General features: G+C 56.9%; 47 protein-coding genes. 25 read left to right on the plus strand and 22 right to left on the minus strand.

Translation table 11 applies throughout. The features are described from left to right. On the minus strand, positions 1 to 832 hold an 832-nt coding region (gene nadE, locus ABWO67_RS03565), incomplete at its 3' end, for an NAD(+) synthase (RefSeq protein WP_353147608.1). 121 nt (positions 833 to 953) lie between these two features. Between nadE and ABWO67_RS03570 the strand changes: the two genes are divergently transcribed. Further along, positions 954 to 2,153: an MFS transporter gene (locus tag ABWO67_RS03570; protein ID WP_353147611.1), complete on the plus strand. Its 1,200-nt coding sequence runs from the start codon at positions 954 to 956 to the stop codon at positions 2,151 to 2,153. Between the two features lie 7 nt (positions 2,154 to 2,160). Here the strand turns inward: ABWO67_RS03570 and ilvD (ABWO67_RS03575) are convergent, their stop codons facing one another. Next, positions 2,161 to 3,846 carry a dihydroxy-acid dehydratase gene (gene ilvD, locus ABWO67_RS03575; protein ID WP_353147614.1) on the minus strand — a complete coding sequence of 562 codons (1,686 nt, stop codon included), beginning with the start codon at positions 3,844 to 3,846 and terminating at the stop codon, positions 2,161 to 2,163. 158 nt (positions 3,847 to 4,004) lie between these two features. On the opposite strand from ilvD (ABWO67_RS03575), the gene ABWO67_RS03580 reads away from it, so the two are divergent. Then, the gene (locus tag ABWO67_RS03580; RefSeq protein WP_353147617.1) at positions 4,005 to 4,754 is read left to right on the plus strand and encodes an SDR family oxidoreductase; all 750 of its coding nucleotides are present in this window, start codon (positions 4,005 to 4,007) and stop codon (positions 4,752 to 4,754) included. Beyond that, positions 4,751 to 5,143 carry a Rieske (2Fe-2S) protein gene (locus ABWO67_RS03585; protein WP_353147620.1) on the plus strand — a complete coding sequence of 131 codons (393 nt, stop codon included), beginning with the start codon at positions 4,751 to 4,753 and terminating at the stop codon, positions 5,141 to 5,143. The genes ABWO67_RS03580 and ABWO67_RS03585 overlap by 4 nt, the downstream gene beginning before the upstream one ends. A 16-nt stretch (positions 5,144 to 5,159) precedes the next feature. Here the strand turns inward: ABWO67_RS03585 and ilvD (ABWO67_RS03590) are convergent, their stop codons facing one another. Next, positions 5,160 to 7,019: a dihydroxy-acid dehydratase gene (gene ilvD / locus ABWO67_RS03590; protein WP_353147623.1), complete on the minus strand. Its 1,860-nt coding sequence runs from the start codon at positions 7,017 to 7,019 to the stop codon at positions 5,160 to 5,162. 95 nt (positions 7,020 to 7,114) lie between these two features. Here ilvD (ABWO67_RS03590) and ppc point away from each other — a divergent pair, with 95 nt between their 5' ends. Next, on the plus strand, positions 7,115 to 10,027 hold the full coding sequence (gene ppc, locus ABWO67_RS03595; RefSeq protein WP_502929956.1) for a phosphoenolpyruvate carboxylase: 2,913 nt from the start codon (positions 7,115 to 7,117) through the stop codon (positions 10,025 to 10,027). 65 nt (positions 10,028 to 10,092) lie between these two features. Here ppc and ABWO67_RS03600 read toward each other — a convergent pair whose 3' ends face one another. The 8 genes from ABWO67_RS03600 to ABWO67_RS03635 form a co-directional block, all read right to left on the minus strand. Next, positions 10,093 to 11,700 carry an ABC transporter substrate-binding protein gene (locus ABWO67_RS03600; protein WP_353147629.1) on the minus strand — a complete coding sequence of 536 codons (1,608 nt, stop codon included), beginning with the start codon at positions 11,698 to 11,700 and terminating at the stop codon, positions 10,093 to 10,095. Between the two features lie 103 nt (positions 11,701 to 11,803). Further along, complete coding sequence (locus ABWO67_RS03605) at positions 11,804 to 13,411, minus strand: ABC transporter substrate-binding protein (protein ID WP_353147632.1); 1,608 nt, start codon at positions 13,409 to 13,411, stop codon at positions 11,804 to 11,806. 47 nt (positions 13,412 to 13,458) lie between these two features. Next, positions 13,459 to 14,433, minus strand: coding sequence for a CobW family GTP-binding protein (locus tag ABWO67_RS03610; protein ID WP_353147635.1), 975 nt, complete (start codon positions 14,431 to 14,433; stop codon positions 13,459 to 13,461). Further along, on the minus strand, positions 14,426 to 16,090 hold the full coding sequence (locus ABWO67_RS03615) for an amidohydrolase (protein ID WP_353147638.1): 1,665 nt from the start codon (positions 16,088 to 16,090) through the stop codon (positions 14,426 to 14,428). Before ABWO67_RS03615 ends, ABWO67_RS03610 begins: the two co-directional genes overlap by 8 nt. Positions 16,091 to 16,128: 38 nt before the next feature. Continuing rightward, entirely contained in the window at positions 16,129 to 17,145 is a 1,017-nt protein-coding gene (locus ABWO67_RS03620) for an ABC transporter ATP-binding protein (protein WP_353147641.1), read from the minus strand. Then, positions 17,142 to 18,167 (minus strand): ABC transporter ATP-binding protein, encoded by a 1,026-nt coding sequence (locus tag ABWO67_RS03625; RefSeq protein WP_353147644.1) that lies wholly within the window; start codon positions 18,165 to 18,167, stop codon positions 17,142 to 17,144. The genes ABWO67_RS03620 and ABWO67_RS03625 overlap by 4 nt, the downstream gene beginning before the upstream one ends. Positions 18,168 to 18,175: 8 nt before the next feature. Then, the gene (locus tag ABWO67_RS03630; RefSeq protein WP_353147647.1) at positions 18,176 to 19,006 is read right to left on the minus strand and encodes an ABC transporter permease; all 831 of its coding nucleotides are present in this window, start codon (positions 19,004 to 19,006) and stop codon (positions 18,176 to 18,178) included. A gap of 4 nt (positions 19,007 to 19,010) precedes the next feature. Next, on the minus strand, positions 19,011 to 19,988 hold the full coding sequence (locus ABWO67_RS03635) for an ABC transporter permease (protein ID WP_353147650.1): 978 nt from the start codon (positions 19,986 to 19,988) through the stop codon (positions 19,011 to 19,013). A 309-nt stretch (positions 19,989 to 20,297) separates the two neighbouring features. Between ABWO67_RS03635 and ABWO67_RS03640 the strand changes: the two genes are divergently transcribed. Then, a complete protein-coding gene (locus tag ABWO67_RS03640; protein WP_353147653.1) occupies positions 20,298 to 21,722 on the plus strand; it encodes a CoA transferase in 1,425 nt (474 codons plus the stop codon). A gap of 32 nt (positions 21,723 to 21,754) precedes the next feature. Here ABWO67_RS03640 and ABWO67_RS03645 read toward each other — a convergent pair whose 3' ends face one another. The 6 genes from ABWO67_RS03645 to ABWO67_RS03670 all read right to left on the minus strand — a co-directional run bounded on the left by ABWO67_RS03645 (position 21,755) and on the right by ABWO67_RS03670 (position 27,453). Beyond that, on the minus strand, positions 21,755 to 23,272 hold the full coding sequence (locus tag ABWO67_RS03645; RefSeq protein ID WP_353147656.1) for a tripartite tricarboxylate transporter permease: 1,518 nt from the start codon (positions 23,270 to 23,272) through the stop codon (positions 21,755 to 21,757). Then, a complete protein-coding gene (locus tag ABWO67_RS03650; protein ID WP_353147659.1) occupies positions 23,269 to 23,706 on the minus strand; it encodes a tripartite tricarboxylate transporter TctB family protein in 438 nt (145 codons plus the stop codon). Before ABWO67_RS03650 ends, ABWO67_RS03645 begins: the two co-directional genes overlap by 4 nt. A 4-nt stretch (positions 23,707 to 23,710) precedes the next feature. Further along, positions 23,711 to 24,712: a Bug family tripartite tricarboxylate transporter substrate binding protein gene (locus ABWO67_RS03655; protein WP_353147662.1), complete on the minus strand. Its 1,002-nt coding sequence runs from the start codon at positions 24,710 to 24,712 to the stop codon at positions 23,711 to 23,713. Between the two features lie 132 nt (positions 24,713 to 24,844). After that, positions 24,845 to 26,266 carry a sensor histidine kinase gene (locus ABWO67_RS03660; protein ID WP_353147665.1) on the minus strand — a complete coding sequence of 474 codons (1,422 nt, stop codon included), beginning with the start codon at positions 26,264 to 26,266 and terminating at the stop codon, positions 24,845 to 24,847. After that, a complete protein-coding gene (locus ABWO67_RS03665; RefSeq protein WP_353147667.1) occupies positions 26,256 to 26,933 on the minus strand; it encodes a response regulator in 678 nt (225 codons plus the stop codon). Before ABWO67_RS03665 ends, ABWO67_RS03660 begins: the two co-directional genes overlap by 11 nt. A gap of 103 nt (positions 26,934 to 27,036) precedes the next feature. Continuing rightward, on the minus strand, positions 27,037 to 27,453 hold the full coding sequence (locus tag ABWO67_RS03670) for an ACP-like domain-containing protein (RefSeq protein WP_353147670.1): 417 nt from the start codon (positions 27,451 to 27,453) through the stop codon (positions 27,037 to 27,039). A 131-nt stretch (positions 27,454 to 27,584) separates the two neighbouring features. Here ABWO67_RS03670 and ABWO67_RS03675 point away from each other — a divergent pair, with 131 nt between their 5' ends. Beyond that, positions 27,585 to 28,259 (plus strand): DUF2238 domain-containing protein, encoded by a 675-nt coding sequence (locus ABWO67_RS03675; RefSeq protein ID WP_353147672.1) that lies wholly within the window; start codon positions 27,585 to 27,587, stop codon positions 28,257 to 28,259. 32 nt (positions 28,260 to 28,291) lie between these two features. On the opposite strand, the gene ABWO67_RS03680 is transcribed toward ABWO67_RS03675, so the two are convergent. Next, a complete protein-coding gene (locus ABWO67_RS03680; RefSeq protein ID WP_353147675.1) occupies positions 28,292 to 28,894 on the minus strand; it encodes a 4'-phosphopantetheinyl transferase family protein in 603 nt (200 codons plus the stop codon). Between the two features lie 183 nt (positions 28,895 to 29,077). Here ABWO67_RS03680 and ABWO67_RS03685 point away from each other — a divergent pair, with 183 nt between their 5' ends. From ABWO67_RS03685 to ABWO67_RS03765, 17 genes are read left to right on the plus strand one after another with little or no spacing between them, the layout of a single operon-like run. Then, on the plus strand, positions 29,078 to 29,749 hold the full coding sequence (locus ABWO67_RS03685; RefSeq protein WP_353147737.1) for a beta-ketoacyl synthase chain length factor: 672 nt from the start codon (positions 29,078 to 29,080) through the stop codon (positions 29,747 to 29,749). Further along, the gene (locus ABWO67_RS03690) at positions 29,746 to 30,537 is read left to right on the plus strand and encodes a lysophospholipid acyltransferase family protein (protein ID WP_353147678.1); all 792 of its coding nucleotides are present in this window, start codon (positions 29,746 to 29,748) and stop codon (positions 30,535 to 30,537) included. Before ABWO67_RS03685 ends, ABWO67_RS03690 begins: the two co-directional genes overlap by 4 nt. Continuing rightward, positions 30,518 to 30,781, plus strand: coding sequence for a phosphopantetheine-binding protein (locus ABWO67_RS03695; protein WP_353147681.1), 264 nt, complete (start codon positions 30,518 to 30,520; stop codon positions 30,779 to 30,781). The genes ABWO67_RS03690 and ABWO67_RS03695 overlap by 20 nt, the downstream gene beginning before the upstream one ends. A 15-nt stretch (positions 30,782 to 30,796) precedes the next feature. Beyond that, complete coding sequence (locus ABWO67_RS03700; RefSeq protein WP_353147684.1) at positions 30,797 to 31,051, plus strand: acyl carrier protein; 255 nt, start codon at positions 30,797 to 30,799, stop codon at positions 31,049 to 31,051. After that, on the plus strand, positions 31,048 to 31,605 hold the full coding sequence (locus tag ABWO67_RS03705) for a COG4648 family protein (RefSeq protein ID WP_353147687.1): 558 nt from the start codon (positions 31,048 to 31,050) through the stop codon (positions 31,603 to 31,605). The genes ABWO67_RS03700 and ABWO67_RS03705 overlap by 4 nt, the downstream gene beginning before the upstream one ends. Further along, entirely contained in the window at positions 31,602 to 33,293 is a 1,692-nt protein-coding gene (locus ABWO67_RS03710; RefSeq protein WP_353147690.1) for an ApeI family dehydratase, read from the plus strand. The genes ABWO67_RS03705 and ABWO67_RS03710 overlap by 4 nt, the downstream gene beginning before the upstream one ends. A 1-nt stretch (position 33,294) precedes the next feature. Then, positions 33,295 to 34,044 carry a glycosyltransferase family 2 protein gene (locus ABWO67_RS03715; protein WP_353147693.1) on the plus strand — a complete coding sequence of 250 codons (750 nt, stop codon included), beginning with the start codon at positions 33,295 to 33,297 and terminating at the stop codon, positions 34,042 to 34,044. After that, positions 34,041 to 34,979, plus strand: a complete 939-nt coding sequence (locus tag ABWO67_RS03720; RefSeq protein ID WP_353147696.1) for a lysophospholipid acyltransferase family protein — start codon at positions 34,041 to 34,043, stop codon at positions 34,977 to 34,979. Before ABWO67_RS03715 ends, ABWO67_RS03720 begins: the two co-directional genes overlap by 4 nt. Next, positions 34,972 to 35,409: an acyl-CoA thioesterase gene (locus ABWO67_RS03725; protein WP_353147699.1), complete on the plus strand. Its 438-nt coding sequence runs from the start codon at positions 34,972 to 34,974 to the stop codon at positions 35,407 to 35,409. The genes ABWO67_RS03720 and ABWO67_RS03725 overlap by 8 nt, the downstream gene beginning before the upstream one ends. 1 nt (position 35,410) lies before the next feature. Continuing rightward, positions 35,411 to 36,025, plus strand: coding sequence for an outer membrane lipoprotein carrier protein LolA (locus tag ABWO67_RS03730; RefSeq protein WP_353147702.1), 615 nt, complete (start codon positions 35,411 to 35,413; stop codon positions 36,023 to 36,025). After that, positions 36,009 to 38,360 carry an MMPL family transporter gene (locus ABWO67_RS03735; protein ID WP_353147705.1) on the plus strand — a complete coding sequence of 784 codons (2,352 nt, stop codon included), beginning with the start codon at positions 36,009 to 36,011 and terminating at the stop codon, positions 38,358 to 38,360. The genes ABWO67_RS03730 and ABWO67_RS03735 overlap by 17 nt, the downstream gene beginning before the upstream one ends. Further along, a complete protein-coding gene (locus ABWO67_RS03740) occupies positions 38,347 to 39,585 on the plus strand; it encodes an NAD(P)/FAD-dependent oxidoreductase (protein WP_353147708.1) in 1,239 nt (412 codons plus the stop codon). The genes ABWO67_RS03735 and ABWO67_RS03740 overlap by 14 nt, the downstream gene beginning before the upstream one ends. Positions 39,586 to 39,597: 12 nt before the next feature. Next, the gene (locus ABWO67_RS03745; RefSeq protein ID WP_353147710.1) at positions 39,598 to 40,155 is read left to right on the plus strand and encodes a DUF3261 domain-containing protein; all 558 of its coding nucleotides are present in this window, start codon (positions 39,598 to 39,600) and stop codon (positions 40,153 to 40,155) included. Next, the gene (locus tag ABWO67_RS03750) at positions 40,152 to 41,348 is read left to right on the plus strand and encodes a beta-ketoacyl-[acyl-carrier-protein] synthase family protein (protein ID WP_353147713.1); all 1,197 of its coding nucleotides are present in this window, start codon (positions 40,152 to 40,154) and stop codon (positions 41,346 to 41,348) included. Before ABWO67_RS03745 ends, ABWO67_RS03750 begins: the two co-directional genes overlap by 4 nt. Then, positions 41,345 to 41,806, plus strand: a complete 462-nt coding sequence (locus tag ABWO67_RS03755) for a hotdog family protein (protein WP_353147716.1) — start codon at positions 41,345 to 41,347, stop codon at positions 41,804 to 41,806. The genes ABWO67_RS03750 and ABWO67_RS03755 overlap by 4 nt, the downstream gene beginning before the upstream one ends. Further along, positions 41,803 to 42,534 carry a 3-oxoacyl-ACP reductase FabG gene (fabG, locus tag ABWO67_RS03760; protein WP_353147719.1) on the plus strand — a complete coding sequence of 244 codons (732 nt, stop codon included), beginning with the start codon at positions 41,803 to 41,805 and terminating at the stop codon, positions 42,532 to 42,534. The genes ABWO67_RS03755 and fabG overlap by 4 nt, the downstream gene beginning before the upstream one ends. Continuing rightward, positions 42,534 to 43,760, plus strand: coding sequence for a beta-ketoacyl-ACP synthase (locus ABWO67_RS03765; RefSeq protein ID WP_353147721.1), 1,227 nt, complete (start codon positions 42,534 to 42,536; stop codon positions 43,758 to 43,760). Before fabG ends, ABWO67_RS03765 begins: the two co-directional genes overlap by 1 nt. A gap of 57 nt (positions 43,761 to 43,817) precedes the next feature. On the opposite strand, the gene ABWO67_RS03770 is transcribed toward ABWO67_RS03765, so the two are convergent. Beyond that, positions 43,818 to 44,288 (minus strand): Lrp/AsnC family transcriptional regulator, encoded by a 471-nt coding sequence (locus tag ABWO67_RS03770; protein WP_353147724.1) that lies wholly within the window; start codon positions 44,286 to 44,288, stop codon positions 43,818 to 43,820. A gap of 142 nt (positions 44,289 to 44,430) precedes the next feature. On the opposite strand from ABWO67_RS03770, the gene mdeB reads away from it, so the two are divergent. After that, positions 44,431 to 47,088, plus strand: coding sequence for an alpha-ketoglutarate dehydrogenase (mdeB, locus tag ABWO67_RS03775; protein WP_353147727.1), 2,658 nt, complete (start codon positions 44,431 to 44,433; stop codon positions 47,086 to 47,088). Here the strand turns inward: mdeB and ABWO67_RS03780 are convergent. From ABWO67_RS03780 to ABWO67_RS03790, 3 genes are read right to left on the minus strand one after another with little or no spacing between them, the layout of a single operon-like run. Beyond that, complete coding sequence (locus ABWO67_RS03780; protein WP_353147730.1) at positions 47,069 to 48,061, minus strand: tripartite tricarboxylate transporter substrate binding protein; 993 nt, start codon at positions 48,059 to 48,061, stop codon at positions 47,069 to 47,071. The two genes, mdeB and ABWO67_RS03780, sit on opposite strands and share 20 nt — an antisense overlap. Next, entirely contained in the window at positions 48,058 to 49,074 is a 1,017-nt protein-coding gene (locus ABWO67_RS03785) for an NADPH:quinone oxidoreductase family protein (RefSeq protein WP_353147740.1), read from the minus strand. The genes ABWO67_RS03780 and ABWO67_RS03785 overlap by 4 nt, the downstream gene beginning before the upstream one ends. Beyond that, entirely contained in the window at positions 49,074 to 50,276 is a 1,203-nt protein-coding gene (locus ABWO67_RS03790) for a CaiB/BaiF CoA transferase family protein (RefSeq protein WP_353147733.1), read from the minus strand. Before ABWO67_RS03790 ends, ABWO67_RS03785 begins: the two co-directional genes overlap by 1 nt. A 97-nt stretch (positions 50,277 to 50,373) precedes the next feature. On the opposite strand from ABWO67_RS03790, the gene ABWO67_RS03795 reads away from it, so the two are divergent. Continuing rightward, positions 50,374 to 51,303, plus strand: coding sequence for a LysR family transcriptional regulator (locus ABWO67_RS03795; RefSeq protein ID WP_353147735.1), 930 nt, complete (start codon positions 50,374 to 50,376; stop codon positions 51,301 to 51,303). Positions 51,304 to 51,381: the final 78 nt, after the last annotated feature.

Genomic DNA, 51,381 nt, shown 5'->3' on the forward strand with positions numbered 1-51,381 from the left:
CTTGCGGAAAGACCGGCAATGAACGTTTGTGCGCCGAATTACGGTAGGTCCGCAATATGACCTCATAGGCTTCCGGCGTTACGTCTTTGCCTTCGAGGAAGTCGTCGACTTCACCATAAGTCACGCCAAAAGCGTCTTCGTCCGGCTTTAAGGGCGATAACGACTCCAGATCAGCCGTAGGCACCTTGAACACCAAAGCATCAGGCGCGCCCATGGCCTGGCCCAGCGCCCGCACACGCCGCTTGCTCAGTCCGGTTAAGGGCGTAAGGTCTGCCGCCCCATCGCCGAATTTGGTGAAGAACCCCATTAAGGCCTCCGCCGCATGATCGGTGCCCACCACCAGTCCGCCATGCGCTCCGGCTACTGCGTACTGCGCAATCATGCGTTGGCGCGCTTTGATATTTCCAAGCAGAAAATCCTGATGCCCTGCATCCCGAAAAACCACCTCGGCATCAAGCAAAGATGCCAGCATGGCGTCGCTGGCGGGTTTGATATTGACGGTGACAACCTGATCAGGCTTGATGAAGTCGATGCAGGCCTGCGCGTCGGTTTCATCACGTTGCTCGCCGTAAGGCAAGCGCATTGCGACGAACTTGGCGTTATGACCGAGCTCGCGGGCGGCTTGGACTGCCCGCTGCGACAGACAACCGCCCACCAGGGAATCAACGCCGCCACTTATTCCCAGGACCAGGGCGTGCTGCCCGGCGCTGACCAAATAGTCAGCAATAAACGCGACACGGCGCTCGATTTCCTGGTCCGCATCGAAAATGCTATCTACGCAAAGTTCATTGATGATGTTGCGCTGTATGGTGCGTTGCTCGGGACTTAACACGATCGCTCCTTTCCGGGGTTGGCTCGTTGATCATAAGACAAAGAGTATGATACGCCAGGTAATGTCGGGCTTGGTTAACGTAGGCCCTGTTTCGCTATACATCACAGGATCCCGGTTCGCCATGAAGCCCACACCATCGGCAACATTAGTGCTTGTCGCCACTTTGACCGTGCAATCTCTTGCGGCCATGGCCTTGCTGACACTGCCAGTCGTTGCCCCAGCCGTCGCAAAATCCCTGAACATATCAACGGCCTATGTCGGCCTGTACATTGCACTCGCCTATGCTGCCGCCATGGCGTCCAGCTTGTTCTCCGGCGGCGCTGTCCGACGATTCGGCGCCATACGCGCCAGCCAGATTGGGCTATTGCTTTGCATGGCAGGCGTGGCAGCCTGCGCTATAGAATCCCCAGTTGCGATGGCCATTGGCGCGATGCTGATCGGTTTGGGCTATGGGCCTATCACACCCGCAAGCTCGCACCTGCTTGCCCGCACCACTCCCGCCCATCGCATGTCGCTGGTGTTTTCCATAAAACAGACAGGCGTCCCTCTGGGAGGCGTGCTGGCGGGCGTGATCGTTCCCAGCCTGGCCGACATAATTGGCTGGCAATGGGCTTTTCTGGTGGTTGCCGCCGCATGCCTGCTTTGCACTGCCGCTATTCACCCCCTGTGCGCCAGCCTGGACGCCGACAGAGATCGCAAGCAGCGCCTTTCTTTCGGAAATGGGCTGGCAGGGCCGCTGCGACTGGTCTTCAGCCAACGCAGCCTTACAGTGCTTGCCGCCGTGTCATTCCTGTTTTCCATAGCCCAATTGTCGCTGACAACCTACTTGGTCACGTTTTTACATGAAGACTTAAGCATGGGGCTGATAGTGGCAGGTTTTACCCTGGCAATCGCGCAGGCGGCGGGCGTAGTCGGACGACTATTGTGGGGCTATATTGCCGACAGGTTCCTGGGCGCGTCCACTATGCTGGCCGTATTGGCCATATTGATTGCAGTTTGCGCCGTTGCGACCGCCCTGCTTCAATTTATCGATTCGCCGTTGCTGGTAATTGTCGTGCTATCGCTATTTGGCAGCAGCGCCGTCGGCTGGAACGGTGTGTATCTGGCCGAAGTAGCCCGGCAAGCGCCCCCCGGACAAGCCGGTATGGCAACGGGCGGTACACTGGCAATGACCTTTTTTGGGGTGGTTGTAGGTCCGCCATTATTCGGCCTGATTGCTTCCGTTTCCGGCAGCTATAGCCTGGCTTACGCCACCCTGATCGTTCCAGCGGGCGTATGCCTGTGGCTGCTAATAAGCCACAGGGCCGCTTTCATCAAATAAGCTGCGTTTAGAAGTTATCCAGCACCGCACCTGTACTGGCTGTGGACGCGTTAAAGGCGAACTTGGCCTGTACTCCGCGCGTGTAGCGAGGCGCCGGCGCCTTCCATACGGCAAGACGAGCAGCGATTTCATCCGCTGGCACATTCAGCTCGAGCACCAGCTGATGAGCATCTATCGTGATCGAGTCCCCCTCGTGCACCAAGGCAATGACGCCTCCGACAGCCGCTTCAGGAGCGACATGGCCCACCACCATTCCCCAAGTGCCGCCCGAAAAACGGCCATCGGTAATCAGGCCAACTGAATCACCCAGGCCCGCACCGATAAGCGCGCCAGTCGGCGCCAGCATTTCAGGCATACCCGGACCACCCTTGGGCCCCAGATAGCGCAAGACCATGACGTCGCCGGCCTTGATCTTGCCGTCAAGAATGGCCTGCAGCGCCGATTGTTCGTCGTCGAACACCCGGGCAGGTCCGGTAATGACAGGGTTCTTCAGGCCGGTAATCTTGGCCACGGCCCCTTCCGGCGAGAGATTGCCTTTCAGAATGGCCAGATGGCCTTCTTTGTATAGTGCCTGGTCAATCGGGAAGATAACCTTTTGATCGGCGCTCGGCGTGCCCGGTATGTCTTTCAGGACTTCGGCAATGGTCTGCCCGGTAATGGTGATGCAGTCGCCATTAATCAGGCCGGCATCCAACAATATCTTCATGACCTGCGGCACACCGCCGGCTTTATGAAAATCGACCGCCAGGAAATGGCCGCTGGGCTTGAGATCGCAAAGTACTGGCACGCGCCTGCGCACACGCTCGAAATCGTCGATGGTCCATTCGACATCCGCCGCGTGGGCGATAGCAAGTATGTGGAGCACGGCATTGGTTGAGCCCCCGGTCGCCATGACCACGCTAACCGCGTTTTCAATCGACTTGCGCGTGACGATATCGCGCGGTTTCAAGTCTAGTTCGACGGCCTTTAACAACACACGGGCCGACTCTGCAGCCGAGTTTGTTTTCTCGTCGTGCACATTGGCCATGGTGGACGAATAAGGCAGGCTCATGCCCAAGGCTTCGAAAGCCGAGCTCATTGTGTTGGCGGTATACATGCCGCCACAAGAGCCTGGCCCCGGAATGGCATGCAGCTCGATTTGCTTGAGCTCGTGGTCGCTCATGCGACCCGCCGCGTTCTCGCCTACAGCCTCGAAAACACTGACGATATTCAGATCTTTACCATTCAGGCGCCCGGGAAGAATGGTGCCGCCGTATACATAGATAGCCGGTACATTGGCGCGCAACATGCCCATCATGCCGCCAGGCATGTTCTTGTCGCAGCCACCGATGACGACCACGCCGTCCATCCACTGGCCCTGTACACAGGTTTCCACGCAATCGGCAATGACCTCGCGCGATACCAATGAATACTTCATGCCTTCGGTACCCATGGCCATTCCGTCGGAAATGGTGGGCGTACCGAATACTTGCGCATTACCGCCCGACGTTTCGATAGCGTCGATCGCGGCATCGGCCAGCTTCTGCAAGCCGCTATTACAAGGCGTAATCGTGCTGTGCCCGTTAGCCACGCCTATCATGGGCTTGTTGAAATCTTCTTCTTTGTAGCCCAGCGCGTAGTACATGGACCGGTTAGGCGCCCGAGCCGCGCCCTGGGTGATATTCGCAGACCGCAGACGTTTGGTTGTGCTCATTTCTTTCCTTTCCTGAATTGGGAGCCATGCACAACAGGCGGCGTGGCACGAGTCAAAAAAGGAGTTTAACCCCTTCGCCGCCACTCGTCGCCCCCCAGCCGCCAGAGACACGATTGACGCATAATATGCCTGGATAAGTACTCAACCAGGAAAACGCCATGGCGCCATCAAACCACGTTGTTCTCATCACCGGAGCCAGTCGCGGCATTGGGGCGGCAACGGCTATTGCCGCCGCCCGCGATGGCTTTGACGTAGCCGTTAACTACCTCAAAGACGAAGCTGCTGCACAGCGTGTCGTGCAAGCCGTATTGCAACAAGGCCGCAAAGCGGTTGCCGTGCAAGGCGATGTCGGCAAGCCCGAAGACATTCCCCGCATTTTTGAAACTGCCGAGCAAACGCTCGGGCCCTTGACTGCCCTGGTCAACAACACCGGCATCACGGGGCCCATTGGCCCTTTTTCCAACACCACCGACGCCACCATTGAACGGGTGTTCCAGGTCAATGTATTCGGCACCATACAATGCTCGCGCCTGGCTCTGGCCAGTTTCAAGCGGCACGGCACGACCGGCGTCATCATCAACGTGTCGTCCGTCGCAGCGCGCACCGGCAGCCCCGGCGAATACATACACTATGCCGCCAGCAAAGCTGCGGTCGAGACTTTTACCCTGGGTTTGGCCAAAGAGATCGCAGCAACTGGAATACGCGTATGCGGCGTCGCACCCGGCTCTACACTTACCGAAATCCACGCGACAGCCGGCGAACCCGGTCGACCCGAACGGGTTGCACCCAAAATTCCGATGGGGCGCCTGGCGCATCCCGAAGAAGTCGCGGAAACCATAGTCTGGCTATTATCCCCGGCTGCGTCGTACATGACAGGCACTGTCGTTCAATGTGCCGGAGGCTTATGATCGAATCCACACAACCCATCACGGTCTGCGCTGCCAGCGATCTCGTCGACTCAGGATTGGCGCATAAGCTTGCGGTTACGTACGGCAACGACCCCACTACGGCTTTCTTCGTACGCTACAACGGGCAAGCCTATGGCTACCTGAATCGCTGCCCTCATATGGGCTCTGAACTGGACTGGGAGAACAGTGTTTTCACCCGGGCCGGCGACCTGCTGATGTGCGCCCGCCACGGGGCTACTTTCAAGCCCGACACTGGGGAATGCACTGGGGGGCCATGCAAGCCCAGCAAGCTTGTGGCCCTAAAGGTTTCCGAGGCGCAACAGGACGGCCAGCACGTCGTGCTGTGGTGGCCTGAAGGCAAAGTTGCGCCACAGGTTGGGGCCGATTAATTACGGCCCCTGCCAATCAACCAAGCTGGGACACGTCCCGGACTGCGCCGCGATCCGCTGATGTCGCCAATGCTGCATAGGCTTTCAGGGCCTGCGAAACAAAACGGTCGCGGTTTACCGGCTTCCAGGCTTGGGCGCCGCGCTCGAGCATTTCATCACGGCGTGCAGCAAGTTCCGCATCGGTGATCGCCAAGCGTATCGTGCGATTCGGAATATCGATTTCTATCGTATCGCCATCGTTCACCAGCCCGATATTCCCGCCCTCTGCCGCCTCGGGCGAAGCATGCCCAATGACCAGCCCGGAAGATCCGCCAGAAAAACGTCCATCGGTCAGCAGAGCTGTGGTTTTACCCAAACCCTTGGATTTCAGGTAGGAAGTGGGATACAGCATTTCCTGCATACCGGGGCCGCCCTTGGGACCTTCGTAGCGAATAATGACCACATCGCCGGACTTGACCGCATCACCCAGGATGCCATCGACCGCGTCTTCCTGACTTTCATATACCCGGGCCACACCGGTGAATTTCAAGATGCTTTCGTCGACGCCAGCTGTCTTCACGATGCAGCCGTTGGGCGCCAGGTTGCCATACAGTACGGCCAAGCCGCCGTCCTGCGAATAAGCATGCGCCTTGGAGCGGATGCAGCCGTTTTCACGATCCAGATCCAGTTCCTGGTAATAACGGTCCTGGCTGAATGCGACTTGGGTCCGCACCCCGCCCGGCGCGGCCTTGAACAAGTCGTGTACGGCCTGCGTGGCTTGGCCGCTATTGACATCCCATGCGGCGATGGCCTGGCCCAGCGTACCGCTATGGATGTTGCCCACGTCCAGGTTTAACAAGCCGGCTCGGGCCAATTCGCCAAGGATCGCCATGATGCCTCCGGCACGGTGAACGTCTTCGATATGATACTTATCGGTCGCCGGGGCCACCTTGCACAAACAAGGCACGCGGCGCGAAATACGGTCGATGTCGGACATGGTGAAGTCCACGCCGGCTTCCTGGGCTGCAGCCAACAAATGCAACACCGTATTGGTGGAACCGCCCATCGCCACGTCCAGGGTCATCGCGTTCTCGAAGGCCTGTACGTTGGCTACGTTGCGCGGCAATACGGAATCATCGTCCTGTTCGTAATAGCGCTTGCACAACTCAACCACCAGCTTGCCGGCGCCCTCAAACAGGCTTTTGCGCCGGGCATGTGTGGCAAGCACCGTGCCGTTGCCCGGTAAAGCCAGGCCCAGCGCTTCTGTCAGGCAATTCATCGAGTTAGCCGTAAACATCCCGGAACAGGAACCACAGGTCGGGCATGCACTGCGTTCAACCTCGGCCGCCTCTGCATCGCTTACCGTGGAGTCGGCCGCCTTGATCATGGCATCGATCAGGTCCAGCTTCATCAACACTTTTTGCGTGCCGGGTTCAATGACTTTGCCGGCTTCCATGGGGCCGCCGGAAACGAATACGACAGGAATGTTCAACCGCATGGCAGCCATCAACATGCCGGGCGTAATTTTGTCGCAATTGGAAATACAGACCATTGCGTCTGCGCAGTGCGCATTGACCATGTACTCCACTGAATCGGCGATAAGTTCACGCGATGGCAGCGAATACAGCATGCCGCCATGGCCCATGGCAATACCGTCGTCCACGGCAATGGTGTTGAATTCCTTGGCTACGCCGCCCGCCGCTTCAATTTGCCGCGCCACCAATTGCCCCATGTCTTTCAAGTGGACATGACCCGGAACAAATTGGGTGAACGAATTGACGACAGCGATGATGGGCTTTTCAAAGTCGCCGTCCTGCATACCGGTGGCGCGCCAAAGGGCGCGCGCGCCAGCCATGTTGCGACCATGGGTGGAAGTGCGGGAACGATATTGCGGCATTTCTATCTCTGGAAAGTGGTTGACAAATAGTGCTAATGATAACTTTCTTGTCGGTTTTTTTGCCAGCGCACTGGTTCACGGCATAAGGTACTTGTATGATTGTGTCCATCAAATCAAATTCAACAGGCCAGACACCAGGAGACCCAGTGAATCAGCCCGTAACCCCAAGCACGGAACCATCTTCCCTACGCAGCGACATCAGATTGCTTGGAAAAACGCTAGGAGAAGTCGTCAAGGAATGCGAAGGCAAGGCGATTTACGACGTCATTGAAAAGCTAAGACGGGCCGCGGTTAAATTTCGCCGCGAAGGCAATGTGGCAGACACCAAGGTGCTCGAACGGCAAATCAGCCGTCTGGCCGACCAGGAAGCCAATTCCGTGGCGCGGGCTTTCAGTTATTTTTTGCATCTGTCCAATATTGCCGAAGATCGCGACCAGAATCGACGCCAGCGGCAACACGAATTGGGCGCCGAAACCCCCATGCGCGGCAGTCTCCAGCATGCGCTCGACCTGCTCAAAGAAAAAGGCGTGGGCAACCGCAAGATCCTGCGCTATCTGGAAGACGCCAGCATCGTTCCCGTTCTTACCGCGCATCCCACCGAAGTCCAGCGCAAAAGCACCCTGGACTTGCACCGTGAAATAGCCCGGCAACTGGTGCATAGCGGCGACACACTCACGCCCTCTGAAAGGTTGCTGACTCAGCAACGCCTCGCGGGCCTGGTTTCCGCGCTGTGGCAGACTCGTATGCTGCGCCGCCAGAAGCTGACTGTGCTCGACGAAATCGACAATGCGCTGAGCTACTACACCAGCACTTTCCTGACAGCTATTCCGCGGCTCTATCAAGACCTGTCAGCCCGGCTGCAGCGGCCAGGCCGAACCGTATTTGACGTCAACACCGCTGCACTGCCGCCGTTCCTGCGAATGGGCAGCTGGATAGGCGGTGACCGGGACGGCAACCCCAATGTGGACGCTGCAACTCTGGAACAAGCCCTGCTACGGCAATCCACTCGGGTCTTGCAGCACTATCTGCTAGAGATTAAAGAGCTGGGCACCGAAATATCGATTTCCCATTCGCTGGGCAAAGCCAGTCCCGAGCTCCTGGCCCTGTCGGAATCCAGCCAAGACACGTCTGCGCATCGTCTTGACGAGCCTTACCGCCGCGCCTTCATCCATTTATATGCCCGCATGGCGGCAACTTCGCTGGCGCTGACTGGCCGCCAATTGGCCCTGCGCACCACTTACAGCGCCCCGCCCTATCCCGACGCCCAGGCATTTCAGGACGATCTGCAAATCATTGCCGACTCGCTCAACCGGCACCACGGCTCGCTTATCGCTCAACTGCGCCTATCGGGCCTGCTTCAAGCAGTCAGCATTTTTGGCTTTCACTTGGCTACGGTCGACCTGCGGCAAAGCTCCGATGTGCACGAGCGCGTACTGACCGAACTCTTCAAGGCGGCCGAAGTCCGATTCAACGGCAAAATCGTCAACTACAGTTCGCTGTCGGAGGAAGATCGCATCAGCCTGTTGCGCGAAGAATGCAAACAAGTGCGCCCCTTGGTATCGCCCTGGATCGCCTATAGCGCCGAGACAGAAAAAGAGCTGGCCATCTTGCGTACCGCCGCGGCTTGCCGCAAGAAATATGGTGAAAGGGCCATTCAGCAAGCCATTGTCTCGCACACTGAGACCCTTAGCGATTTGCTGGAAATATTGGTGCTGCAACAGGAAACCGGCCTGATTTCCCCTGCGTCTCGCGATGGCACCCCCAAGCAGCACACGGGGCTGATGGTGGTGCCGTTATTTGAAACCATCCCCGACTTGATGCGCGGGCCGGAAATCATGGCCAACTGGCTTGACCTGCCGGAAGTGGCCGCCCGGGTTCGTCACGACCAGGACGGCATACAAGAAGTCATGCTGGGCTATTCCGATAGCAACAAAGATGGCGGATACCTCACATCCAACTGGGCGCTTTACCGCGCAGAGCGCCAATTGGTGCAGGTCTTCAAGAAGCGCAAAACGCGTTTGCGTCTTTTCCATGGCCGCGGCGGGTCGGTGGGCCGAGGCGGCGGCTCCAGTTTCGACGCCATCCTGGCCCAGCCGCCGGGTACGGTCAATGGCCAAATACGCCTGACCGAACAAGGCGAGGTCATACAAAGCAAATACAAGGATGCCGAAGTCGGCCGCTGGCACCTGGAAACCTTTGTAGCCGCAACACTGGAAGCCAGCCTGACGCCCAACTTGTCGGCAGCCCAGACAGAAGACGACAACATGGCCCATTTCGGTTCGGCGCTGGAGTTCATGTCCAATGTTGCGCAGCAAAGCTATCGGGCGCTGGTCTATGAAACCGCGGGGTTCAACTCCTACTTCTTCGCCTCCACACCGATACTGGAAATCGCCGGCCTGAATATTGGATCGCGCCCGGCTGCACGCAAAGCCAGCCAGAAGATAGAAGACCTGCGCGCTATCCCCTGGGGGTTTTCCTGGGCCCAGTGCCGCGTCATGCTCACCGGCTGGTACGGTATGGGAACCGCGTTGCAGGCATATATCGAACACGGGTGCGAGAAGAGCCCAGCCACCTCTGCAGAACGCCTGGCGCAACTTCAGGAAATGGCGCAAATCTGGCCATTCTTCAGAACGCTGCTGTCCAATATGGAGCAAGTGCTGGCAAAAACCGATCTGGATATCGCGCGGCGCTATGCCGCCCTGGTGCCTGACAAGAAACTTCGCACCGAGGTATTTAGCCGCATCGAGCAGGAATTCGCCCTGACGCTGGCCATGTTCAAGCGCATTACCCAGCATGAACTGTTGGCTCAGGATGAATTGCTGAAAGCTGCGCTAAGCGAGCGCTTTGCCTATATCGATCCCCTGAATCACCTGCAGGTTGAGCTACTGCAGCGCCATCGTTCGGCGCGTCAAAAAGCGGGCCAAGGCGATGAAGGGGAAAGCCGCACGCAGCGCGCCATTCACATGACTATTAATGGCATCGCTGCGGGGCTGCGGAACTCGGGATAAGTCCTCGATAACGAGCAGAAGAATGCCGGATTAACCCCGTTTGGAGCGTAATCCGGTATTCAACACTATTTGGACCAAGCGATGTCGTCGAAAGGCGCGAATGCCCCCCAAATGCCTTCCGGCGTATTCAACAATTGCTTGGCATGAATGGTGTTTGAAGGATAGGTGCCTAGCCATGTCACCGGCAACTCTTCACTGACGATTTTCTGGAACTCGTGATACAGGGCGGTACGCTTTGCAGGATCATCTTCGATCGCCGCCTGCGTCAGCAACTCGTCGACTTTCGGATTCTTGTAGCCGCTCATGTTGGCCCAAACCACACCTTTTCGAACATTGGTGCTCATGTAACTACGCGCTACACCAATTACCGGATCGCCCCAGTTATAAACAATATCGAGATTCAAATCGTAATCATAGTTAGAAATACGACGCGCCCAGGTGGGCATGTCCGGAGAAGGCCGCAGCTCAATAGTGATACCGGCTTTGTCCAGTTGCGGGCGCATGTACTCCGCTACATTTTTAGTTAGATCGGGACTGCCAGGAAAATAATCCAACGTTAATTTAAACCGAACGTCACCGTCTTTTCGGGGAAAGCCCGCCTCATCCAGCAGCTTATTGGCTTCATCCAGATTAAAGGAATAATGCTCAAGGTCTTTATTGAAGAACGGACTTGCTGGATGAAGCGCGCTGTAAGCCGGTTTGGTCTGATTCTGTTGCAGCTTCTCGGTAATAAAATCCCGATCAATCAAATAGGCAATCGCCTGCCTGACCTTCACATTCTGCAAAGGTCCTTCTTTTGTCAGGTTGTACTCAATCCAGGTTAACGGACCAGCCCCCTCGTAGCCTTTGCGCGAAAGCGCCAGCTTTGGGTTCTTGCTGAGCCGTGCAATATCAGAGATTCGCAATGGCGGATACGGCGCGTAGTGAATATCGCCGCGCTGCAATGCCAGCGTAGCCGCGTTGCCATCTTTCATAATCACCAAAGTGAGCTTATCCAGATTGGCAGGCCCTTTGAAAAACTTATCAAACCGCTCCATGGTTAGATACTGGCCAGGCTTGTAATCCACGAACTTGAATGGCCCAGATCCTATCGGCTTGTTGTTGTGAGGGTTGGATCGAATCGGGCCTTCGTTATAAATATGTTTGGGCAGGATCGGCAGCAAGGCGGGCGTTGAAACCTCCAGCAGCAACGCAGGGTTCGGCTGTGAAAACTTAATCACGACCGTATGTGGGTCAGGCGTTTCAACCGACTCAAGATTGGCATACATCGACTTGCCGAAAGGATGATTTTCTTTCACCGTCATAACTGAGAAGGCAACATCCTCAGAGGTGATCGGCTTATCGTCATGAAAAACCGCTGTTTTATTCAACTTGAAGGTATAAACCTTGCCGTCATCGGACTTTTCCCAAGAGTCTGCCAAGTAAGGATGAAACTGCCATTTATCATCTGCCAATAACAAGCTGGCGAATAATTGGGAACCTGGAATGGCAGTAGCTGTGCCCGACTGTAAAGCAGGATTCAGTGAGTTGATCGCTGAACTGGACAGCACCGTCAGAGAACCGCCTTTTTTCCCGTTCGGAGGGAGCTGGGCATTAGCAAGAGTGGAAAACAAAGTAGCGACCGAGAACAATCCAACTGCGGCAATGCTGATCAGACGACGTGAGTGATACATAGCTTCTCTTTAATAATTGCAGTGACGACTTCCGGCGTGAACAAACGTAGAAAGCAGCGTCAGTCTTTGGATACAAAAATACCCAAAGACCGATATCAACTTACTACTTGGACCATGCAACGCTATCGAAAGGCGCGAATGCCCCCCAAATGCCTTCCGGCGTATTCAACAATTGCTTGGCGTGAATGGTGTTCGAAGGATAGGTAAACAACCACGCCACCGGCAGTTCTTCGTTCACGATTTTCTGGAACTCGTGATACAAGGCGGTGCGCTTCGCGGGCTCGTCTTCAACGGCTGCCTGCGTCAGCAACTCGTCGACTTTCGGGTTCTTGTAGCCGCTCATGTTGGCCCACACGACACCCTTGCGGATGTTGCTGCTCATGTATGTACGCGCTACGCCGATGACTGGATCGCCCCAGTTGAATACCGGGTCGATATTCAAGTCGTAGTCATAGTTGGATATACGGCGCGCCCAGGTGGGGAAATCCGGCGAAGGACGCAATTCAATCTTGATGCCGATCTTATCCAACTCGGGGCGCATGTATTCTGCAACGTTCTTGGATAAATCCGGGTTGGTCGGAATGTAGTCCAGCGTCAGGGAGAAACGGTTGCCATCGTCTTTTTTGGGAAAGCCCGCCTCATCCAGCAGCTTGTTGGCCTTGTCCAGATTCAGCGTGTAAGGATCAAGATCTTTGTTGAAAAACGGGCTGTCAGGATGCAAGGGGCTGAAAATAGGCTTGGTCTGGCCTTGATGCAGCTTCTCGGTAATGAACTTGCGGTCGATGGCATAGGAAATGGCCTGCCGGACCTTCACATTTTGCAATGGACCTTCCTTGACCATATTGAATTCAAGCCAAGTGATCGCGCCGACACCTTCGTAACCCTTATGGGACACCGTCAACTTGGGATTCTTGCTGAGCCGGTCGATATCGGAAAGGCGCAACGGCGGATACGGCGCGTACTGGATGTCGCCGCGTTGCAACGCAAGCGTAGCCGCATTTCCGTCCTTGATGATCACCACCGTGATCTTGTCCAGATTGGCGGGCCCCTTGAAGAACTTGTCGAAACGCTCCATGGTCAGGTACTGGCCAGGCTTGTAGTCGACAAACTTGAATGGCCCCGATCCAATGGGCTTGTTGTTGTAGGCGTTGCTGCGAATCGGACCCTCGCTGTAAATATGCTTGGGCAGAATCGGCAGCAAGGCTGGCGTGGAGACTTCCAGCAACAGCGCGGGATTAGGTTCTGAAAACTTGATCACCACCGTATGCGGGTCAGGCGTTTCAACCCCTTCAAGATTGGCATACATCGACTTGCCGAAAGGATGATTTTCTTTCACCGTCATCACTGAAAAGGCAACATCTTCAGAGGTGATCGGCTTATCGTCATGAAAAACCGCCGTCTTATTCAGCTTGAAGGTATAGGCCTTGCCGTCATCGGACTTTTCCCACGAGTCCGCCAGATAAGGGTGGAACTGCCATTTGTCATCGACCAATAACAAACTGGCAAACAGCTGCGACCCTGGTACTGCGGTGGCGACGCCGGATTGTATGGCGGGATTCAGGGAGTTGATGGCCGAGTTGGACAGAATGGTCAGCGACCCGCCCTTCTTGCCATTGGGCGGCAGTTCTGCATTGGCGGCAACTGCAAACAAGGCCGAGGCCGAAAACAATCCAACTGCAATAACTCTGATCAGGCGATTGGTATGGAACATAATTCCTCCGTTAGGAAATAACTACCTGCTTGCATTACGTTGTTGACTCAAAGCTCCGCGGAACCGAACAGCCGCTCCAAAGAACCCTTATTTAAATCACTGTCGCCTATTGCGACCAACCTGCCATCAAGCCCGGAATGATTCTGCATCACGGGCTGCAGCTCGAACTGCTTGTTAGGCGAATACTGCAGCAGGTAAGACCGGGCATCCCCGCCCACCGCCACAATGCCTTTGATGCGAAACACCGATTCGGGCAAGTTGGACAGTACGATTCTTAACTTCGTTTCGTCGTAAGGCCCATTCTGCTGAATGGTCAACGTAGCGAAATTTCTTGCCGTGCCCTCGCTCGGCACGCCGAAGGGCCGCACCAGTTTCAAGTCATAGTCTGCTGTGCTTTTGGAACTGGAACCATCCGGCAAAGGGCTATCCAGCAAGACCTCCCAGTCCAATTGGGCCTGTACCGATTCGAAAATTGATGCCGATGGAGCATGCTTGCGCAACCAGGCGCCTGTATCAATACGTTGTTCGTCGTCGATCAGGTCGAGCTTGTTCGACACAATCACGTCGGCCGCTTCGATCTGCTGCAACACCACATCTCCGACATAGCGGTCCTCGGACATCTGGCGCACTGAACCCGCATCAACAACGGTCACGATGGACTTGAGCAAAAAGTTACCCCCCACCTTGCCTATTTGCGCAATTTTCCTCGGGTCGCTGACACCGCTGCCTTCGATAATCAACCAATCCAGCTCGGGCGCCAGCGCCTCAACCTTCAAGAGCGCATTGACGAGCTCCCCGCCCATCGAGCAACAAACGCAACCGTTGGTCAGGTTGATCACGTCCTGTGCACCGTTGGTTGATTCGATGAGTGAAGCGTCAACGTTCAGGCTGCCGAAGTCATTGACCATGACCAGAATGCGCAACCCGTGCGGAGCGCGCAAAATGTTGTTGAGCAAGGTGGTTTTCCCCGAACCGAGAAAGCCGCCCAGCACAGTCATGGGAAGTTGCGCGGACTTAGTCATACTTAGGGCATGGGAAGACTTTGCCGCCCAATACTGTTCCCCAAATACGCGCGTCCTTCAACGACTCGGGCGCGATTTCCAGAGGATCGTCCTCGAGTATGCAGAAGTCGGCCTGCTTGCCTATTTCGATACTGCCGATCTCGCCGTCCAGCTTCAGCGTATAAGCGGCGCCCAGTGTCATGGCATGCAAGGCATCCTGCACCGATATGCGCTCGCTTTCGCCAAGCACCCGGCCCGATGCCGTTGTGCGGTTCACGGCGCACCACGCAGTAAACAACGGCGCCAGCGGCGTAATGGGTGCATCCGAGTGCAAGGAAAAGCGAACGCCTGTCGCTTTTGCCGTAGCAGCCGCGTTCATGCGATTAGCACGATCCGGACCCATCGTCATTGTGTAGTGCGCATCGCCCCAATAATAGATATGGTTGGCAAACAGGTTTGCGCATACACCCAGGTTAGCCATACGCCTGAACTGGTAAGCATCAGCCATTTGGCAATGCTGCAGCGTATGGCGGTGATCCCAGCGCGGACTTTCTTCCAGCACTTGCTCGATGGCGTCGAGCGTCACTTCTGTCGCCTCGTCGCCGTTGGTATGAATATGAACGGTCAACCCGGCATCGTGATAGGTCTTGATAATATTTTTCAGGTTATGCGGCGGAATCAGCCATAAGCCATTTTTTTGAGCGCCGGCTGGCGGGTTGTAGTAACCGGGCCAGCGCAGCCTTGCGGTAAAGCCCTGAATCGACCCATCGGCAACAAGCTTGACCACGCCAAAGCGCAACTTGTCGTTATTGTGCTTGATGGCAGGCAGCACGCGTTCCAGCGCCTTGTTCTCTTGGTCGCGCAATGGTGCGTAGGCCGGCACTATGCGCAGCGGGTAATCATCACTGCTCGTAACGCTGGTCAAGGCTGTTATCGTGGCTTCGCTCAGGTCGTTGACCAGATCAGTCGCCGTTGTCACCCCGGCAAGCTGTCCCACTTTCCCGAAGTTCCAAATGCCTTTTTCTGTCTGGCCCGCGTCGAAGAAAATATTGCCTGTCTTGCGATACACCAGGTACATGGCGGCAAACTCTTGAAGCTCCCCCGTCGGCTGTCCGTCGTCATCCAGCACTACGCCTTCGATGTCGGTCTCCGAGGTAATTTGCGCCTCGCTCAGCATGGCGGTGTTCACGTTCATCAAGTGCGCGCTGGCATGAAAGACCACCACGCGGCTATTGATCGACACCTGATCCAGATGCGCCGTCGTCATGCGTTGCGAACCGAAGTAAATCGGATCAAAGCCCCAGGCATATACAGGATCGGAAGCGTTCTCACGCGCGGCGTACGCTTCTTTCAGCCGGTCGACCACACTCTCGAAGCTTTTAAGCCCCGTCCATAAGCGGCCATCGGGGCCGCGACGATCGTAATACCCAACATACACAAAGTTCCACATGCCGCCTTCCATCAAGTGGCAATGGCCTTCCACCAACCCAGGCATCAACACCTTGTCGGCAAACGTTTCATCCAGAGTGGCGTGTCCCCAGCCACTCAACGATGCCTCGTCGCCCACCCCAAGAATCTTGCCATCGCAAACCGCCACATGCGTGGCGCGCGGCTGCATAGGATTCATGGTGATAACGCTGCGCGCTTTATATACGGTAATTTTTTCAGAACGACTCATGGAAATTCCCAATAAAATTCAGGCCATGCCTGATAGCATCAAATAGAAACAGGACTGACAGGCTCGCCATCAACTATCTTCACCAAGTGGCAGGCCACATGCTGGCCCCTGCCTACGTCACGCAACGGCGGCGATTCGGATCGGCAAATGTCCTGTGCATATGGGCATCGGGTATGGAAATGGCAGCCGGATGGCGGGTTGATCGGACTTGGGGGGTCGCCCTCGATACGCAAACGCTTGACTGACCCGCGCCGAGTTGGATCCTTGACCGGATCGGCAGTCAACAATGCATAGGTGTATGGATGTAATGGCCGCGAGAAGACTTCAGTGCGATTGCCTTGCTCAACCACCCGGCCCAAATACATGACGCTAAGCGCATCGCACAAGCGCTGCACGACGGCCAAATCATGGGAAATAAAGACGTAGGTCAATCCCATTTCTTTCTGGAGCTGCTTGAGCAAGTTGATGACTTGCGCTTGAATCGCCACGTCCAAAGCAGAAACAGGTTCGTCGCAGATCACCAGGTCTGGGTGAACTGCCAGGGCTCGCGCAATACCGATACGCTGCCGCTGCCCGCCCGAGAATTGATGAGGAAACAGCTTCTTCTGTTCGGACCTTAGCCCGACTTTCTTGATGAGTTCGTCGACACGAACCGCGATTTCCCGATCGTTCATGTTCGTCAATTGCTTCATCGGCTTGGCGATGATGGCTTCGACGCGTTGCCGGGGATCCAGAGACGAATACGGATCCTGGAAAATCATTTGCAGCCCTTTGCTGACCTCCCTCATCTCCTTGCGGGAATTTGACGCCAGGGATTTGCCGTTAAGCATAATCTGCCCCCCTGTCGGGGCCAGCAAATTTGCCAGCGCAAGCGCGGTGGTAGATTTTCCGCAACCCGATTCGCCGACAATCCCATAAGCGCTGCCACGCTTAACGTCGAATGAAACGCCATCGACGGCATAGACCTTGGCTTCCTTCCCCAGCAGGCCACCTTTTCTCAGGGTGAAATGCACCGTCAGGTCACGCACTTCCAGCAATGTTTGCGACTGCGTCATGCCACGCCCTCCTGGGTTGCAGGCTGCGGCTCGGTTGTGTCCGAGTTCAGCCAACAGGCCGCCTCCCAGTTGGGCCGTCCCAGCATCGGCGGGCGGTCGGTGTGGCATTTATCCATGACGTACGGGCAACGAGGCGCAAAGGCGCAACCGCGGCCAAGTTCGCTTAATGGCGGGACAACACCAGGAATTTCCGGCAGCGGCTCGGACTCCGAGAACTTTGCGGGATCGTGTTCCACGTTCAAAACGCAGGCCAGCAACCCTTTCGTGTAAGGGTGAATAGGATTCAACAACACGCGCTCAACTGTGCCCTCTTCGATTTTTCTTCCGGCATACATCACCATTACCCTGTCTGCCAGTTCGGCTACAGCGCCCATGTTGTGCGTGATCAGGATGATGGCCGTGTTGTATTGCTTGCGCAGGTCCAGCAACAGATCAAAGATTTGCGCCTGCACCGTGACATCCAGCGCTGTGGTGGGCTCGTCGGCGATCAGCACCTTGGGCCGACAGGCCAGTGCCATGGCGATCATGGCGCGCTGTCGCATGCCGCCCGAAAGCTCATGCGGATATTGGCCCAAGCGACGTTCGGGCTCGGGGATGCGAACCGACTTGATCAGTTCAATCGCTTTATTGCGCGCCTGCTTGGCACTGACCTTTTCATGCCTGACGATGGTCTCGATGATTTGCTGTCCGATAGTGAAGACCGGATTCAGCGCCGTCATCGGCTCCTGGAAAATCATGGCAATGTCATTGCCGCGCACATCCTGCATTTGCGAGTCGCTCAAATCCAGCAGATTTTTCCCTTCCAGAGCTATCGTGCCTTTGGTGATACGACCGGGCGGGGAAGGAATAAGGCGTAGAACGGCGAGACTGGTCATACTTTTTCCGCATCCCGACTCCCCTACGATCCCCAGAATTTCGCCGGGGGCCAGATGCAGGTTCACGTGATCCAGCACACGCACCGGATTTTTACTGCTGCCGAACTCCACGCATAAGTCTTTCACTTCCAGTAAATTTTCAGCCATGGCTGCTCCTAGCGCTGCCGCAGTTTAGGGTTGAGCGCATCATTGAGGCCGTCGCCCAGCAGGCTCAAGGACAGTACCGTCAAGAATATCGCTGCGCCTGGGTAAATGACCGACCACCAGGCATCAAAAATATAGTCGCGCGACGATCCGATCATGTAGCCCCAACTGGCCACATCGGGGTCCGACAAGCCCAGGAACGACAGGCCGGATTCGAATAGGATGGCCGTACCCACAGTCAGCGCCGTTGCCACAATTAACGGAGGCGACGCGTTGGGCAGCAACACCCGGAACATGATGTTCAAATTACTGCTGCCAATGGAATATTCGGCCCGGATGAACTCCCGCTCTTTCAGTTTCAGAAATTCCGCACGCGTCAGGCGCGCCAGCGGCGGCCAGCTGACCAACCCGATAACAAGAATAACGTTCCAGATTTTTGCCCCGAATACGGCTACCAGCACCATAGCCAGCAAGATAGGCGGCAATACCTGAAAGAACTCGGTCAGGCGCATCAAAATGTTGTCGATGCGCCCTCCAAAAAAGCCGGCAACCGCGCCGATAAGGAAAAGCCCAAGAATGACTGTAGTCAGCGTTGCGGCCAGGCTGATTATCAGCGTTGTACCCGCACCATGCAAAATCCCCGCCAACACGTCCCGGCCGAGATAATCCGCGCCCATGGGCAGGGCAAGCGAAGGCGCCTCCAGGGGAGCTGCAACAATATCCATGGCGCTTACCGGATACAGCATTTCGCCGAACAGGCCTGCCAAAGCAATGATGATGAGCATGACAGCGCCTGCGACCGCGCCTTTATTTGCCAGAAATAACTTCCATCCCGAGTTCATTGCCTCACCCTCCCATTTTGATGCGAGGATCCAGCACGCTATACAGCCAATCCACCAGCACGTTCACGACCACGACAAGCACACTGGAAATCAGCAACAGCCCCAGCATGAGCGGAAAATCACGATTCAATACCGCATCAAACGCCAGGCGCCCAAGGCCAGGCCAGTTGAAGACGGTTTCCACCAGGACCGCGCCCGCCACCGCATGCGAGAACTGCAGGCCGGCCAGCGTCACCACAGGCAAGACAGCATTCTTGAGCGCGTGCTTGTAGACGACGGCGCGTTCCCGCAAACCCTTGGCCCTAGCGGTTCGCACATAATCAGAACCAAGAACATCCAGCATGGTGGCCCGCGCCTGGCGACTGTACTGAGCCAAATAAACCATACTCAGTGAAATGACGGGCAAAATCAGGTGATGCCCCACCTGCCAGACGGCGTCCCAACCGGTGGGCTGCTCGCCGATGTTGTACATGCCCGAAGCGGGAAAAATCGGAAACCAATAAGCAAAAACAATCAACAACACCATACCGCTCCAGAATACGGGAGCAGCAAAGCCAACCAGAGAAAACAAGGTAACGCCGAAATTGAATATGCCGCGGGGCCTGTAGGCGGACAGTACGCCAAGCAGCGTACCCAGCACAACAGCAATAAACATGGCTGGCAAGACTAATATCAGCGTATTCGGAAGACGTTCCAATATCAGCTGGGATACCGACTCATTGTAAAAAAGCGATTGCCCAAGATTGCCTTGCGCGACGTTGGTGACGTATATGATCATCTGCGCAAACAGGCTTTTATCCAGGCCCAGCTCTTTTCGGATGCCTTCGACCTGATCCGCTGTCGCCCCGCCGGCCTGCATTGCCAGTACATCAGCGATGTCTCCGGGCGCAGCCGATAACAGAAAGAAATTCAAGACTACGACCGCAATAATCATGGCGATTCCGCTCATGACCCGGCGAGAAATAAAACTTAATGAACCCATAAGTTGCTCGCATATCCTTCTGCACCGATAAAGCATGCAGAGAAAAAACTGCCCGCCCAAGTAACTCATTGCTACTTGCGCAGGCGAAGGAAGAAGTCCCGCTGATCAATTCAAATCCAGGAAAACATCATGGCATTTAATTTTGCTGAATTAAATACACGTTTACCACTATAAAATGGACCGTTACGTCTCGTTATTTGCTTATTTCATTAACCCAGCCTTCCATTTTCTGTAACCCCTGGTGCTGGCTCGCGCGGCCGCGAAAACGTATCATGCATGTACCAGACATCGTCCAAACGGGAGCTTGCAATGAACGACCCATTCACGATTTCAGCCCTTTTCCACGCAATGCGACCGCCGACAAGCCTACGTGCAGATCAATCGGCTTTACCCCAACCTCCTCGCGTGCAGGGCGCAGGCAGTCTGACCAGCGCCTTTCCTGTCACGGCCTTTGCAACAGCGTCGATCGGTCGAGCGGCACAAGCCTTGGCTGGCTATGTCGGCGCAAGATTCGGTCAGCAACCCGCGGTTTCCGTGGATCGACGCCTGGCCTCTTTCTGGTTCGGCACAAGCTTAAGGGCCGAGGACTGGCAAGTGCCTGATGTCAGGGACCCAGTCACTGGCGACTATCGAACCCGTGACGGCTGGATACGTTTGCACACCAATGCCCCGCACCACCAGGCGGCGGCACTGTCCGTCCTGAACGTCGGCGCCGACCATGAAAAAGTCGCCCAGGCGATCGCCGCTTGGCAGGCCAACGATCTTGAAGAAGCGATCATCCAGGCGGGAGGCTGCGCCGCAATGATGCGTTCACTACAGGAATGGGCTCAGCATCCCCAAGGCAAATCCGTCAAGGCCGAGCCCCTGTTCCATTTTGAAGAAGGCCGTCCAGGCTCGGTGGGGGGTAATCTGGCGACAGCCGAGCGCCCTTTGGCGGGCATCAAGGTGCTGGACATGACGCGCGTGTTGGCGGGCCCGGTTTCAACGCGATTTCTTGCGGGATATGGCGCACAGGTGCTACGCATCGACCCGCCGTTCTGGACAGAGCCGGGCATGGTCCCTGAAGTAACGTTAGGCAAGCGCTGCGCGATGCTGGACTTCCGGGAAGCGCAGCAACTTGAACAGGCAAGAGTACTGCTCGCCCAGGCCGATGTCTTTGTGCATGGCTACCGTTCCGATGTACTGGACCGCCTCGGATTAGGGGCGCAAGCCAGGCAAGTCATTCGTCCGGGCCTGATTGACGTCTGTCTTGACGCCTACGGGTGGACCGGGCCCTGGAACAAGCGGCGCGGCTTCGATAGCCTGGTGCAAATGAGCAATGGCATCGCCTGGGCCGGCATGCAGCATTTTGGCGCTGACAAACCCACCCCGCTACCGGTACAGGCCCTGGATCAGGCTAGCGGTTACTTGATGGCCGCTGCCGCACTTCAAGGCTTAACGCAACGCCTGCACTCTGCCACAGGCTCTATATACCGCCTTTCTCTGGCACGCACGGGCGAGTTGCTGGTATCGCAAAGCCATGATGAAACAGGTACGCCGGGCAACCACGGCTCGCAGGAGAAACTCGAACCCGAAACGCCGGCAGACTATGCGACCGAAACAGAGCACACCGACTGGGGTCCCGCGAAACGACTCAAGCCGCCCTGCAAGGTCGAGGGCGTTCCCATGAAATGGGACTATCCCGCCAATGCCTTGCGCAGCAGCCTTGCACAATGGGAAACGCCAAGGCATTAAGGCTATGCCCTGGCGTTACCCCATGAACCGCGTCACATGGCTATTTTTTTTCTCCGTTTCAAATAGCGTAAGAACGGTGGCAAGAAGACGATGATGAGGGAAACCGCCCACAGCCCTTTCGATATATTGCTATCAAACAGGACATGCAAGGCGCCGTCGGTCATGGACAAGGCCCGGCGCAGGTTCTGCTCCATCATGTCGCCCAGCACTACCCCCAGCACCAAAGGCGCCATGGGAACATCGGCCTTGCGCAGCAAATAGCCCAAGCCGCCAACGCCGGCCACCATCAATAAGTCGAATGTGCCCGCATTGATGGCATATACCCCTATATAACTGACAGCCAGAATACCTGGCACCATCAGCCAGCCCGGGACGGACAAGACTTTGGAGAATATGCGCACCATAGGCACGTTCATAACGAACAACATCACGTTGGCGATAAACAGCGATGCAATCAAACCCCAAACCAGTTCGGGCTTGGTCTCGAATAACACCGGGCCAGGTGTAATGTTGTACAGCGTCAATGCACCCATCATCACCGCGGTGGTGCCGGATCCCGGCACGCCCAGCGTCAGCATAGGCACGAATGATCCAATAGCCGAGGATGTGGCAGCCGCTTCCGGCGCAACCAGCCCGCGCAAGTCGCCACGGCCAAACTTGGCATTCGGATCTTTGGCTTCGCAGATACGTTTTTCGTTCGAGTAGGCCACAGCGGCGGCCACACTGGCGCCGGCGCCGGGCAATACACCCACTCCGAAGCCCAACAGGGCACTGCGCACAACGCTCCACCAGGTGTAAGCCATTTCTTTCAGATTGAAGATCTTGCGTCCGCTGGACTCAACCTCGACCGAATGCCCCGCCATGACTTTCTCGAGCATTTCCAGCAGCTCTGAAACAGCGAATAAGGCAATGACCACCACCACGAACTGAATGCCATCGAACAGGTGCACTGAATCGAAGGTGTAGCGGTAGACCCCGGAATTGGAATCTACCCCCACCGTGGCGATTGCCAGCCCCAGCATAGCGGCCAATACGCCCTTGACAGGTTTGTCGCCCAATAAGCTGGTCAGGCAGCAGAAAGCGAACACCATCAAGACGAAATATTCCGCCGGCCCGAACGCAAGCGCCCATTTGGCCAATAGCGGCGCAAGCAAAATGATGCCGCATACGGATACCAGAGAGCCGAAAAATGCCGACCACGCCGATAGCGACAACGCAACGTTGGCCAAGCCTTGTCTAGCCAATGGATAGCCATCAAGCGTTGTCATGATGGCGCTGGCTTCGCCTGGCACGTTGATAAGTATGGACGTGATGCGCCCGCCGTATTCGGCGCCGACATACACCGCAGCCAATAGAATCAGCGCCGTTTCCGGCGGCAGGTTCATGGCGAAGGCAATGGGAATCAGCATGGCCACGCCATTGATGGGTCCCAGGCCCGGCAACACGCCTACCAGCGTACCGAAGAACGAACCGATGGCGGCGACCAACAGATTAGTCCAGGAAAACGCCACGCCAAAGCCCATGCTCAGATGGGCCAGGATATCGCTCATAGCAGGCCTCCCAGAAGACCCAGCGGCAAGACCACGTCCAGCACCCGGTCAAACAAAATGAAAAAGAACACGCTCATCACTGCTCCGCCCAAAGCTATCTTGGACCATGCCCCGCCAAACAGACGGCCGACCAATATGGTCATGGCCGTCGTCGCGATGATGAAGCCAAGTTGCTCGAAGAAAAAAGCATAAGCGAAGCAATAAACCACCATGGCGGCAATGCGCAAATTGGCACCGGGCGGGTTGGAGTGAGCCTGGTGTTTGCCTTTAAATGCCAGCCATAAGCCGCACAGGGCAATAATCGATGCCAACAGCATAGGAAAAGCGCGGGGGCCTACAGGCTCGTAAGAAAACGGAGCCTGTATTCCCCAACCGAATCCCGCCATCAATGCCGCAAAAATCAGGGCGGCTACACCTAGGATGCGATCATTCATGGTTTTACTTTTTAATCAGGCCAAATGAATTTGCCAGCTCGGTGTACGCTTTAACACGCTCTTTCACGTAAGCATCCAGCTCGGAACCGGTTTTATTGAAGGGAAACAGCCCTTGCTTGGCTTGCAGCGCCGCGAATTCAGGGCTTTCCTGGGTTTTCTTGAAAGCTTCGACCCACCAGTCGTACTGCTCGTCGGAGACCTTCGGGCCCACATAGAAACCTCGAATAATGGGCCAATTGATATCGAACCCCTGCTCTTTGGCTGTTGGAACGCTGGACAGCTTGCCCGGCAGGCGCTCGTCGTTGAAGACCGCCAACACGCGAATCGGCGCACCGCCTTCCAGCATGGTGAATGCCTCGGCAGCATCGCCCATGTAGGCCTGGATATGGCCGCCGCGCAAAGCGGTAATCGCTTCGCCGCCGCCCTCAAAGGCCACGAAACGCATTTTCTTGTAATCGACATCGGCAGCCTTGGCTGTCAATGCGGCTTTCATCCAGTCCTGGCTACCTACTGTACCGCCCGCACCGAGCACGATTTTGCTGGGATCGGCCTTGAAGGCTGCCATCAATTCTTTCAAGTCTTTGTAGGGTGCGTCATCGCGCACAACCGCAACACCGTAATCGGTACCGACAGCGGCCAACCAGCGTACATCGTCGGCGCCATACTTACCGAACTTGCCCTGCGCGAGGTTCAACAATGAGCCACCCGAAAAAGCCACTATCGAACTGCCATCGGCAGGCTTTTGCGCTACAACGTGGTTATAGGCAACCGCGCCGATGCCGCCAGGCATGTACACAATGCGCATGGCTTCTTTAAGCTGCCCCGCAGCCTTCAGGCCTTCCTGCGCCAGGCGGCAGGTCAGGTCAAAACCGCCGCCGGGCTGTGCCGGCGCGATGCATTGCGGCCGGCGAGGCTCTTCAGCAGCCGTCGCAACCGATACCGACGCCAGCGACACGCCGCCCAGCACCAACCCCGCCAATAGCGTGGACATAAAAGATTTTTTCATTCTTGCCTCCGAGTAAGAATCGACATAAGACGTTGCCCGTATTTTTATATTTGAACGAGCGCAGGCCACACCGTATAAAACTTATCCTTTCGGAAGGCTTTCAATTTGAGGCTGTTTGCCAGAAAAGCCCTTTTAGGCCCGCAAATTACGGGTAAACACTAAGATCGCGCGGCAACCTGGCCGATCAGATTCCAACAGAAACTGCCCGCGATGCTGCTGCATGATGGTCTGGACAATGGCCAGCCCCAACCCGGCGCCTGTCGTGTTCTTGCCGGCTCGTCCGCGCCGAAAGCGCACACCCGCCTTTTCAATATCGGCCGGCGACATCCCCGGCCCGTTGTCCTCGACAATCAGGCGGGCATCGTCAGCGTGACTTTCAATAATGACAGTGATGACACCGCCCGGCGGCGTGTAGCGTACGGCATTGTCGACTAAGTTAACTACCGCTTCGCGCAACAGCCATTCCTGGCCCCATACATACACCGGCTCATCGAGGCCGGCCATGCCATAATCCAGGCGCTTGGCGCGTGCCACAGGACGGATGTCCTTGAGCACGTCCCTGCCCAGCGCAACCAGATCGACACGCTCGAGCCCTTCGCCGGTATCGAATAACGACTTCTCTTTGGCTCGCGCCAGCGACAACATCTGGTTAGTGGTGCGCACGCCGCGATCCAGGCCCTCCTGCATGGCTTTCAGGGCCGATCTGATTTCTTGCAAATCCGTTTCACGCAAGGCATAACCTAGTTGAGCACGCAATACAGTCAGCGGTGTACGCAGTTGGTGGGAGGCATCGTCCAGGAACTGATGCTGCCGCCGTGCTTGTTGTTCGTAACGTTCCATATGAGCATTGATGGCCGCAACCAACGGTTGCACTTCGGCAGGAATATCCTTGGCCTCGATCGGACGCAGATCGTCGTGATGGCGTCCGTCGAGTTCCTCGCGCAAGCGGGTTAGCGGCCTTACCGCGAACAACACCCCGAAGACTACGATCAAAACCACCAGCGCAACGAAGGCCAGGTCGCGCACCAGTGAACGCAATAACATGGACTGGATGAAGACCTCGCGGGTATCGATATCTTCGCCGACCAGGACAATGACACGGCCACCCACGTTGTTATAAAGCGGCGGGTCCATCACCCTTGCCAGCGCCGCGATACGTATGGTTTCGCCCAGATAATCGGCTGTATAGAATCTTGGCACCCCGGATACCAAGTCGCGATCAGGCAAAGGCAGTTGCTGATTCCCGATGTCTGCCAGACCGTCCTCGGTCATGACTCGGTAATACACATTCTCGTTGGCGGTCAGCTCGAAGAACTCGAGCATGACATAGGGCAACTCTATCGATAAACCGCCACTGGCTGTCGATATTTGGTGGTCGATGGCCCGCAATGCACCCGATAACGACCTATCGTAGGCAATGTTGATCTGGGCCCGCAGCATATGGCTGGATAGCCAGAAGGCAATCATCAAAAAGATGACCAGTGCGGGAACCAAAGACCAGAGCAGCACCGACTTTAGGCTGCCCGACCCCGCGCGCAGCCGTTTAAGCCGCATTCGCAAGTTCCAGACAGTAGCCCATGCCGCGCAAGGTTTCCACCTGCGTGCCCGTATTGACCAGCTTCTTGCGTAGCCGATGGATCAGAACCTCGACCGCCTCCAGATTGATTTCCTTGTCGTCAGAACTGATGCGATCCAGTATTTGCTGCTTGGAAACAGGTTCCCCGCTTTTCTGAATAAGCACCTTGAGGACGGCAAACTCGCGAGGGGACAAAGACAGATTCTGGCCATTGACGATGAAGCGCTGAGCACCGGTATCGAGAGTCAGTGCACCCAAAGACAATCGAGGATGCCCTCGCCCACGGCTGCGGCGGATCAATGCCATCAAGCGCGCCTCGAGCTCTTCTATAACGAATGGCTTACGCACGAAGTCGTCGGCGCCTTCATGCAGGGTGTCAATACGTTCGGCCAGCGAGTCGCGGGCCGTCAGTACTAAAACCGGGGTGCGGTCATCGCGCGCGCGCAAGCGCATAAGAAACGTATGGCCGTCCATACCTGGAAGACCCAGATCCAGGACAATGGCGTCAAACTCTTCTACCGCGAGGCGGCGCTCGGCCAGCTCGCCATCGTCGGCCCAATCAACGACGAATCCGCCGTGACGCGCCAACCCTCGAGATAGCCAATGGGCCAGCTCGCTCTCATCTTCAACCAAAAGTATGCGCATACACTCATATACCCTAGACCAGGAATGCAGTGTAATCTGGAATATGGGCTATACGCCATGGCTGGCGCTGGCCGTGACCTGCGGTAAAGCGCCAGCCAGTCAACTATGAACCGACTTTGCAGTCCTTAGCCAAAATATTGCTTACTGCCGCGTTTTGGCCGTTAACGACCTGCGTACTTTCTTGAGTGAACATGTTGCCATTCACCGTATCTACATTTTCCAAGGTGAATTTGTCTGTGGTCCAGGCATAGCCGTTGCCTTTGAAGGTATTGCCTGTCATGTCGGTATTGCTGGACGTCGTGCGGGTCAGGTCGACCGCCGTGTTGTTGTATACGACTTTAGCAGCCAGCGGCTCGCCGCCCTGGAAGGTATATTGCACACTTAAGGGCTGTTCGCCACTTGCACCGCAACGGTACTCTACCGTTTTTTGCGACAACTCCTGAGCGTCTTTAGGTGTGCCGCAGGCAGCCAAGGCCCCACACAGAACCACACCGCTTAGTGCTATTAATTTACGCTTCATGGATGTTCCTTTAAAGTTCCAGGCATACTGCCTGCTCTCAAACTTTTATAACATCGGCCCAGGGCATGCCATGTAAGCGCGCGTATCGAATTGGCGCTGACTACAACGACGTTTTATGCGCTAATACAAAAATGACACCCTTTATTTCAAGCAAAAATGCCGTGCGCCTTGCCGCTGCCATGTATGCCGTACTTTGGCTGGCGCTGGCTATCCATCCATTTAGCCGGGCCGACTGGGCACTGGAAAATGTACTGGTGCTCGCGCTATTGGGCCTGCTGTTCGGGGTACGCCGCTGGTTTCGCTTCTCGAACGCTTCGCTGCTGCTGATATTGCTATTCCTGGCGCTGCATACCATTGGATCTCATTACACTTACGCACAAGTGCCTTACGACAAATGGTGGCAATCGCTGACCGGCCATACGCTAAACAGCGTACTCGGTTGGGAGCGCAACAATTATGATCGCGTGGTGCACTTTTCGTATGGCCTGCTGCTGGCTTATCCCATCCGCGAATTCTTCTTGCGCATTGTCGAAGTCCGCGGCTTCTGGGCCTATTTCCTGCCGCTCGACTTTACCTTGAGCACGTCGGCGCTGTATGAGTTAATTGAATGGGCGGCTGCCACACTATTTGGCGGAGACCTCGGCATAAACTACCTTGGCACTCAGGGCGACATCTGGGATGCGCATAAAGACATGGGCCTTGCCGCGCTGGGCGCGCTAGCCGCCATATTGATCACTGCCGCACTGAATAAATGGCTAGAACGCGATATAGCCTGGGAATGGTCGCAGAAAATGAAAAAGCAGTAAATTCGCTTCGCGCCCACCCCCAACGACTACCCTCACGCACGTGTCCATGCACCTAGCAGTTCGATTGCGGGCAGCGGGCCGACCGGCCCGGCGCGCCACTCCGGCTCTTCAGCCGTCAAACCGCCGGGCGCAGGCAGCCACACCACGCTTGCAACCCAGCCTCCCTCAAGCTGATACGACCTCGCCCGCCAGGCACCCGCTGGTGCGCGTAGGGCGGGGGGCTGGCCATGGCTGACACTCAACCCGTAACGGCGAAGGTCTGCAGGAAAAGACAGGGAGCATGCCTTGATGAAGGCTTCTTTCAAGGTCCAAAGCATATAGAAGTGCATCAATCGCGCACTATCGTCGGGCTGGCTATGCAACCACGCAACCTCGTCATGGCTGCAGGCCCATTCCGCCAAGGCAAGAACACGTCGCGGCCGTATCTTTTCCAGGTCTACCCCTATACGCCACCCGGATCGGCTCTGCGCCAGCAAAGCATGGCCCCCGCTATGGCTAAGTGACTCAATGCTTTCCGACATGACTTGCTCACGACAGGCATGTAGCAAAACTCGGCTGACTTGCCAATCACGCTGCGCTTTTGGAGTACGTACTTTTTCGGCGCGCAGTGCGTCCTTGGCTGATAAATCAGTCAAGCGATACTGCTGAGCCGCGTCGGGGCCGGCCCACGTTAAACGCAGCCCCGATAAAAGCGCCGCATTGTTCATAAATCGAAACAAATCATCAGTAACAAAAAGTTATTCATATGACTAGGCCAAGTATAATCGCGCCCTATGGTGACATTCTCGATCGGACAATGGCGGGCGTGGGCGCCGGAAATGCGCAACGCCGAAAGCTGGATGCAATGGGCTAACCAGCCCTATTGTCCAATATCTGGCCACGAATCGCCCTCATTGGAGTTTTTGACTCCCATGCAACGACGCCGTCTAAGCCCTATGGCGCGGATGGTGTTCGACTGTGCCTGGCCGCTGGCAGACAATCAGCCGCCCATGCCGCTCGTATTTGCATCACAGCATGGCGAAACTACGCGCAGCTTCTCATTACTGCAAGCGATGGGCCGCAATGAAGGTCTCTCGCCCACCTCCTTCGGACTGTCAGTACATAACGCCATCGCTGGCATGTGGTCGATAGTGCGCGGAGACAAAACGGAATCCATCGCCCTATCAGTCAATTCTGATGGCCTGGAACATGCCTTCCTGGAGGCCGCATTCCTTTTGCGCCGGGGTGCGCGCTCGGCACTGGTGGTGCTGGCGGAAGAACGCCCTCCACCCGCGTATCAGCCCTGGATCGACGACGTGCCTTTTTCCTATGCTGTCGCTTTTCGTATCGAGCGCGGCATGCAATGGCGCTTAGAGCGACACCAGGACGAGCCGAAAGAGCCTCAGCTTTGGCCCAATTCGCTGAATTTCGTACAGCATTTATGCCTCGGCTCGACGTCTGTACACAACACAGGCGGAGATCGCCATTGGCTCTGGACACGTTATTCATGAGCTTGCGCCCCTCTCGCCAGGATGCGTGGTACTGGCGGCTAATCGCTACAGGCATGGCGTTTACCTTGTTCGGGCTAGGCGGGGTCTTGCTGCGTGTCATCGTGTTCCCACTGCAAAGCTTATGGCCGTCCGACGCGGGTACCCGGAGGCGCCGCGCTCGGGCAACGATCCACTGGGCCTTCCGGCAATTCGTACGCTTCATGGTGCGAACAGGTATCCTGCGCATTCAGGTTATCAACGGCGACCGGCTGGGCACGCCTGGGCAAATGATTATCGCCAATCACCCCTCGCTGCTCGATGTAGTATTTCTTATTGCCCAAGTTAGCGATGCGAACTGCATCGTCAAGCACAGTTTGGCTAACAACCGGTTTACACGAGGTGCCGTGCGTAGCGCCGGCTATGTGACTAACGACGAAAGTTTCGATATGTTCGACCGCGCGGCCCAGGCCCTGCGCGACGGGGAGACACTCATTGTTTTTCCCGAAGGCACTCGCACACCGCCTGACAACATGCCACAGTTCCACCGCGGTGCCTGCGCCATTGCATTACGCGGTGCACAAACCATTACTCCCGTTGTGATTCACATGAGTCCGCGCAGCCTGAGTAAGGGAGAACCTTGGTACCGCATACCCTATCGACGTATGAACTACAAAATAGATGTGGGAGAGCCGTTAAACCCCGCACGATGGGCAAGCCAGTATCCACAACCCATTGCGGGACGAAAAATGAATGACTACCTGCATCACTATTTCGAACAGGAATTGAAAAATGAACCAACTGGAACTTGAAATCAAGGCGCTAATCATAGAAACGCTAGCCCTTGAAGACATCGGCCCAGACGATATCGATCGAACCGGCAATTTGTTCGGCGATGGCTTGGGCCTGGATTCCGTGGACGCCCTTGAACTTGGGCTGGCTCTGAAAAAAAGCTATGGTATCAGTGTCGATGCCGAAACTCGCAACATGCAGCACCACTTCGCAACTGTTGCCAACCTGGCCAAATTCGTCGCAGCGCAGCGCGACTTGGCCTGATAGCTGGAGAAAATCATGCAAAGTCGCGAGGAAATTTTTAGCGGGCTGCGCGATGCGCTCGTTGAATTATTTGAACTGGAAACCGAACGCATCACTCCCGATGCAAATCTATATACGGATCTTGAAATCGACAGCATTGACGCCATCGACCTGATCGACCACATTAAACGCCAGACTGGACGCAAGCTGGCCGCCGAAGACTTCCGCACCGTGCGTACCGTGCAGGATGTGGTCGAAGCGATCTGGCGCAAGCAAGACGGCACCGCATGAGGCGTAGCGTAGCCGCTGCCCTGCTGATAGCGGGCATCGCTTACCCCTTTGCCGTTTATTTCAGCCTGGAGCATCTGCGCACAGCTTGGCTGGCCTTGCCTCTCGCGCTGCTGTGGCTCGCACGGACCATCTGGATACCTGCCAGCCAGCCGGGAGGACGTACCCTGCCCGCGATTGCCGTCGTTTTCTGTGCTGTTATCGCCATAGTCGACTCCGCCGCCTGGTTACGCGCCTATCCGGTACTGATCAATGCCTTGTTGCTTGCCGTATTCGGCGCCAGTCTTCGTCGCGGCCCGCCGATAATCGAACGCATCGCGCGCTTGCGGCATCCCGACCTCCCTCCCGAAGGCATCCGTTATACACGCCGCGTAACCCAAGTCTGGGCGGGCTTCTTCCTAATCAATGGCACCATCGCGGCGGCACTTGCGCTATGGGGACCCTGGCACTGGTGGACGGCATACAACGGCGGCATCAGCTACGCCATGATGGGCCTGCTGATGGTGGGTGAGTGGTTCGTCCGACCATCAGCAGCACAACACCCGCCGCCCCAATGAGCTGGATTCCTTTGCAGCATTTGCTGCTTGCCCCACTAGTGCACAGAACGGTCGCCGTCGCACCCGACATGGACCACGCCCATTTTTCGAAGCGCTGCCTGGCCACCGCCGGCGCCCTGCAGATGCGCTCAGTACGGCGCGCAGGGCTATGGTTCGACGATGCGGCAGAGCTGGGCATTGCCTTGTTAGCCTGCTGGCGCGCAGGCGTTACCGCCGTATTGCCCGGCGATGCCCAGCGGCATACGATTGCCATGCTTGATCCCGATATCGACCTGTGGCTAAGCAATACGCAGTCGCCCGCCCTGCCCGAGGGGCGCACCCTGCGCCTTTCCGACTTGGACAGTCATGCTCCCTTGGCCGCCGCAGCACTGGATCCGGAAGCCGGCGCCATAGAGCTATGCACCTCGGGATCCAGCGGTCTTCCCAAGCGCATCACCAAAAGCTGGGATCAGTTATGCCATGAAGTGGAGGCGCTAGAGCATCAATGGAACTGGGCCGGCAGCGTCGCCTGCGTGATGGGCAGCGTAAGCCCACAACATATGTATGGCTTGCCATTCAGGGTATTGTGGCCCTTATGCGCCGGACGAAGCATCGGTCGCACGCAATTGGTTTATCCGGAAGATCTGCAAGCAGCCAGCTTACAGCACGAACGTGTGGTCTGGATCGCAAGCCCCGCACTGCTGCGCCGCTTGAGCGATAGCCTTCAATGGCAAAGTCTGGCCCGCGGCATTGTGCAAATATTCTCATCCGGCGGGCCGCTACCCACCGATTTATTCGACACGCTGCATGACCGCCTGAACTGTATTCCAACCGAAATATACGGCAGTTCCGAGACGGGAGCGATAGCCTGGCGCCAAAGCAATAGCTGTTGGCAGCCGCTGCCCAGGGCCACGATCAGCACATCGCCAAACGGTGCCTTAACCGTGCAATCGCCCTGGATTGCTCTCGTAGACGAACAAACCGACGATGCCGCCCAATTGGAGGACGGTGGTTTTACCTTGCTTGGCCGACTGGACCGCATCGTCAAGATCGAAGAAAAACGCATCTCGCTACCCATGATAGAAGCGGCCCTGGCCAGCCATCCATACATCGCAGAAGCCCGCGTGGGCCGCGCCACGGGTATGCCACGCCTCACGGCATTGGCCGCATTAAGCGCACAAGGGCGGCATCAACTGCGCAACAGCGGTCGCATGACGTTGGTTCAGCACCTGCAAAAGCATTTATCCGATCGCTTCGAGCCCCTGGCCATCCCCAGGAATTGGCGCTTCTTGCTGCAAATTCCATGGAACACACAAAATAAATTACCTCAGCACGACTTTGACGTTGCGGCAGGGCCGCGTGCGGTGACCCCCATCATCCAGCCGCTGGAAACAGCTGGTCTCGTTGATGAGCGGCACTATGCAATCATCATTCCATTGGACTTGGCCCATTTCTCGGGGCATTTCTCGACTACGCCCATCGTGCCGGGCGTGACCTTGGTGGGCTGGGCCATGATGCTGGCCGTCCAAGATATGCTCCCTAATCTACGCTTTGGTGGTATGGAAGCGCTAAAGTTCCAGCACCTGTTGCGTCCAGGCGATAGCGCAGCATTAAAACTGCGCTGGGACAACGCAAAAAACAAACTGTATTTCGATTACAAACTCGCCGATGCGACTTGTGCATCGGGCCGTATTGTGGCGGCAAACTGACATGACCTACCGTGCGTGCGCTGTTATTCCTGTCTACAACCATGGCGCCACAGTCGGGGCTGTCGTAACACGCCTGCATGCTCAAGGCTTGCCCTGCATTCTGGTTGACGACGGCTCGGATTCCGACTGCGCTGCCGTCCTAAATGAACAAGCTGATTTGCGCGATGTATATTTGGTTCGAAGACAAGTCAACGGCGGCAAGGGCGCCGCAGTGGAAGACGGGCTGCGCAAAGCTCAGGCGCTGGGATATACCCACGCGTTACAAGTCGATGCCGACGGGCAGCACGCACTGGAAGATATCCCTGCCTTCCTGACTGCCTCTCAAGCGCATCCTCAGGCTGTGGTCTGCGGCGCACCCATCTATGGCAATGACATACCGCGCAGCCGCTACTACGGCCGCTGGCTTACGCATGTATGGGTATGGATAAATACGCTTTCGTTCGACATCCGCGATGCCATGTGCGGATTCCGCCTATATCCATTGGCCAGCGTCATCGCCGTATTCGACAGCGTCGATACAGGCAAACGCATGGACTTCGATATCGGCGTATTGGTGCATCTGCATTGGCGCGGCGTGCCTATGCACTGGATATCGACCCCTGTCATTTACCCCGAAAATGGCATCTCGCATTTCCAAGGACTGCGTGACAACTACCTGATCAGTCGCATGCATGCCAGGCTGTTTTTCGGCATGTTGCGGCGCGCCCCGTCATTGGTGTATCGGCGTCTACGCCGCAAAAGGCAACCATGATCCGGAAACCTTCACCGCAAAGCCACCATTGGGCCGATCAGCCCGAACGCGGCAATATCCGGCTGATGCGCTTTACCGCCTGGGCAGCCGGCAAGCTGGGCCGCCGCACCGTTGCCCCGGTAGTGTGGGCCATCGTCCTATACTTTTATCTTTTCGGCGGTCAAGCACGCCGTAGCATCGCTCAATATCAACATCGTCTGTGCTCAGCCTCAGCAAGCAACTCGCTGATTCCGGCCCGCTCTCCAGTTTACCGGCAGTTCCTGGCCTTTGCCGACGCCTTGCTCGACAAGCTGGACGCCTGGCAGGGAAAAATACAAATCCAGGACCTGGATATTATCGACGCAGACAAACTGCACGAACAAATGGGCGAAGGGCGCGGTCAGATCCTGGTCAGCGCGCACCTGGGAAATATGGAGGTCTGTCGCGCCCTGGCCGAACAGAAAACCAAGGTCGTGCTTAACATACTGGTTCACGACAAACACGCGGTACAGTTCAACCGCCTGCTGCAAGAAGCAGGCGCAAGCAATCTGCGCCTGTTGCAAGTCAGCGAGCTGAACACCGCTACGATGCTGCAACTTGGCGAACGCATAGAACAAGGCGAATGGCTGGCAATTGCCGGAGATCGTATCCCACTGCGCAGCCGGCGCACGGTAAATGTCGATTTCCTGCAAGAAACGGCCCCCTTGCCCCAAGGTCCATGGCTGCTGGCAGGCCTGTTGCGCTGCCCGGTAAACCTGATCTTCTGCACCAAACACAATGGCCGCTTTCGTGTAACGCTCGAGCGTCTGGCCGACACGGTTACGTGGACACACGCCACACGCACGCTGCAAATCCAGCACCATGCCCAAGCCTACGCGGATCGCCTGGCTGAGCATTGCCGCCAGGCACCACTGCAATGGTTCAACTTCTACCCCTTCTGGAGCCCGCATGCGTAAACGCGGTATACATGGCGTGAACATCGATATCCGAATTCCCTTTTTCGATGTCGATATGATGCATGTGGTCTGGCATGGCCACTATATAAAATACATCGAAGAAGCCCGCTGCGCACTCCTGGAATCAATGAGCTACGGATACGAAGCCATGCGTGACTCGGGATACGCCTGGCCGGTAATCGATCTGCAATTGCGCTATATGAACCCTGCCGTTTTCGGCCAGAACATTACCGTGCGGGCCGAGCTGGTAGAGTGGGAGCATCGATTGAAAATCCATTATCTGATCCTGGATACAGCCTCAGGCCAGCGCCTGACTCGTGCCAGCTCAGTGCAAGTCGCCGTGTCTATTGCGAATCGCGAAATGCAACTTGCCTCGCCAGACTGCCTGCTGCAGGCAGTGGCCAACCTCGCCATCGACCAAGTTACCTGACATGACGCCACGCGTGATCACAAGGCGAATCATCGCCGCAATAATACTGACTTCGCTGCCCTGGCTGGCTTGGGCGTTCGACGTCAAAGACTTGCAATCCCAGTTGCAATCCACCGCAGTAGTGCGTGGAGACTTTATCCAAGAAAAATTCCTGCGATCGCTGCCACAACCATTAATCAGCCGCGGTGCATTCACGCTGGCAACAGGACAGGGTTTACTGTGGCGGGCCCACAGTCCCATCAAGCTGGATATGCGTATTACGCCTCAAGGTGTTGCACGCCGTGGGCCAGACGGCTCGTGGCAGGCAGCGCCCGGGCACAGTGGCGGCAGCCGCGAAAGCAAGCTATTTCTGGCGGTGCTGGCAGGCGACACACAAGGCCTGAAAAACAATTTTGACATCGCCGTTTCGGGCGACAGCCACGCTTGGCAATTAACCTTAACGCCGCGATCCCCCCTGCTCCAGCAAATTTTCGAACGCATTCATATCACAGGCGGCGCACTGGTCGACAGCATAGAACTGTTCGAAACCCAAGGGGACCGCAGCGTACTGCATATGCTCAATACACAGCCATCAACGCAGCTGACCGATGAGGAACGGCGTGCCTTCGCCCACTGAGCGCTGGCTTCCCAGGATCTTCCTGGTGCTGCTGATGATGCTGGCTGTGGCGGTCGCATGGCAGTCTCGCAACGGCTTGCCCATCTCATCCAATCTTCTGGATTTGCTGCCACATACGCAAATGGATGCACTAACGGCACGCGCTGAAGAAAGAATCCAGGAACCCTTAAGCCAGCAGTTGGTGGCCCTGGCCGGCAATGCCGACCCGGCTGTCGCCGTACACGATGCCCAACTGATGGCAAGGCGCTGGCAGGAAAGCGGATTATTCTCCAGCGTCGATGTGTATGTAAAAGCGAATATTCCAGCCCTGCGCACACAATTGCTGGCGCTGCGGATATCTGCCCTACCCGCGGCCGATAGTGATCTCTTGCAACACGACCCTGTTGCTTTTGTTGCCCGGCGCGCCCGTGAAATCATGGATCCATTTTCATCCACCAGCCTGGTGCCCATGTCTCAAGACTGGCTTGGATTGGCAAAACGCACCGAAGCCGCCTTGGCGGCCACGGGCGGCACAGTTGCTTATGACTTGGCCAGCGATACGCTGCAGGCACAAGCGCTAGACAAGACATGGGTGCTGATCCGGGCGCAGACCAAGGGCGATGCCTTCGATCACACAACACCATTGCGCATCGGCGCAATGCTGGAAGCCGACCGCCATCAATTGCACACCGCGCAGACCGAACTGCTCGCCACGGGCGGCATGCTCTACGCCGCCGCAGCGCGCAAACAGGCCATGCAGGAAAGCGGCTGGATGGGCATGGGCTCGGTCATCGGCATACTGCTGGTCTTGCTGGCCACCCTGCGCCGGCCACGCGCCTTGCTTGGCCTCACTCCCGTCGCGGTAGGCATGTTGACGGGTTTCGTCGCTTGCGTGGCGATATTCGGATCCATTCATGTCTTGACGCTGGTAGTCGGCGCAAGTCTTATCGGCGTTGCAGTGGATTACCCCATGCACTGGCTGGGGAAAAGCTATGGCATGCCGCAATGGCAGGCCTGGCCTGCCCTGCGCCGGGTTCGCGCAGGCATGACGCTAAGCCTGGCCACGTCGCTGATCGGTTACCTGGCGCTGGCCTTGACCCCGTTTCCCGCCCTCACCCAGAGCGCCGTCTTTTCCGTAGCGGGACTGCTGGGTGCTTATGCCTGCACCGTATGTCTGTTGCCTGCGTGGTTCAAGGATTGGCGACCCGCTCCCTGCGCCATTCTGTTGCGCGGAGCCCAAGCCTTATTACGTATGCTTGAGAAAGCCACCGCGCAACGCATGCTGATCCGTCTAGGTTTCCTGGCTACAGCAGCAATATGCGCGGCCGGCATCGCGCGGGTAAACCTGCACGATGACTTGCGGCAATGGTTCTCACTGCCGCAGGCGTTGGCAAACGACGCGCAACAAATCGGCAAGATCACGGGCTTTACCCCCACCAGCCAGTTTTTCCTGGTACGCGCGCCCAACATAGACATGCTGCTTGAACGCCAGGAAAAATTGACTCTGCATCTGGATCAATTGATTCAAGGCGGCAAGCTGGACAGTTATGCCGCCTTAAGCCAACTGGCCGCCCCGTTATCCCGCCAGGACGAGCTACGCCATGCCTTGTCCCGATTAAGCGTAGACGACCATGCTCTCGAAGCCCTAAGCGCCTTGGGTATTCCCGAACATGACTTGAAAGCGCATCTGTCGCAGCTCGCTGCCACGCCAGCCACCACGCTTCCCACTGCGCTGGCCAGCTCAGTCGGCGAACGCTGGCGCCCACTATGGCTGGGCGAAGTCGATGGGGTTGTCGGCGGAATGATCACCCTGCAAGGCTTGCGCGATGTCCACCCCCTGCAAGCCATAGCAGATAGTGTTCCCGATACCACCTTGGTGGATCGTACCGGGGAGCTGAACACCATGTTCTCCGGCACCCGCATAGAGGCGGCCGAACTCAAGCTGGCATCCTACGTCCTGGCGGGCATGCTGCTATGGTTTTTTCTGGGACGCAGCGCCGCCTGGCGTATTCTGGCGGTGCCGCTGGCAGCAACAGTATGCAGCCTGGCACTGCTGGGATACCTGGGCCAGCCCCTTACTCTGTTCAGTCTTTTCGGCCTGCTATTGGTAACAGCCATCGGTGTCGACTATGCCATCTTTATGTATGAGCAAGTCGCCGGAGCGGCCGCCAGCCTTGTCGGCATAGCGCTGGGCGGTGCCACTACGCTGCTTTCATTCGGACTGCTGGCATTAAGCAGCACGCCGGCGGTTTCAAGCTTTGGGCTGGCAGTGACAGTGGGTGTGATGTTCTCGCTTTTATGGGCGCCGTGGGTGCGCACCTCACGACTTAATAAAGATAGCTATGCAACAACATGAAATAGTCGTTATTGGCGCAGGACCCGCCGGTGCAGTAGCCTCGACCCTACTCAAGCGCAAAGGACACAATGTACTGATGCTCGAACGCCAACAATTCCCCCGTTTTTCCATTGGGGAAAGCCTGCTGGCGCATTGCCTGGAATTTGTCGAAGAAGCTGGCATGATGGAAGCCGTGCATGCTGCTGGCTTCCAAGTCAAGAACGGTGCGGCCTTCGCCTGCGGCGATCTCTACACCGACTTTGATTTCCGCGACAAATTCACACCTGGGCCCGGCACCACCTTCCAGGTCGAACGCGCCAAGTTCGATCAAGTCCTGGCGAATGAGGCCGAGCGCCAGGGTGTAGAAGTGCGCTACCGCCAGGAGGTCGTAGCGGCGCGCTTTGACGGCACCCAGCCAGAGCTTGACGTACGCGATGCACAGGGTAATGAATACACTGTACAAAGCCATTTCGTATTGGATGCCAGCGGCTACGGCCGCGTCCTTGCACGCTTGTGCGACCTGGAGAAACCCAGTTCCCTCCCCCCGCGCAAAGCCATTTTCACTCATATCGAAGACCGTATCATCGATCCCGGTTTTGATCGCGAAAAAATCCTTATCACCGTCCATCCACAACAACGAGGCATCTGGTATTGGCTAATTCCTTTTTCGGGTGGCCGCTGCTCGATTGGCGTGGTGGGTAGCGAAACCTTATTCGGTGACCAATCCGGCGATCTGATGCAAACCTTGCGCACATTAATCGATGCCGCGCCCAACCTGAAACGTCTGCTGCCCAACGCCATATGGGACACCCCGGCCAATACCATAGGCGGTTATTCAGCTAACGTGAAATCCCTATATGGCCCAGGCTATGCTTTACTAGGCAATGCCGCAGAATTTCTGGACCCCGTTTTTTCGTCAGGTGTCACTATCGCATTGCGCTCGTCCAAGTTGGCTGCCGATGCTGTGCACCGGCAGCTTGGCGGCGAAACCGTGAACTGGCAAGCTGACTTCACCGACCCGCTGATGATAGGCGTGGAAACCTTCCGCGCCTATGTGCACGGCTGGTACGATGGCGTTTTTCAGGATGTGGTTTTCTATGAAAACGCTCAGCCCGACGTTCGCCGCATGATCAGTTCGATTCTGGCCGGTTATGCCTGGGATACCAGCAATCCGTTTGTCGCTGACCCGCAACGCCGATTGCGGGTACTCGGCGAACTCTGTAAACCCACAGCATTGACCGTATAACCATAAGCCGCCATGCAAATGCCTCGGTTCCATTGCTTACGACTGCCTGGCGCGCTGCTTATTGCAGCAAGCGCTTTTTTGGCGGGTTGCGCAAGCAAATCCATCTTGCCCGAGCACGTGCCCGAACTGGCGCTGCCGCGCAGTGTGCATGTGATCCAGCACGGCGCCGAAACACCGACGCAAGACGCCATGCTCGTAGCTCAGAAAGAGGCCGCCGGGGTATTACGCTGGTCTTTGTTCGATCCATTGGGCCTGCCTTTGGCCCGCCAGCTACTTCAAGATGGCCAATGGCGAAATGACGGCTTCCTTCCACCTAATCCAACGGCACGCGCCCTGTTTTCAGCATTGATCTTTGCCTGGACTCCTCAGGCAGCATTGGCAAATGCCTATCCTGCCGGATCATGGAGCCAGATACTCCTGCCAGACGGCAGCTATCAACGCCAGTTGCAGCAAAACGGCAGGACGCACTGGACCATCATTTGGCCATCCGGCACATCCCCGGATACATTCAATGTTTACGGCGTCGACGGCTTGCGGTGGCAGATATCGCCGCTCAAGGAGACGCCATGACCTACTGGCTGGGCACGCCGGGCATCGTCTGCGCCCTGGGCAGCAGTATCCTGGAAATCGATTCGGCTTTGCATACTGGCAGTACCACTGGCATGCGCAAGCTTGACGGTTGGGTCAATGGACGATCATTGACACTGGGCGCCTTCAGCGGTGCAACACCGCCACTGCCAGATGGGCTCGCAACGCAGCATGACAGCCGTAACAACCGTCTGTTGCTATTGGCAGGGCAGCAAATCGAGGCAACGCTGCGGACAGCTATCGCCCGCTACGGCGCGCACCGCGTCGCCATAGTCCTTGGCACCAGCACCTCGGGTGTCAATGACAACGCCGGCGCATTCAGCCACTTGGCTGAACAGGGCCATTGGCCGCAAGGGTACGACTATCGACGCCAGGTGCTATCGGCCCCAACCTCATTTCTTGCTGCATGGCTGGGCATTACCGGCCCGGCCTATACGCTGTCCACCGCATGCACCTCCAGTGCCCGCGCCCTGCTCTCGGCACGCAGTCTGCTCGATATGGACTTATGTGATGCAGTGATATGTGGCGGGGCCGACACCCTATGCCGCATGACGATCAACGGTTTCGCCAGCCTGGAAGCCATTTCTGACGACTTATGCAGCCCTTTCTCCGTGCATCGCCGCGGCATCAATATCGGCGAAGCCGCTGTGCTATTTCTAATGGAACGCAGCCCTGGCGAGGGGCCTGCAGCGACCTTCCTGGGCGGCGGCGCCAGTTCCGACGCCTGGCATATGTCGTCACCCGAGCCCCAAGGCGCAGGCGCCATCCAGGCGATGCAAGAAGCCCTGAGCGATGCAGGTCTGGATGCATCCGACATCAGCTGGGTGAGTCTTCACGGCACTGGCACAGAACACAACGACGCTATGGAAAGCCGCGCGATGAACACCGTTTTCAGCCGCGGGGTTCCGTGCGCCTCCACCAAGGCGCTGACCGGTCATGCTCTGGGCGCCGCCGGGGCCCTGGAGGCTGCACTGGCCTGGATCACCCTGACTCGCCCTGGCAATGATTCCCTGCCCCCGCATGTGTGGGACGCCTGCCCCGACCCTGCCTTGCCAATACTCGATTTCAGCACATCGGCACATCGCTTCTGCACGCGACAGCCCCGTATCGTCATGAGCAATTCATTTGCTTTCGGCGGTAATAACACCAGCTTGATCCTGGGAGCAAAGCCATGAATCTGCCACCAGTCGCCCAACTGATCCCACATTCCGGTAATGTCATACTCATCGATGAAATCGTTTCATTCGACAAAGATACGCTGGTGGCCCGAGCGCAAATAAAGCAATCAGGCCTATTTAACCAGGCCGATGGCAGCCTGCCCGCATGGCTAGGCCTGGAAATCATGGCCCAAGCCGTTGCCGCGTGGGCCGGTTGCACGGCCTTCAGCGCTGGCCAACCGGTCAAACTAGGCTTCTTGCTTGGTACCCGGCGCTACGATTGCCAGGTTCCAGCCTTTGTCGCTGGCTCCGACCTTACAATCAGCGTGGCCTGCTCTTTACAGGACGATGCGGGCATAGGCACATTCGACTGCCAATTACATCAAAGCGGGCATGTAGTGGCTAGCGCCCGCCTCAATGCTTATAGTCCACCAAATGTGGACGACTTCATTCAAGAGCCTCCTCCTAACGTATGAGCAACACTACTATTCTCGTTACCGGATCCAGTCGGGGCATAGGCCGCGCAATCTCGCTGGCGCTGGCTGATGCCGGCCACGATATTGTCCTGCATTGCCGCAATCGCCTGGAACAGGCCCTGGCAGTCCAGCTGGAAATCCAGGAAAAAGGCCGCGATGCGCGCGTGCTTTCCTTCGATATATCCGACCGCGATGCCTGCTCGCGCGTATTGAATGCCGACGTAGAAGCGCATGGCGCTTATTACGGCGTAGTGCTCAACGCCGGACTCAGCCGTGACGGCGCCTTTCCCGCGTTGACGGGCGACGATTGGGATCAGGTGCTGCGAACCAATCTGGACGGTTTCTACAATGTACTGCACCCCATCATGATGCCCATGATTCGCCGCAGGGCGCCCGGCCGTATCGTTTGCATGACATCGGTGTCCGGCCTGATAGGAAACCGCGGACAAGTCAATTACAGCGCCTCCAAGGCGGGCCTGATCGGGGCTGCCAAAGCGCTCGCAGTGGAACTTGCCAAACGACACATCACCGTCAATTGCGTCGCTCCCGGGCTCATAGAAACCGACATGATAGACAATGCCGTTCCTGTGGACGAAATATTGAAAGCCATACCAGCACAACGCATGGGCCAGCCTCACGAAGTCGCGGCTGCGGTGGCGTTTCTTATGTCCGAGAATGCCAGCTACATTACCCGTCAAGTGCTCGCTGTCAACGGAGGACTGTGTTGATGCATCGCGTCGTCGTAACAGGCATGGGCGGCATTAGCGCGCTGGGTAGCGATTGGCCCACCATCCAAGCCAATTTCCAGGCCGGGCATAACGCTGTCTGCACCATGCGGGAATGGGATAAGTACACCGAACTCAATACCAGGCTTGCCGCACCCATCAAAACCTTTACCGCCCCGTCGCACTGGACTCGCAAACAATTGCGCAGTATGGGCCGGGTATCGCAACTTGCAGTGCATGCGGCTGAAATCGCTTTGGAAGACGCTGGCTTGCTGGGCAATATCGACATCGCCGATGGGCGCATGGGCGTCGCCTGCGGCTCTTCCATAGGCAGCACGCCCGATGTTTGCGCGTTTGCGGACATGCTGCTCAATGGCGTAACCGATAGACTCAACGCCAACTCATATGTACGCATGATGCCTCATACAACAGCGGCAAATGTCGGTATCTTCTTCAACCTCAAGGGACGCATTATCCCCACGTCCAGCGCATGCACTTCGGGCAGCCAAGGAATAGGCTATGCCTTCGAGGCTATACGCTACGGCCGTCAAGCCATGATGCTCGCAGGCGGCGCTGAAGAGCTCTGTCCCAGCGAGGCCAGTGTGTTTGATGCGCTTTACGCCACAAGTCAAAAAAACGAGACGCCCGAGCTTACGCCGCGCCCTTATGACCGTATGCGCGACGGACTCGTCATCGGCGAAGGCGGCGGCATGCTCGTATTGGAGTCGCTGGAGCATGCGCAAGCCCGCGGAGCACGCATCCATGCAGAAATTGTCGGGTTCGGCAGTAATTCGGATGGTACGCATATTACCCGCCCCGAACCCGCCACCATGCGCATTGCCATGGAAATGGCCCTGGCCGACGCGGGACTGCCGCCATCAGCCATCGGCTATGTCAATGGGCACGGTACTGCCACTGAGCAAGGCGATATCGCCGAAACCCAGGCAACGCATGGCGTATTCGGATCGCGCATGACGATCAGTTCGCAGAAAAGCTACCTGGGCCATACGCTGGGGGCTTGCGGCGCGCTTGAGTCCTGGTTCAGCATCGAAATGCTCAATTCGGACTGGTATGCGCCCACCTTGAACCTGGTCGAGGTCGATCCGCTTTGTGGCGAGCTTGACTACCTGACCGGCAACGGCCGTGTGGCTTCGCATGAATATGCCATGAGCAATAATTTCGCCTTCGGGGGCGTCAACACTTCGTTGATTTTCCGCAGATGGCCATGACGCTTTCTTTCCAATCACCGGAGCTAGTCAATCGGCACATAACGGCACGCGGTAGGATCAGCCCGCAATCCCCAGTGGCAAAGCCGTTTTATACGATACCTGCTTCAGCGTAAAGCTGGAGCGGATCTTGTCGATGCCGGGTATGGAAGTCAACTGATCCAAGATGAAGCGCTCGAGCGCAGCGATATCGGCAACCGCCACCCGTATCAGGTAGTCGGAGTCGCCCGTCATTAAATAGCACTCCATGACTTCGTCATGCACAGTGATGCGTTGCTCGAAATTGGCCAAGGCCTGCTTGTCCTGCGACTTCAGACTGATGGAAATGAAGACATTCAAGCCCAGGCCCAGGGCAGCGGCATTCGCCAAGGCGACGTAGCGCACGATGATACCTGCGGCTTCCAATGCCTTGACTCGTGTCAGGCAAGGCGAAGGCGATAAATGCACGCGCTTGGCAAGTTCGACATTGCTCAGCGAGCCATCGCGCTGAAGCTCGTCCAAAATTCGCAGATCGGTTGCATCCAGCTTCATTATGTTGACTTATTAACTTTAACGGCATTTTATGCCGTCACAATGGATTATCACGCCTCATTTTAACAGCACATGCTTGCCGCTATCGTCCAGAATGACATTATCCCCGTCAGTCTGATTATCCAAGCGGAACACCTCTGTCATGAATGCACCGATATCGTCTCCAAGCCTGGCAGCTTATGCCGCCATCGACACCGACCCTCTGGAAACAGATGAATGGCGCGAAGCCTTTCATTCGTTGCTGAACGCCGGCGGACCCGTGCGCGCCAGCTTCATGCTTAACGAATTGCATCGTCTTGCCTCGGACGCCAATGTTGCATGGAAACCGTCTATCGGCACGCCTTATGTCAATACCATTCCGGTCACGCGGCAGTCTCCTTTCCCTGGCGATCTGGCGCTGGAAGAAAGCCTGGGCGCCATCATGCGCTGGAATGCGCTGGCGATGGTCGTGCGCGCCAATGCAGCCTATGGTGAGCTTGGCGGCCATATTGCCAGCTATGCCAGCGCTGCCGACTTGTTCGAAGTCGGCTTCAATCATTTTTTTCATGCTCGCGAAAAATGCGAAAACGGACACGGCGGCGATCTGGTCTTTTTCCAGCCCCACAGCGCGCCGGGCGTCTATGCTCGCGCTTTCCTCGAAGGCCGATTAAGCCAGGCCGACCTGCAACATTACCGGCAAGAACTGGGCGGCCCCGCCGATGGCGCCCGCGGCCTGTCCAGCTACCCTCACCCTTACCTCATGCCCGATTTCTGGCAGTTTCCCACGGGTTCCATGGGCATAGGGCCCATCAGCTCCATTTACCAGGCGCGCTTCATGCATTACCTGACGCACCGGGGCCTGGTCGACTGCACTGATCGTAAGGTCTGGGGGGTATTCGGCGATGGCGAAATGGATGAACCCGAATCCATGAGCGCCCTGACACTTGCAGCCCGCGAAGGCCTGGATAACCTGGTGTGGGTAGTGAACTGCAATTTGCAGCGCCTGGATGGCCCGGTACGCGGTAACAGCCGCATTATCGATGAACTGGAGAAGCTGTTTTTGGGCGCCGGCTGGAATGTGATCAAGACCTTGTGGGGCAGCGATTGGGACGGCCTGTTTGCGCGCGATCACAATGGCGCCCTGGCCGAAGCCTTGTCCAATACGGTCGATGGCCAAATGCAAACCTTTGCCGCCAAAGACGGCCGCTACAACCGCGACCACTTCTTCGGCCAGAATGCCGACCTGAAACATCTGGTGGAAGGCCTGAGCGACGAACAAATCGACAAGCTGCGTCGCGGCGGACATGACCTGGTCAAAATCCATGCCGCTTACGCAGCCGCCGCCAAGCACAAAGGAAAGCCCACCGTTATTCTGGCCCATACCAAGAAAGGGTTTGGCATGGGCGAGGCGGGCCAGGGCCGCATGACCACCCACTCGCAGAAAAAATTCGACAACGCCGACCTGCTTGCCTTTCGTGACCGCTTCAAGCTGCCATTGACCGATGCACAGGCAAGCGGGCTGGAATTCTATAAACCCGCCGACGACAGCCCGGAAATGCGCTATCTGCATGAACGGCGCGAGAAACTCGGCGGCTATCTGCCTGCTCGCCAAACCCAGGCCGCCAAAGTGCCCGTGCCCGAGCTAGCCAGCTATGCGCGTTTTGCCACGGAAAGCGACGGCAGCCGCGACATGTCGACAACGATGGCTTTTGTACGGATGCTGGGCACGCTGCTTAAAGACCGTGAGCTCGGTCCGCGCATTGTCCCTATCGTGGCTGACGAGGCCCGCACCTTCGGCATGGCCAATTTGTTCAAACAGGTGGGTATTTATTCCAGTGTGGGACAACGCTATGAACCCGAAGATATCGGTTCTATTTTGAACTATCGCGAGGCTATCGACGGGCAAATTCTGGAAGAAGGCATCAGCGAAGCCGGCGCCATCTCCAGTTGGGTGGCCGCGGCAACCAGCTACAGCGTGCACGGCACCGCCATGCTGCCCTTTTATATCTATTACTCCATGTTCGGCTTTCAACGCGTCGGCGACCTGATTTGGGCGGCAGCCGATCAGCGCCCCCGAGGCTTCCTGATAGGCGCTACTTCGGGACGCACCACGCTGGCCGGCGAAGGCTTGCAGCATCAGGACGGCACCAGCCACCTGTGGGCCAGCACGATACCCAACTGCAAGGCGTACGACCCTGCCTTCGCCTGCGAACTGGCGGTCATCGTTGATCGCGGCATGCGTGAAATGATGGTCGAACAACAAGACGTGTTCTATTACATCACTACGATGAACGAGAACTACGCCCATGCGGCGTTGAGCGAAGGTGTCAGCGACGCCATCCTGCGCGGCGGCTATCGGTTTGCGCGCTACGAGGCTGAAAACACTGAAAACCCGGGCGGCGCCGTTGGCAGGCATGCGACCTTACTGGGATCTGGCGCAATACTGACCGAGGTCATCAAGGCTGCCCAGGAACTGGCAAAAATGGGCATCACCACCGATGTGCTCAGTATTACCAGTTGGAGTGAGCTAGCCCGCGACGGCCAACAACATGATGCAGCTCGCCTGCAAGGGGCGCCTATCGATGGCCAGCCCTTTATTGCAGAGCAGTTGGCCGCCTGCAGCGGCCCCATCATCGCCGCCACCGACTATGTGCGCCTGGTCCCCGAGTCGATACGCGCCTATGTACCGCGCGGACGCGAATATATAACGCTGGGCACCGATGGATTCGGACGCAGCGACACGCGTGCGGCGCTACGCCGTTTCTTCAATGTAGATGCCCAGGCGATTGTGAACGCGACGCTTATTGCAATGGAACGTTAGCCTGCTTCACCAGCTCGGCCCACTTCTTTCCTTCGGAAGCGACATACTGGGCGAACTCTTTGGGCGTGGAGCCGACAGGCTCTGCGCCCATGGTCGCATATTGCTGCGCCACTTTTGGCTCATGCAAGGCTTGCTTCGCGGTTGCAGCCAGCTTCTCAACGATGGCATCAGGCGTGCCCTTCGGCGCCCACAAGCCATACCATGTGCTGATGTCGAAACCGGGGAAACCCGATTCCGCCACGGTAGGCACATCAGGCAAGGCCGCGACACGTTTATGTGTGGTGACCGCAATCGCGCGTAGTTGCCCTGATGCAATAAAGGGCATGGCCGAAGGCATGGAATCGAACATCAAATCAAGTTGACGGCCCACCAGGTCAGTCAGGGCAGGCGCACTACCCTTGTAAGGCACATGCTGCATCTGAATTCCAGCAAGCTTCTTGAACGACTCGCCCGACAAATGCTGTGCCGACGACGTCCCCGCCGAGCCGAAATTCAGCCCATTCTGACTACGCTTGGCCTCGGCAACCAGGTCAGCAACCGTTTTGATAGGAGAATCCTTGGGCACGACCAGCACCAATGGCACCGCGGCCAACTGGGTAATCGGCACAAAATCATTGAACGCATCGTGCGTCATTTTTTTATAGATGTGCGGATTGATGACGTGCAACGATGCATTCGCCAGAATGGTGTAGCCATCAGGGGCAGAACGAGCAACCTGATCCGCGCCTATCATCCCGCTTGCACCGGATTTATTGTCCACCACAATAGACTCGCCAATGATTTGGGCCATTGCTGCGCCAGCGCCCCGTGCAACCAAATCAGTGGGGCCGCCAGGCGGGTAAGGCACGACCATCTTGATCGCTTTATTAGGGTACGCATCGGCTGCATAGGCCGCCGGTCCCGCCGCACCTATCACGGTGATAGCGCACAAACCAAGCCAGTAAGCAGGTCGGCATCCAAACAATTTTCTCATGGTGTTGTCTCCGGTTTTATCGTTAATGCAACTTTACCGACGACTTGTCGGCTATGAAGGGCACCGAGCGCGTTGCTCAGCTCGGTAATTGGATAGGTCTTTGAGACCGTGGGACGAATACGCTTGTCGCGCGCCCAACCCAGTATGGTCTCCATCACTCGTTGCAATGCAGGAGCATGCACCGCGCGCTCGTCAGAAGGTGTCCAGCCGATGTAACGACCGTAAAAAAAACCGTGCAGCGTCAGGTTTTTTACCAACAAAAGATTGGGAGGTATCGTCGGCAAGACGCCGCTGGCAAAGCCGATACTCAGCAACCTGGCATTGTGCGCCGCCGCTCGTACCGCATAGCCGAAAAGTTCGCCTCCGACAGGGTCCACGATAATGTCAGCGCCCCGCCCCCCGGTCAACGCCTTTACCTCGGCGGCCAGGTTGGCGTCTGGCGCCACAGCACCGTGCGCTCCGCGGGCCAACGCCTCGTTCCGTTTTTCTTGCGTGCTCGCGCAGGCAATCACGTGCGCCCCCATCTGTGCCGCCAGCTCGACCGCAGCCAGACCGACACCGGCCCCCGCGCCCAGCACAAGCACCGTTTCGCCAGGCTGTAGTGCACAACGCCAAAGCAAGCCGCAGTAGGCGGTGCCATAAGAGATAGGAACCGGCAGCGCATCCAGCAGCGGCAATCCATCGGGCACCGCATATACCGTGTATTCGGGCAGCTTCACCTGCTCGGCAAAGCATCCCCAATCAGCAATGGCAACCACCGCATCGCCGGGTTTGAAACGTGTAACGGCAGTGCCTACCGAAACAATATGGCCTACCGCTTCGGTGCCGGGTGTAAATGGCAGCGGCGGCTTCGTTTGATAACGTCCGGCGATCATCAAACCGGTAGCGTGGCTTACGCTTGCGTAGGCGACAGCCATCACGACTTCATGCGGGCCCGGCGCAGCGGGCTCGTCGCGATTGACCAACTGCACGTCTTGAACCGTGCCGAAACGTTCGCACTGCAATGCCCGCATCATGCCTGGACCTCGCTGGTGCTTGCTGCAGCGGCTTGCCTGACCACACCGGAATCCAGCAATGCGGCAATTTCAGCCACATCGAGCCCGGCGGCAGCCAGGACTTCAGTTGAGTGCTGGCCTATGCCTGGCGCCGCCTGCATCGGCCGACGCCCGCTTGCGCCGGGCAAACCCGGCAATCGCAATGCCCCCACCCCCGGCTGATCAATACTTTGCAGCATTCCCAGGTGCTCAGTTTGCGGATGCGCTGCAACAGAGGCGTAATCGCGCACGGGCGCATGGAGTACATCGTGCTCCCGCAGGCGAGCTTCCCATATCTCGCTGTCCGCCGTGGCCAATTGCGATGCCATTTCCGCGTGCAGGAAGTCGCGCTGCGCCATGCGTTTTTCATTGCTCTGAAAGCGCTCATCGGTCAGCCAATCCGGCCTATCCAAAGCGCGGCATAGGCGCGCGAACTGATCGTTATTCAAGGCTATTACTGAAAGCTGCCCATTCGCTGTACTAAACACCCCGTTTGGCGCACTAACCGCGCCCGAAGGACGCCCATTAGCCAGCGTAAATGCAGCGATATCGTTGATCTGTAATGCTGCGCAAGCCTCAAACAGGCTGATCTCGATATGGGTGCCGCGACCGCGGGCAAGACGTTGGTATAGTGCTGCGGCCAGTTGTTGGGCCGCATACAAGGCGGTGGAAATATCAGCCAACAGCATGCCGATACGCCTGGGCGTCTGGCTGGCATCCTGATTGGCAAACATCAGGCCGGTGTCTGCCTGCATCACCGAATCAGAACCAGGCGCCTGGGCATAAGGGCCATCCGAACCGTAGCCGCTAATCGATACATAAACCAAATCCGGCTTTAAATCCGCTAACGCCGCATATCCAACCCCCAGGCGTTCAGCCACACCGGGGCGGAAATTTTGCACCACGACGTCAGCCTGCAGGGCCAAGCGGCGCAACAGCTGTTTACCTGCTTCGGGGCGCGCATCAAGGCATAAGCCCTGTTTACCGGCGTTGTAGCTGACAGATAGCGCACTGTGGCCATTGCGGACTACCCCTACATTGCGCCCCCAGTCGCCTTCGGGCGGCTCAACCTTGATGACGCTCGCACCCTGTTGCCACAGTATTTGCGTGCAATAAGGGCCGGCAATACCCTGGCTGATATCAAGAATGCGCAACCCTGAAAATGGAAGTTGTAGGCTCATGGCGATATCGCTCGTGCTTGAAATGATGTTCAATCATGCTAGCATCGGTCTTTTTAATAAACAATGGCACAAAATGTGCCTCTAATGTTGATTATTAATGGACAATAAACTGGATCTGAACCTCATCCATTTGTTTGTGACGATTGTTCAATCCCGAACGCTAAGCGAAGCCGCCCGCCGCACCGGCATGACGCGCTCTAATGCTTCACGCCAGCTCAAGGCGCTGGAACTGGCCATGGGCGCCCAATTGCTTCGGCGCACTACACGGCATATGGAAGTCACCGAAGCCGGCAAGCTGCTTTATACCCACGGTATACGCATGTTGGAAGAGGCCGACACCGCCCGCGCGTCCATAGAAAGCCTGGGGAAATCAGTGCGCGGCGACGTACGTATACGCCTGCCGACCGGGCTCGGCCACTTGTATCTGACATCCGTTCTGCTGGATTTTGCCAAGCGTTATCCGGACGTCACCTTGCGGGTGCTGATCAACGACTTTATCGGCGACCTGATTTCGGCCGAAGTCGATGTGGCTTTGAAAATAACATCTACGCCACCCGAGGATCATGTGGCGCGCAAAATATGTGACATTTCCTGGTGCCTTTGCGCATCGCCGGATTTCATTGAGCGATCAGGCGCGATAGCCACACTTGAAGACCTCGCGCAGCGCCCGCTCATTGCACCCGCATCGTTTGGCCGCCGCTTTGATCTGAAATTCGATATGAACGGCGCGCGCATGCTGCTGCGAGTAGCGCCGCGACTGCAGTCAGGCGATTACCCCTATCTACTGGAAGCCGCCCTGTCCAGTCTAGGCGTAGCATTGCTGCCGCGCTATGCCGTATGGCGACAGCTACAGGCAGGGTCGCTACAAGAGGTGTTGTCGCAATATGAACCGGAAGGGGTGGGCAACAGCGTGTACTTGCTGACTGCGGCCAACCGCTTTCCCACCATGGCCACGCGCACCCTCATGAATTTCATCTCGGAGCAAATCCGGCTGAACGAATCAAACTGGCGCAGGCCTGGGTCTTAGCGTATTTTTGCTACGAGGTGTTTATAGGACTTGCGGACGTGCTGGGGGCGGTTTTTCGTTCTTGAGAAAGGCGGGTGT

Origin of the sequence: Pollutimonas bauzanensis, from assembly GCF_040393045.1 — a bacterium.
GTDB classification, from domain to species: Bacteria; Pseudomonadota; Gammaproteobacteria; order Burkholderiales; family Burkholderiaceae_B; genus Pollutimonas; species Pollutimonas bauzanensis_A.

Coding starts and splice junctions, on each gene's coding strand:
- ABWO67_RS03610 (WP_353147635.1), bottom strand. CDS start 14,433: ATGACTAAGTCCGCGCAACTTCCCATGACTGTGCTGGGCGGCTTTCTC.
- ABWO67_RS03690 (WP_353147678.1), top strand. CDS start 29,746: ATGAGCTTGCGCCCCTCTCGCCAGGATGCGTGGTACTGGCGGCTAATC.
- ABWO67_RS03720 (WP_353147696.1), top strand. CDS start 34,041: ATGATCCGGAAACCTTCACCGCAAAGCCACCATTGGGCCGATCAGCCC.
- ABWO67_RS03705 (WP_353147687.1), top strand. CDS start 31,048: ATGAGGCGTAGCGTAGCCGCTGCCCTGCTGATAGCGGGCATCGCTTAC.
- ABWO67_RS03570 (WP_353147611.1), top strand. CDS start 954: ATGAAGCCCACACCATCGGCAACATTAGTGCTTGTCGCCACTTTGACC.
- mdeB (WP_353147727.1), top strand. CDS start 44,431: ATGAATGCACCGATATCGTCTCCAAGCCTGGCAGCTTATGCCGCCATC.
- ilvD (WP_353147614.1), bottom strand. CDS start 3,846: ATGAGCACAACCAAACGTCTGCGGTCTGCGAATATCACCCAGGGCGCG.
- ABWO67_RS03785 (WP_353147740.1), bottom strand. CDS start 49,074: ATGCGGGCATTGCAGTGCGAACGTTTCGGCACGGTTCAAGACGTGCAG.
- ABWO67_RS03670 (WP_353147670.1), bottom strand. CDS start 27,453: ATGAAGCGTAAATTAATAGCACTAAGCGGTGTGGTTCTGTGTGGGGCC.
- ABWO67_RS03780 (WP_353147730.1), bottom strand. CDS start 48,061: ATGAGAAAATTGTTTGGATGCCGACCTGCTTACTGGCTTGGTTTGTGC.
- ppc (WP_502929956.1), top strand. CDS start 7,115: ATGATTGTGTCCATCAAATCAAATTCAACAGGCCAGACACCAGGAGAC.
- ABWO67_RS03625 (WP_353147644.1), bottom strand. CDS start 18,167: ATGGCTGAAAATTTACTGGAAGTGAAAGACTTATGCGTGGAGTTCGGC.
- ABWO67_RS03700 (WP_353147684.1), top strand. CDS start 30,797: ATGCAAAGTCGCGAGGAAATTTTTAGCGGGCTGCGCGATGCGCTCGTT.
- ABWO67_RS03580 (WP_353147617.1), top strand. CDS start 4,005: ATGGCGCCATCAAACCACGTTGTTCTCATCACCGGAGCCAGTCGCGGC.
- ABWO67_RS03770 (WP_353147724.1), bottom strand. CDS start 44,288: ATGAAGCTGGATGCAACCGATCTGCGAATTTTGGACGAGCTTCAGCGC.
- ABWO67_RS03795 (WP_353147735.1), top strand. CDS start 50,374: ATGGACAATAAACTGGATCTGAACCTCATCCATTTGTTTGTGACGATT.
- ABWO67_RS03765 (WP_353147721.1), top strand. CDS start 42,534: ATGCATCGCGTCGTCGTAACAGGCATGGGCGGCATTAGCGCGCTGGGT.
- ABWO67_RS03600 (WP_353147629.1), bottom strand. CDS start 11,700: ATGTATCACTCACGTCGTCTGATCAGCATTGCCGCAGTTGGATTGTTC.
- ABWO67_RS03655 (WP_353147662.1), bottom strand. CDS start 24,712: ATGAAAAAATCTTTTATGTCCACGCTATTGGCGGGGTTGGTGCTGGGC.
- ABWO67_RS03645 (WP_353147656.1), bottom strand. CDS start 23,272: ATGAGCGATATCCTGGCCCATCTGAGCATGGGCTTTGGCGTGGCGTTT.
- ABWO67_RS03695 (WP_353147681.1), top strand. CDS start 30,518: ATGAACCAACTGGAACTTGAAATCAAGGCGCTAATCATAGAAACGCTA.
- ABWO67_RS03745 (WP_353147710.1), top strand. CDS start 39,598: ATGCAAATGCCTCGGTTCCATTGCTTACGACTGCCTGGCGCGCTGCTT.
- ABWO67_RS03650 (WP_353147659.1), bottom strand. CDS start 23,706: ATGAATGATCGCATCCTAGGTGTAGCCGCCCTGATTTTTGCGGCATTG.
- ABWO67_RS03685 (WP_353147737.1), top strand. CDS start 29,078: ATGCGCAACGCCGAAAGCTGGATGCAATGGGCTAACCAGCCCTATTGT.
- ABWO67_RS03630 (WP_353147647.1), bottom strand. CDS start 19,006: ATGAACTCGGGATGGAAGTTATTTCTGGCAAATAAAGGCGCGGTCGCA.
- ABWO67_RS03675 (WP_353147672.1), top strand. CDS start 27,585: ATGACACCCTTTATTTCAAGCAAAAATGCCGTGCGCCTTGCCGCTGCC.
- ABWO67_RS03660 (WP_353147665.1), bottom strand. CDS start 26,266: ATGCGGCTTAAACGGCTGCGCGCGGGGTCGGGCAGCCTAAAGTCGGTG.
- fabG (WP_353147719.1), top strand. CDS start 41,803: ATGAGCAACACTACTATTCTCGTTACCGGATCCAGTCGGGGCATAGGC.
- ABWO67_RS03710 (WP_353147690.1), top strand. CDS start 31,602: ATGAGCTGGATTCCTTTGCAGCATTTGCTGCTTGCCCCACTAGTGCAC.
- ABWO67_RS03730 (WP_353147702.1), top strand. CDS start 35,411: ATGACGCCACGCGTGATCACAAGGCGAATCATCGCCGCAATAATACTG.
- ABWO67_RS03585 (WP_353147620.1), top strand. CDS start 4,751: ATGATCGAATCCACACAACCCATCACGGTCTGCGCTGCCAGCGATCTC.
- ABWO67_RS03620 (WP_353147641.1), bottom strand. CDS start 17,145: ATGACGCAGTCGCAAACATTGCTGGAAGTGCGTGACCTGACGGTGCAT.
- ABWO67_RS03605 (WP_353147632.1), bottom strand. CDS start 13,411: ATGTTCCATACCAATCGCCTGATCAGAGTTATTGCAGTTGGATTGTTT.
- ABWO67_RS03790 (WP_353147733.1), bottom strand. CDS start 50,276: ATGAGCCTACAACTTCCATTTTCAGGGTTGCGCATTCTTGATATCAGC.
- ABWO67_RS03635 (WP_353147650.1), bottom strand. CDS start 19,988: ATGGGTTCATTAAGTTTTATTTCTCGCCGGGTCATGAGCGGAATCGCC.
- ABWO67_RS03750 (WP_353147713.1), top strand. CDS start 40,152: ATGACCTACTGGCTGGGCACGCCGGGCATCGTCTGCGCCCTGGGCAGC.
- ABWO67_RS03755 (WP_353147716.1), top strand. CDS start 41,345: ATGAATCTGCCACCAGTCGCCCAACTGATCCCACATTCCGGTAATGTC.
- ilvD (WP_353147623.1), bottom strand. CDS start 7,019: ATGCCGCAATATCGTTCCCGCACTTCCACCCATGGTCGCAACATGGCT.
- ABWO67_RS03725 (WP_353147699.1), top strand. CDS start 34,972: ATGCGTAAACGCGGTATACATGGCGTGAACATCGATATCCGAATTCCC.
- ABWO67_RS03715 (WP_353147693.1), top strand. CDS start 33,295: ATGACCTACCGTGCGTGCGCTGTTATTCCTGTCTACAACCATGGCGCC.
- ABWO67_RS03640 (WP_353147653.1), top strand. CDS start 20,298: ATGAACGACCCATTCACGATTTCAGCCCTTTTCCACGCAATGCGACCG.
- ABWO67_RS03615 (WP_353147638.1), bottom strand. CDS start 16,090: ATGAGTCGTTCTGAAAAAATTACCGTATATAAAGCGCGCAGCGTTATC.
- ABWO67_RS03665 (WP_353147667.1), bottom strand. CDS start 26,933: ATGCGCATACTTTTGGTTGAAGATGAGAGCGAGCTGGCCCATTGGCTA.
- ABWO67_RS03740 (WP_353147708.1), top strand. CDS start 38,347: ATGCAACAACATGAAATAGTCGTTATTGGCGCAGGACCCGCCGGTGCA.